General features: G+C 70.4%; 56 protein-coding genes and 1 pseudogene (1 of these 57 cut by a window edge). 42 read left to right on the top strand and 15 right to left on the bottom strand.

Features of this window, described 5'->3' with window-relative positions:
• From FJ091_07675 to FJ091_07655, 5 genes are all read left to right on the top strand, one after another.
• Window positions 1-768 carry the 3' end of an ATP-binding protein gene (locus FJ091_07675; protein MBM4383236.1) on the top strand. Its footprint begins 1,638 nt before the window's first position, so only the last 768 of its 2,406 coding nucleotides appear in the window; the start codon falls outside the window, past its left edge; its stop codon occupies window positions 766-768.
• A 219-nt stretch (window positions 769-987) separates the two neighbouring features.
• Window positions 988-1,302 carry a sel1 repeat family protein gene (locus tag FJ091_07670; GenBank protein ID MBM4383235.1) on the top strand — a complete coding sequence of 105 codons (315 nt, stop codon included), beginning with the start codon at window positions 988-990 and terminating at the stop codon, window positions 1,300-1,302.
• The gene (locus FJ091_07665; protein MBM4383234.1) at window positions 1,277-1,918 is read left to right on the top strand and encodes a sel1 repeat family protein; all 642 of its coding nucleotides are present in this window, start codon (window positions 1,277-1,279) and stop codon (window positions 1,916-1,918) included. The genes FJ091_07670 and FJ091_07665 overlap by 26 nt, the downstream gene beginning before the upstream one ends.
• A 155-nt stretch (window positions 1,919-2,073) precedes the next feature.
• A complete protein-coding gene (locus FJ091_07660) occupies window positions 2,074-3,096 on the top strand; it encodes a fatty acid desaturase (protein ID MBM4383233.1) in 1,023 nt (340 codons plus the stop codon).
• A gap of 10 nt (window positions 3,097-3,106) precedes the next feature.
• Window positions 3,107-5,008, top strand: a complete 1,902-nt coding sequence (locus FJ091_07655) for a M61 family metallopeptidase (protein MBM4383232.1) — start codon at window positions 3,107-3,109, stop codon at window positions 5,006-5,008.
• 66 nt (window positions 5,009-5,074) lie between these two features.
• Here FJ091_07655 and FJ091_07650 read toward each other — a convergent pair whose 3' ends face one another.
• Genes FJ091_07650 through FJ091_07635 form a run of 4 tightly spaced genes read right to left on the bottom strand, consistent with a single transcriptional unit; the run spans window position 5,075 to window position 8,593 of the window.
• Window positions 5,075-5,986: an SDR family NAD(P)-dependent oxidoreductase gene (locus FJ091_07650; protein MBM4383231.1), complete on the bottom strand. Its 912-nt coding sequence runs from the start codon at window positions 5,984-5,986 to the stop codon at window positions 5,075-5,077.
• Window positions 5,987-6,005: 19 nt separating this feature from the next.
• A complete protein-coding gene (locus FJ091_07645) occupies window positions 6,006-6,593 on the bottom strand; it encodes a DUF4276 family protein (protein MBM4383230.1) in 588 nt (195 codons plus the stop codon).
• Window positions 6,590-7,786, bottom strand: a complete 1,197-nt coding sequence (locus FJ091_07640) for an AAA family ATPase (protein ID MBM4383229.1) — start codon at window positions 7,784-7,786, stop codon at window positions 6,590-6,592. The genes FJ091_07645 and FJ091_07640 overlap by 4 nt, the downstream gene beginning before the upstream one ends.
• Before the next feature lie 27 nt (window positions 7,787-7,813).
• A complete protein-coding gene (locus tag FJ091_07635) occupies window positions 7,814-8,593 on the bottom strand; it encodes an enoyl-CoA hydratase/isomerase family protein (GenBank protein ID MBM4383228.1) in 780 nt (259 codons plus the stop codon).
• 147 nt (window positions 8,594-8,740) lie between these two features.
• Between FJ091_07635 and FJ091_07630 the strand changes: the two genes are divergently transcribed.
• Together FJ091_07630 and FJ091_07625 are read left to right on the top strand one after the other, a co-directional pair.
• Entirely contained in the window at window positions 8,741-11,152 is a 2,412-nt protein-coding gene (locus tag FJ091_07630) for a CoA transferase (protein ID MBM4383227.1), read from the top strand.
• Window positions 11,153-11,242: 90 nt separating this feature from the next.
• Entirely contained in the window at window positions 11,243-11,800 is a 558-nt protein-coding gene (locus FJ091_07625) for a hypothetical protein (GenBank protein MBM4383226.1), read from the top strand.
• A 78-nt stretch (window positions 11,801-11,878) separates the two neighbouring features.
• Here the strand turns inward: FJ091_07625 and FJ091_07620 are convergent, their stop codons facing one another.
• Window positions 11,879-13,930: a cation:proton antiporter gene (locus FJ091_07620; protein MBM4383225.1), complete on the bottom strand. Its 2,052-nt coding sequence runs from the start codon at window positions 13,928-13,930 to the stop codon at window positions 11,879-11,881.
• 119 nt (window positions 13,931-14,049) lie between these two features.
• On the opposite strand from FJ091_07620, the gene FJ091_07615 reads away from it, so the two are divergent.
• The 4 genes from FJ091_07615 (at window position 14,050) to FJ091_07600 (ending at window position 18,649) form a co-directional block, all read left to right on the top strand.
• Entirely contained in the window at window positions 14,050-15,132 is a 1,083-nt protein-coding gene (locus tag FJ091_07615) for a hypothetical protein (protein ID MBM4383224.1), read from the top strand.
• Window positions 15,133-15,229: 97 nt separating this feature from the next.
• On the top strand, window positions 15,230-16,510 hold the full coding sequence (locus FJ091_07610; GenBank protein MBM4383223.1) for an AarF/ABC1/UbiB kinase family protein: 1,281 nt from the start codon (window positions 15,230-15,232) through the stop codon (window positions 16,508-16,510).
• Window positions 16,507-16,671 carry a hypothetical protein gene (locus tag FJ091_07605; protein MBM4383222.1) on the top strand — a complete coding sequence of 55 codons (165 nt, stop codon included), beginning with the start codon at window positions 16,507-16,509 and terminating at the stop codon, window positions 16,669-16,671. Before FJ091_07610 ends, FJ091_07605 begins: the two co-directional genes overlap by 4 nt.
• A 28-nt stretch (window positions 16,672-16,699) precedes the next feature.
• Window positions 16,700-18,649 carry a sulfatase-like hydrolase/transferase gene (locus FJ091_07600; GenBank protein ID MBM4383221.1) on the top strand — a complete coding sequence of 650 codons (1,950 nt, stop codon included), beginning with the start codon at window positions 16,700-16,702 and terminating at the stop codon, window positions 18,647-18,649.
• Here FJ091_07600 and FJ091_07595 read toward each other — a convergent pair whose 3' ends face one another.
• Complete coding sequence (locus tag FJ091_07595) at window positions 18,650-19,510, bottom strand: tyrosine-protein phosphatase (protein MBM4383220.1); 861 nt, start codon at window positions 19,508-19,510, stop codon at window positions 18,650-18,652.
• 30 nt (window positions 19,511-19,540) lie between these two features.
• Window positions 19,541-20,132, bottom strand: a pseudogene (locus FJ091_07590) (isoprenylcysteine carboxylmethyltransferase family protein).
• Window positions 20,133-20,220: 88 nt separating this feature from the next.
• Between FJ091_07590 and FJ091_07585 the strand changes: the two are divergent.
• Window positions 20,221-21,909 carry an acyl--CoA ligase gene (locus FJ091_07585; GenBank protein MBM4383219.1) on the top strand — a complete coding sequence of 563 codons (1,689 nt, stop codon included), beginning with the start codon at window positions 20,221-20,223 and terminating at the stop codon, window positions 21,907-21,909.
• A gap of 33 nt (window positions 21,910-21,942) precedes the next feature.
• Here the strand turns inward: FJ091_07585 and FJ091_07580 are convergent, their stop codons facing one another.
• On the bottom strand, window positions 21,943-22,278 hold the full coding sequence (locus FJ091_07580; GenBank protein ID MBM4383218.1) for a hypothetical protein: 336 nt from the start codon (window positions 22,276-22,278) through the stop codon (window positions 21,943-21,945).
• A gap of 189 nt (window positions 22,279-22,467) precedes the next feature.
• Between FJ091_07580 and FJ091_07575 the strand changes: the two genes are divergently transcribed.
• The 3 genes from FJ091_07575 (at window position 22,468) to FJ091_07565 (ending at window position 26,165) form a co-directional block, all read left to right on the top strand.
• Window positions 22,468-23,355 (top strand): LLM class flavin-dependent oxidoreductase, encoded by an 888-nt coding sequence (locus tag FJ091_07575; protein ID MBM4383217.1) that lies wholly within the window; start codon window positions 22,468-22,470, stop codon window positions 23,353-23,355.
• Window positions 23,356-23,392: 37 nt separating this feature from the next.
• The gene (locus FJ091_07570) at window positions 23,393-23,779 is read left to right on the top strand and encodes a carboxymuconolactone decarboxylase family protein (GenBank protein ID MBM4383216.1); all 387 of its coding nucleotides are present in this window, start codon (window positions 23,393-23,395) and stop codon (window positions 23,777-23,779) included.
• A gap of 190 nt (window positions 23,780-23,969) precedes the next feature.
• The gene (locus FJ091_07565; GenBank protein ID MBM4383215.1) at window positions 23,970-26,165 is read left to right on the top strand and encodes a PBP1A family penicillin-binding protein; all 2,196 of its coding nucleotides are present in this window, start codon (window positions 23,970-23,972) and stop codon (window positions 26,163-26,165) included.
• A 1-nt stretch (window position 26,166) separates the two neighbouring features.
• On the opposite strand, the gene FJ091_07560 is transcribed toward FJ091_07565, so the two are convergent.
• Window positions 26,167-27,414, bottom strand: coding sequence for a cytochrome P450 (locus tag FJ091_07560; GenBank protein MBM4383214.1), 1,248 nt, complete (start codon window positions 27,412-27,414; stop codon window positions 26,167-26,169).
• Between the two features lie 113 nt (window positions 27,415-27,527).
• On the opposite strand from FJ091_07560, the gene FJ091_07555 reads away from it, so the two are divergent.
• The 13 genes from FJ091_07555 to FJ091_07495 all read left to right on the top strand — a co-directional run bounded on the left by FJ091_07555 (window position 27,528) and on the right by FJ091_07495 (window position 37,212).
• A complete protein-coding gene (locus tag FJ091_07555; GenBank protein MBM4383213.1) occupies window positions 27,528-29,657 on the top strand; it encodes a molybdopterin-dependent oxidoreductase in 2,130 nt (709 codons plus the stop codon).
• An 86-nt stretch (window positions 29,658-29,743) separates the two neighbouring features.
• Window positions 29,744-31,186, top strand: coding sequence for a hypothetical protein (locus tag FJ091_07550; GenBank protein ID MBM4383212.1), 1,443 nt, complete (start codon window positions 29,744-29,746; stop codon window positions 31,184-31,186).
• 7 nt (window positions 31,187-31,193) lie between these two features.
• Complete coding sequence (locus tag FJ091_07545; protein ID MBM4383211.1) at window positions 31,194-31,772, top strand: NAD(P)H-dependent oxidoreductase; 579 nt, start codon at window positions 31,194-31,196, stop codon at window positions 31,770-31,772.
• Window positions 31,769-32,143 carry a hypothetical protein gene (locus FJ091_07540; protein ID MBM4383210.1) on the top strand — a complete coding sequence of 125 codons (375 nt, stop codon included), beginning with the start codon at window positions 31,769-31,771 and terminating at the stop codon, window positions 32,141-32,143. Before FJ091_07545 ends, FJ091_07540 begins: the two co-directional genes overlap by 4 nt.
• A gap of 23 nt (window positions 32,144-32,166) precedes the next feature.
• The gene (locus tag FJ091_07535) at window positions 32,167-32,406 is read left to right on the top strand and encodes a DUF1272 domain-containing protein (GenBank protein ID MBM4383209.1); all 240 of its coding nucleotides are present in this window, start codon (window positions 32,167-32,169) and stop codon (window positions 32,404-32,406) included.
• Complete coding sequence (locus tag FJ091_07530; GenBank protein ID MBM4383208.1) at window positions 32,406-32,786, top strand: DNA-binding protein; 381 nt, start codon at window positions 32,406-32,408, stop codon at window positions 32,784-32,786. Before FJ091_07535 ends, FJ091_07530 begins: the two co-directional genes overlap by 1 nt.
• Window positions 32,783-33,175 (top strand): hypothetical protein, encoded by a 393-nt coding sequence (locus tag FJ091_07525; GenBank protein MBM4383207.1) that lies wholly within the window; start codon window positions 32,783-32,785, stop codon window positions 33,173-33,175. Before FJ091_07530 ends, FJ091_07525 begins: the two co-directional genes overlap by 4 nt.
• 113 nt (window positions 33,176-33,288) lie before the next feature.
• Window positions 33,289-33,858, top strand: a complete 570-nt coding sequence (locus FJ091_07520; protein MBM4383206.1) for a DJ-1/PfpI family protein — start codon at window positions 33,289-33,291, stop codon at window positions 33,856-33,858.
• Complete coding sequence (locus tag FJ091_07515; GenBank protein MBM4383205.1) at window positions 33,855-34,139, top strand: ferredoxin family protein; 285 nt, start codon at window positions 33,855-33,857, stop codon at window positions 34,137-34,139. The genes FJ091_07520 and FJ091_07515 overlap by 4 nt, the downstream gene beginning before the upstream one ends.
• A gap of 91 nt (window positions 34,140-34,230) precedes the next feature.
• Window positions 34,231-34,566 (top strand): hypothetical protein, encoded by a 336-nt coding sequence (locus FJ091_07510; GenBank protein MBM4383204.1) that lies wholly within the window; start codon window positions 34,231-34,233, stop codon window positions 34,564-34,566.
• A 27-nt stretch (window positions 34,567-34,593) separates the two neighbouring features.
• Complete coding sequence (locus tag FJ091_07505) at window positions 34,594-35,916, top strand: 4-hydroxybutyrate CoA-transferase (GenBank protein MBM4383203.1); 1,323 nt, start codon at window positions 34,594-34,596, stop codon at window positions 35,914-35,916.
• Between the two features lie 25 nt (window positions 35,917-35,941).
• Window positions 35,942-36,604: a scramblase gene (locus tag FJ091_07500; protein MBM4383202.1), complete on the top strand. Its 663-nt coding sequence runs from the start codon at window positions 35,942-35,944 to the stop codon at window positions 36,602-36,604.
• A gap of 59 nt (window positions 36,605-36,663) precedes the next feature.
• Window positions 36,664-37,212 (top strand): hypothetical protein, encoded by a 549-nt coding sequence (locus FJ091_07495; GenBank protein MBM4383201.1) that lies wholly within the window; start codon window positions 36,664-36,666, stop codon window positions 37,210-37,212.
• Window positions 37,213-37,215: 3 nt separating this feature from the next.
• Here FJ091_07495 and FJ091_07490 read toward each other — a convergent pair whose 3' ends face one another.
• Window positions 37,216-38,025 (bottom strand): SDR family NAD(P)-dependent oxidoreductase, encoded by an 810-nt coding sequence (locus tag FJ091_07490; GenBank protein MBM4383200.1) that lies wholly within the window; start codon window positions 38,023-38,025, stop codon window positions 37,216-37,218.
• A 233-nt stretch (window positions 38,026-38,258) separates the two neighbouring features.
• Here FJ091_07490 and FJ091_07485 point away from each other — a divergent pair, with 233 nt between their 5' ends.
• The gene (locus FJ091_07485) at window positions 38,259-38,486 is read left to right on the top strand and encodes a hypothetical protein (GenBank protein ID MBM4383199.1); all 228 of its coding nucleotides are present in this window, start codon (window positions 38,259-38,261) and stop codon (window positions 38,484-38,486) included.
• On the opposite strand, the gene FJ091_07480 is transcribed toward FJ091_07485, so the two are convergent.
• Window positions 38,462-38,890, bottom strand: a complete 429-nt coding sequence (locus FJ091_07480; protein ID MBM4383198.1) for a PaaI family thioesterase — start codon at window positions 38,888-38,890, stop codon at window positions 38,462-38,464. The genes FJ091_07485 and FJ091_07480 overlap by 25 nt on opposite strands.
• 113 nt (window positions 38,891-39,003) lie before the next feature.
• Here FJ091_07480 and FJ091_07475 point away from each other — a divergent pair, with 113 nt between their 5' ends.
• On the top strand, window positions 39,004-39,447 hold the full coding sequence (locus FJ091_07475; protein ID MBM4383197.1) for a hypothetical protein: 444 nt from the start codon (window positions 39,004-39,006) through the stop codon (window positions 39,445-39,447).
• A gap of 31 nt (window positions 39,448-39,478) precedes the next feature.
• On the opposite strand, the gene FJ091_07470 is transcribed toward FJ091_07475, so the two are convergent.
• Both FJ091_07470 and FJ091_07465 read right to left on the bottom strand, forming a co-directional pair.
• Window positions 39,479-40,309 (bottom strand): enoyl-CoA hydratase/isomerase family protein, encoded by an 831-nt coding sequence (locus FJ091_07470; protein MBM4383196.1) that lies wholly within the window; start codon window positions 40,307-40,309, stop codon window positions 39,479-39,481.
• A gap of 58 nt (window positions 40,310-40,367) precedes the next feature.
• Window positions 40,368-41,210 carry an enoyl-CoA hydratase gene (locus FJ091_07465; protein MBM4383195.1) on the bottom strand — a complete coding sequence of 281 codons (843 nt, stop codon included), beginning with the start codon at window positions 41,208-41,210 and terminating at the stop codon, window positions 40,368-40,370.
• A gap of 127 nt (window positions 41,211-41,337) precedes the next feature.
• On the opposite strand from FJ091_07465, the gene FJ091_07460 reads away from it, so the two are divergent.
• The 5 genes from FJ091_07460 to FJ091_07440 all read left to right on the top strand — a co-directional run bounded on the left by FJ091_07460 (window position 41,338) and on the right by FJ091_07440 (window position 48,286).
• A complete protein-coding gene (locus tag FJ091_07460; GenBank protein MBM4383194.1) occupies window positions 41,338-42,345 on the top strand; it encodes an aldo/keto reductase in 1,008 nt (335 codons plus the stop codon).
• Window positions 42,346-43,034: 689 nt separating this feature from the next.
• Window positions 43,035-43,403 carry an MGMT family protein gene (locus FJ091_07455; GenBank protein MBM4383193.1) on the top strand — a complete coding sequence of 123 codons (369 nt, stop codon included), beginning with the start codon at window positions 43,035-43,037 and terminating at the stop codon, window positions 43,401-43,403.
• A gap of 100 nt (window positions 43,404-43,503) precedes the next feature.
• Window positions 43,504-44,565, top strand: a complete 1,062-nt coding sequence (locus tag FJ091_07450; GenBank protein ID MBM4383192.1) for a SurA N-terminal domain-containing protein — start codon at window positions 43,504-43,506, stop codon at window positions 44,563-44,565.
• A 71-nt stretch (window positions 44,566-44,636) separates the two neighbouring features.
• Complete coding sequence (gene uvrA, locus FJ091_07445) at window positions 44,637-47,438, top strand: excinuclease ABC subunit UvrA (GenBank protein ID MBM4383191.1); 2,802 nt, start codon at window positions 44,637-44,639, stop codon at window positions 47,436-47,438.
• Window positions 47,435-48,286 (top strand): CPBP family intramembrane metalloprotease, encoded by an 852-nt coding sequence (locus tag FJ091_07440; GenBank protein ID MBM4383190.1) that lies wholly within the window; start codon window positions 47,435-47,437, stop codon window positions 48,284-48,286. The genes uvrA and FJ091_07440 overlap by 4 nt, the downstream gene beginning before the upstream one ends.
• Before the next feature lie 75 nt (window positions 48,287-48,361).
• Here FJ091_07440 and FJ091_07435 read toward each other — a convergent pair whose 3' ends face one another.
• Entirely contained in the window at window positions 48,362-48,838 is a 477-nt protein-coding gene (locus FJ091_07435; GenBank protein MBM4383189.1) for a VOC family protein, read from the bottom strand.
• Window positions 48,839-48,866: 28 nt separating this feature from the next.
• Complete coding sequence (locus tag FJ091_07430) at window positions 48,867-49,157, bottom strand: DUF1330 domain-containing protein (GenBank protein ID MBM4383188.1); 291 nt, start codon at window positions 49,155-49,157, stop codon at window positions 48,867-48,869.
• A gap of 267 nt (window positions 49,158-49,424) precedes the next feature.
• Here FJ091_07430 and FJ091_07425 point away from each other — a divergent pair, with 267 nt between their 5' ends.
• The 7 genes from FJ091_07425 to FJ091_07395 form a co-directional block, all read left to right on the top strand.
• Window positions 49,425-49,853, top strand: a complete 429-nt coding sequence (locus tag FJ091_07425; GenBank protein MBM4383187.1) for a GNAT family N-acetyltransferase — start codon at window positions 49,425-49,427, stop codon at window positions 49,851-49,853.
• A 10-nt stretch (window positions 49,854-49,863) separates the two neighbouring features.
• Entirely contained in the window at window positions 49,864-50,229 is a 366-nt protein-coding gene (locus tag FJ091_07420; GenBank protein ID MBM4383186.1) for a VOC family protein, read from the top strand.
• Window positions 50,230-50,306: 77 nt separating this feature from the next.
• Window positions 50,307-51,809 (top strand): DNA-3-methyladenine glycosylase 2 family protein, encoded by a 1,503-nt coding sequence (locus FJ091_07415; protein MBM4383185.1) that lies wholly within the window; start codon window positions 50,307-50,309, stop codon window positions 51,807-51,809.
• Window positions 51,810-51,818: 9 nt separating this feature from the next.
• A complete protein-coding gene (locus FJ091_07410; protein ID MBM4383184.1) occupies window positions 51,819-52,313 on the top strand; it encodes a methylated-DNA--[protein]-cysteine S-methyltransferase in 495 nt (164 codons plus the stop codon).
• A gap of 8 nt (window positions 52,314-52,321) precedes the next feature.
• Window positions 52,322-52,720 (top strand): GFA family protein, encoded by a 399-nt coding sequence (locus FJ091_07405; protein MBM4383183.1) that lies wholly within the window; start codon window positions 52,322-52,324, stop codon window positions 52,718-52,720.
• 134 nt (window positions 52,721-52,854) lie between these two features.
• Entirely contained in the window at window positions 52,855-54,168 is a 1,314-nt protein-coding gene (locus FJ091_07400; protein ID MBM4383182.1) for a HAMP domain-containing protein, read from the top strand.
• A gap of 155 nt (window positions 54,169-54,323) precedes the next feature.
• Window positions 54,324-55,057 (top strand): response regulator transcription factor (locus tag FJ091_07395; GenBank protein MBM4383181.1); only part of this gene is annotated, 734 nt, incomplete at its 3' end.

The following is a 55,057-nucleotide window of genomic DNA, read 5'->3' as shown; positions in this document are numbered from 1 at the left end:
ACGTGGCAGAGCCTCGCGCTGAGCTCGCGCCTCGACGAAGCCAGCGCGGATGCGCCGTGGGAGGCGCTCACGGAGCTGCCCGGCAAGCCCGCGCTCGCAGCGGGGCCAGCGCCCGGCGCGTCGTTTGCGCCGCTGCCCGCGCTCGCCGAGCGGCCTGCGAGCTACGCGCGCTGGGCGAAGATGCTCGAGTCGAAGCTGTTCCAGGCGCGCCCGCTCACGATTTACGAGTGCAGAGCCCTGAAGGCGACATCGAACCCCGGCGAATCACTCGGGGACTTCCGTGCGCGACTGCGCGACAAGCTCCACGAGAGCCGCGACCTCGAGCTGGAGAAGCTGCGCCAGAAGTGGGCGCCGAAGCTCGCGCAGCTGCAGGAGCGCCTGCGCCGCGCCGAGGAGCGAGCCGAGCGCGAGAAGGACGAGTACTCGAGCAAGAAGCTCGAGACCGCGGTCTCGATGGGCGCGTCGGTGCTCGGCGCGCTGTTCGGGCGCAAGCTCGCAAGCGCCACGAACGTCGGGCGCGCCGCGAGCGTCGCGAAGAGCGTGGGCCGCGCCGCGCGCCAGAAGGAAGACATCGCGCGCGCGGAGGAGGGCGCCGAGGCGATCGCGGCGCAGCTGAAGGAGCTCGAAGCCGCGTTCAACGCCGAGGTCGACGCGCTCCGCACCGCGGGCGGCGTCGAGGCGCTCGAGATCAGCGAGATCACGGTCGCGCCGCGAAAGGGCGACCTCAGCGTGGATGGCGTCGCGTTGCTCTGGGTGCCGCGCGCTTAGGGTGCAGGTCAAGGCGACCGAGCAGGTCGCCCTTTCCTTGTTTACTTCGCATCGGCCTCGAAGACTCGGCCTTTGCTGCGCGCTTCGCTTGCGGCCTCGGCCGACACGCTTTGGAGGTGCGTTCGACTTCGAGGGCGTTCCGGCGCTTTCGAGAGTTCGGGGAGCTTCCAAGGAGTGCGTTGGCTTGCGAGACTGCGTCTCGTCTCTCGGGGGTACTCGATGCGCGCCTACCTCGCGTTGTTAATGGCCGCGCTGGTCGCGCTCGCTTGCGTGCCGGCGAATCCGGTGGCGGAGCTGGAGCGGACGGCGGAGAGGCAGCAGCAGGGCTTCGAGGCGGCGTTCGCGGAGAGCCTGAAGCGCGCGAAGGCGGGCGATGTCGAGTCGATGTCGGTCGTCGGGCAGATGTATCAGACGGGCCAGGGGACCTGGGTGAATCACGCGGAGGCACAGCGCTGGTACCGCACGGCGGCGGAGAAGGGGGCATGCGGAGTCGGCGTACCGGCTCGGTGTGCTCGTCGACTTCGGCGTCGGTAGTCCTGCGAGCGCGAGTGACGCCACGCGCTGGCTGAAGGTCGCGGCGGATCTCGGCCACAAGTCGGCGCAGCGTCAGCTAGCGAGCATGTATGCCCAGGGCCGCGGTGTCGCGAAAGACGACGCCGAGGCGTCGCGGCTTTACCTCGAGGCGGCGAAGCAGGGCGACGTCGAGGCGCAGTCGGCGATCGCGCAGCGGCTCGATGGCGGCGTTGGCGTCGCCGCGGACGCAGCCGAGGCGCTGCGCTGGTATCGCGCGGCCGCCGAGCAGAGCAGCGTGATCGACCAGTACCAAGTGGGCTTCCGCCACGACATGGGCATCGGAACGCGCGAGGACGACTACGAGGCGCTCGCCTGGTACCGGCGGGCGGCGGAGGCTGGCAGTGCGGACGCGCAGTACGCGATCGGCACGCTGCACGCGGAGGCGAAGGGTGCCCTGCGCGATCCCGTCGAGGCGTGCCGCTGGCTCGAGATCGCGACGCGCTCGGGTCATCCGAGCGCGCGGCGGGCGCTGATCGTCGTGGAGACGCAGCTCACGCAGCGCGATCTCGACGATTGCCGCAAGGCCGTCGAGGCCTGGGTGGCGCGCAAGTCGCCGCCGAAGCCTGCGACCCCATAGCTTGGCTTCGCTCGCCCCTAGGTCCGGCGCGCTTTGTGCCTTCTTTGTGAAAAGCCGCGCGCGCCGTCGCCTCGCTCCGGTCGGCGTTCTACCCATGCGCCGTTCGCGCCCGCTGCGTCCCCATCGCCTCGGTCGCCACGATCGGGGAGCTTCGTTTGAGCGCAGCAGAGATGTCGTCCGCGCAGTGGCAGCGCGTTCTCACCGCCTACGCCGAGCCCGAAACGTTGCGCAGCGCGGCGCAGCTCGCGGGCAACCTCGCGGCGTTCTTCGCGCTCTTCGTCGCGATGTGGCAGCTCGCGGACACGAGTCGTTGGGCGAGCCTCGTGCTCGCGATTCCGGCTGCGGGCTTCGCGCTGCGCCTGTTCTCGATCCAGCACGACTGCGGCCACGGCGCCTTCTTCCACTCGCGCGCCGCGAACGATTGGACCGGGCGCGCGCTCAGCGTGATCAGCCTCGTGCCCTACGCGTACTGGCGCAGCGCGCACGCGACGCACCACGCCACGATCGGCCGGCTCGACAAGCGCGGCATCGGCGAGATCGACGTGTTCACCGCGCGCGAGTTCAGCGAGATGTCGTGGCTCGGCCGACTCGCCTACCGCGTCTACCGGCATCCGCTCGGGTTGTTAGGCGTCGGGCCGTCGTGGCAGTTCTATCTGCGCTTCCGCCTGCCGTTCAATCTGCCCGAGCCCGCGCGCGAGGCGCGGCTGAGCATTCTCGGCATGAACGCGGCGCTGCTCGCGCTCGGGCTCGCGATTCACGCGACGCTCGGCTTCGGCGAATTCCTCTGGATCTACCTGCCCACCATGACGCTCGCCGCCGCCGCGGGCGTCGCGCTCTTCTACGTCCACCACAACTTCGAGAACGGTTATTGGGCCGAGCCGCCCGACTGGCGTCACCGCGATGCGAGCCTGCTCGGCTCGTCGTACCTCGCGCTGCCGCGCCTGCTCGAGTGGTTCACAGGGCACACCGGCATTCACCACGTCCACCACCTGTGTCCGCGCATTCCCAACTACCGGCTGCGGGCCTGCATCGAGGCGCATCCCGAGCTCGCCGAGCTGAACCGACTGGCGCTCGGCGAAGCGATTCGCTGTTTTCGGCTCGGTTTGTGGGACGAGGTGGCGGGGAAGCTGGTCTCGTTTCGCGACGTGAAGGCGCTCGCGAGAGCGCGAATGGAGTGAGCCTGTGCAACTGATCGCGTTCCTGTTCGCCGCGTTCCTGACCACCCTCGGCGCGGCGAGCGCGGAGCCGATCCGTCTCACGGTCGACCTGCGCGAGGCGCCCCAGCGCATCCTGCGCGCGCGCGAGACGATTCCCGTAACGAGTGGACCGCTCGCGCTGCGCTATGCGAAGTGGCTGCCCGGCGAGCACTCGCCGAGCGGTCCCGTGGTCGACATGGCGGGCCTGCGCATCACGGCGGGCAAGCAGGCGCTCGCGTGGCAACGCGACTCGGTCGACCTGCACCTCTTCCGCGTGACGGTGCCCGCAGGTGTGACGCGCATCGACGTGGCGCTCGACTATCTCGCGCCTTCGAGGGGCGACGGCTTCACGAACGCGCCCTCGACCTCCGCGAAGCTCGCGATGCTCGCTTGGAACACCGTGCTGCTCTACCCGGATGGCGAGCGGCCGGCAGCGCTGCAGCTCGAGCCGCAGATCGAGCCGCCCGCGGGCTGGGAAGCGGCGACGGCGCTGCGCATCACGGAGAAGCGCGGCCATCGCGTGAAGTACGCGCCCGTCTCGCTGGAGACGCTCGTCGATTCGCCGCTGCTCGCGGGCGCGCACTACCGACCGATTCCGCTCGCGGCGCCCGCTGGCGCGCCCGAGCACGTGCTTCACCTGATGGCCGACAGCGAAGCCGCGCTCGCGCTGAAGCCCGAGACGCTCGCGGCGCTCGCGCGCCTCGTGCCCGAGACGCATGCGCTGTTCGGGGCGCATCACTATCGCCGCTACGACTTCCTGCTCGCGCTCTCCGATCACGTCGCGCACTTCGGGCTCGAGCACCACGAGTCGAGCGACAACCGCCTCCCCGAGCGCACGTTCCTCGAGGAGGCGAGCACGCTCTCGGGCGCGTGGCTCCTCCCGCACGAGTTCGTGCACTCGTGGAACGCGAAGTACCGCCGCCCCGCCGGCCTCGCAGCGCGCGATTTCACGACGCCGATGGAAGGCGACTTGCTGTGGGTGTACGAGGGCCTCACGAGTTATTGGGCCGAAGTGCTCGCCGCGCGCGCGGGGCTCGTGACGCCCGAGCAGGAACGCGACAGCCTCGCGTGGATCGCGGCGGGCCTCGCTTACACGAAGGGCCGCGAGTGGCGACCGCTCGTCGATACCGCGCGCGAGGTGCAGCACCTGTTCGGCGCGCGCTGGGAGGGCTCGAGCTGGCGCCGCGGCGTGGACTTCTACAGCGAAGGCGCGCTCGTGTGGCTCGAGGCCGACGCGCTGATTCGCGCGCAGACGAGCGGCGCCAAGTCCCTAGACGACTTCGCGCGCGCGTTCTTCGGCGGCGCCACGAGCGGTGGTCCCGAGGTGAAGCCGTACACGCGCGCCGAGCTCGTCGCTGCGCTGAACGAAGTCGCGCCGCGCGACTGGGAGGCGTTCTTCGCGCAGCGCATCGACGGGCTACGCCCGGGCGCGCCGCTCGAAGGCATCGAAGCTGCCGGCTGGAAGCTCGTCTACAGCGAGGAGCCGAACGCACTCGGCGAGGCCTGCGCCGCCGAATCCGAGGGCGCGCTGAACCTGCTCGACTCGCTCGGCGCCTACCTATCGGGCGAGGCCAAAGTCGCCGACCTCGTGCCCGGCTCGCCCCTCGCTCGCGCCGGCATCGGCGTCGGCGCCGAAGTCGTCGCCGTGAACTCGCGCGCGTTCAACGCGGACGTGCTGGCCGACGCGATGGCCGCGGCGAAGGAAAGCGGCGCGCCGATCGAGCTGCTCGTGAAGAACGCGGATTTCTTCACGACGCACGAGGTCGACTACCGCGGCGGCGCGCGGCACCCGCATCTCGTGCGCGACGAAGCGAAGCCGGACCTGCTGAGCTCAATCTTGGCGCCGAGGACGTGGAGCGCGGAGGAGAAGGCGGGTTCGCAAGCGAAGGAGTGAGTCGGCGCGCCCAATTTGCGCGCCGGCCCCTCGCGAGTCGACGAAACGCGCGTCCCCCGCCGCGCCTCAGATCTTCTCCGCCGCGCCTTCCTTCTTCGCGCGCGCGAGGTTCTCCTGACGCGCAGCGAGGAGCTGCGGCATCACCGCGTCGAGATCGTTCTGCGTGAACGGGGCGCCGCCCTTCGTGAAGGATCGAATCACGGCGGGCTGCTGCATGATGCCGACCTCGCCGCTCATCACGTTGATGATCTGCGACGTGAAGCCCTGGCCCTTCGCCGAGCACAGCCAGCTCACCACCGGCGCGATCTGCGCGGGGCTTTGCGACGGCGCGTTGGCGCGGTCCGGCTCGCCGCGGCCCTGCATCAGCGGAATCGTGAGGCGCGTCGCGGCGCCGGGCGAGATCGTGTTGACGGTGCAGCCGTACTTCGCGAGCTCGAGCGCGAGCACGCGGCTGAAGCCCGCGATGCCCGCCTTCGCGGCGCCGTAGTTCGCCTGCCCGAAGTTCCCGTACAGGCCCGACACCGAGGAGAAGTTCACGATGCGGCAGCCCTGGCGGTTGTTCGCGCGGATGTAGTTCGCGAACGGGCGCGAGCACGCGTAGTGGCCCTTCAGGTGCACGGCGATCACCGCGTCCCAGTCGGACTCTTCCATGTTGTAGATCGTCTTGTCGCGCAGGATGCCCGCGTTGTTGATCAGGATGTCGCACGCGCCGAACGCATCGAGCGCGGTCTTCAGGATGCGCTGTCCGCCCTCGACCGTGGCGACGCTGTCGAAGTTCGAGACGGCCTCGCCGCCGAGCGCCTTGATCTCACCCACTACTTCGTCCGCGATGCGCGTGCCGCCGGTGCCGTCGGGCGCGCCTCCGAGGTCGTTCACGACGACGCGCGCGCCCTCGCGCGCAAAGTCCAGCGCCATCTCGCGGCCAATGCCGCGGCCTGCGCCGGTGACGACTGCGATCTTGCCTGTGAGCACGCCCATGGGGGTCTCCTTCGAGTTGTTATGTGGGGACTTGCGTCCGGAGGAGTGATTCGACGTCTCGCCAGAACTTGTCGAACGACGGCGCTCGCCTCGCCTCGTCGAGGTCCATCGTTGCTGCGAACGCAGGCTGATCGAGCACCTCGCGGTACGAGCGATCCGCCGGCATGGCGCTCGATAGCCAGCCTTTCGCATCTCGGATGCTTTCGGGATCAGCCGGCGGCGAAAGGTCTGACCGTAACCCGCGCTTCCCCCGAAGCGACGTCGCCGATGCGAGGAACCACGCCTCAAACTCGGTCTTTGCTAGGACGGCACGAATCTCACGGTCACCGCGTCTTGCGCGGGCTCGCGCGAGAAGCTCGCTCGCGAGTTCTGCCGGACAATCGTCGTCGGCGTCGAGCAGGATCAGAACGCCGCCACCAGCGCCTGCGTGGCGAGCAGCGAACTCGACCGTGCGCTCGAGCTCGCCTGCCTTGAGGAGCCGTTGCCGCGGAATCCGAATGGGCCGCAGCGCTTCGACCTCGCGTGAGATCGACACTGCAATCCGCCGAATCAACTCGGGCGCGGCCTCGGCGTCACCATGGCCCTCGACGATCGTTGCAAGCCTCATGCGGGTCTCGCGTCCCCAAACAACTCGAGCTGTTCGGGATCGAGGCGCGTCTGGTCAGGGTCGGGGCGAAGCTGATCCATCCGAAGCAACTCGCCAGCCGTGTACAGGTGCTCGCGAAGCGCAGAGCGGCCTGTTTCGTCGAGCCGCCCGATCTTCGTTTCGCCGTGCTCGGCGAACACCGCGAGGATCGACTCATCGGGGATCGATTCGTTGTCGAGCAAGTCTGGACTGTGACTGGTCACGAGAATCTGCGCGTGCTCGGCGGCGTCCTGAAGGCTGTCGGTCAGTACGCCCGCCGCTGCAGGATGAAGCGCGACCTCGGGCTCCTCGATCCCGACCAGGCGTCGCGCGGCGGCCCCGCTCGCTCCTCCCTGAAAGAGCGCGACGAGAACAGCGAAGGAGCGCAAAGTTCCGTCCGACATGTTGGCGGCAAGAAAGCGCCAAGGATGCTTGGCGCCTCGCACGTCCTGGCGAAACTCGAGCGTTTCCTTTGGGCCGATCGTCTTCGAGTCAACACCTGCGATGCCCGGCACGACCTTCGCGAGATACTCCTCGATTCTCGTCTTCAGCTCGGGCGCGTGCGTGGCGAGATTCGCGACAACACTCGCGAGATTGCTCCCGTCTCGGCTCAGCAGTTCACCCGGATCGGGCGGCTGTAGATCTTTGATCTGGTCGGGATTGAGGTTGTAGAAGCCCATGTTCGAGAGAGAGTCGTAGAGCGGGCGGAACGCTTCGAGCCCGGAAGCGCTTACGAGATAGAGGCGATCTTTCGCTGGTGCGGGCGGGGCTGCAAGAGACGACGCGCGGACGACGCCCGACTCCACCTCGTAAAACGCACTCGAGATCCCGATTACTCGGCACTCTTCGCGCTGCACCTCGTAGCCGCCGCTCTTCTTCGCGCCGACGTTGAACGCGTAGTGGCCGTAGTGATTCGGAAGCGTGAACTCGAGCCGAATCCCGAAGTGCGTGGGGTGACCGCTCGAACGACGGCGAACTTCGTTGATACCGCCGCGGTCTCGAAGCGCGTGATCGAGCGAGTACCGAAGCGAGTCTGCGACGAAGCGGAGTGCGTCGAGAAAGTTGCTCTTGCCCGACCCGTTCGGACCCACGAGGAACGAGAGCTGTGCGGGCCGAACGTCGCAGGCGGCGATGCTCTTGTAATTGCGAATCATGATTCGCGTGAGCAATCGCATGTCGCGCTTCGGCCGCATGACCTGTTCCTAGCGCCCGACGTACTTGGGCGCGCGCTTCTCGAGGAACGACTTCACGCCCTCGCGATGGTCCTCGGTCTGGAACAGCTCGCCGAGCGAGCGGCTCACCCACTCGCCGAGGGTCTTCCAATCAGGATCGAGCGCTTCGCGCAGGCCGGCCTTGAGGCGGCGCACGGCGAGCGGCGGATTCGCGGCGATCTTGGCCGCGAGCGCGACGGCGGTCTCGAGCAACTCGGCGTCGGGCACGACGCGCGAGACGAGGCCGATGCGCTGCGCCTCCTTCGCGTCGATCACGTCGCCGGTGTAGAGCAGCTCGGCGGCCTTCTCGCGGCCCACGAGCGAGGCGAGGCGCGAGAGGCCCGCGACGTCGCAGCACAGGCCGCGCAGCACGAACAGCTCGCCGAACTTGGCGCGCTCGGACGCGACGCGCAGGTCGCACATCATCGCGAGCTCCATGCCCCAGCCGACCGCGGCGCCGTTCACCGCCGCGATCGCGGGCACGTTGCTCGTGAGCAGCGCCTCGGCGGCAGGTGTCAGGCGCGGCGCCGCAGCGCTGAGGCGCTCGCCGGCTTTGCGCTCGCCGCCGCCCATCACCTGGCGCACGTCGTCGCCCGAGCAGAACGCGGTGCCGGCGCCGGTGATGACGAGACAGCGCGCCGTCGTGTGCCGGACGGCGTGCTCGAGCTCGGCGTAGGTGCGGAAGGTGAGCGCGTTGCGTTGCTCGGGCCGGTCGAGCGTGAGGATCTCGACTTCGCCGCGGCGTTCGACGCGAATGTCCTGAAGCTCCATGCGGGCACGTTCTCCGAGCGGACGCCGGAAGCGGCGAAGGGCGCATGTTCAGGCAGCAAGCGGGCGCGCGGCAATGGGCGCGCCGCTCTGGTTCGCGGGGAAGCGCCGCGCATATGATGCCGGCCCGCCGAGCGCGAAGGAGCCCCCATGTCGCAAGCTGCCGCTGACCGCCCGCTCTCAGGAGTCCGCATCGTCGACCTCTGCGACGGCCGCGGCGAGCTGTGCGGGCGCCTGCTCGCGGACCTCGGCGCCGACGTGCTGCGCATCGAGAAGCCCGGCGGCGCCGCTTCGCGCGCCACGGTTCCGCTGCACGACGGCGTGAGCCTCCACTTCGCGTGGCGCAACGCGAACAAGCGCGGCGCGACGCTCGATCTCGCGAGCGCAGTGGGGGGCGCGCCGCTGGGCTCGCTGCTCGCGAGCTGCGACGTGCTGCTCGAGTCTGCGGACAAGGCAGCGCGTGCGGCGCAGAAGCTCGCGCCCGCGGAGATCGCGGCGGAGCATCCGCATCTCGTGCACGTCTCGCTCACGGACTTCGGGCTCACGGGCCCGTATGCGGACTGGATCGCGACCGACGCGGTGCTCGAAGCGATGAGCGGGATGATGTTCAAGGCGGGCATCCCCTCGAAGCCGCCGCTGATTCCGCCGGTTCCGCTCGCTCACGATGTGGCGTCCGTGACGGCTGCCTACGCGACGCTGCTCGCGCTCTGGCAGCGCCGCGCGTCGGGCTGGGGCCAGCACCTCGATTTCTCGCTGCTGCTCGGCACCGCGCAGACCACCGACTGGTCGTTCTCGAACGCGAGCTTGTTACGGGAGAAGGGCCTGCCCGTCGCCGAAGTGCGCAACGGCAGCGGGCCCGTCTACACGATCTACAAGTGCAAGGGCGGCTACGTGCGCCTCGTGATCCTCTCGCCGCGGCAGTGGCGCGCGATGTGGGAGTGGCTCGGCAAGCCCGAGGAGTTCGCCGACGCGCACTGGGAGCAGTTCCCGGCGCGGCTCATGAACGCGGACATCCTCACCAAGCGCTACGAGGCGCACTTCGCCGAGCTCACGATGGAGGAGGTGTCCGCGGAGGCGCAGCGGCGCGGCATCGTGTGCACGCCAGTGCTGCGGCCGAGCGAGGTGCTCGAGAACGTGCACCTGCGCTCGCGCGGCACGTTCGTCGAAGCAGTCGTCACGGACGGGCTCCCCGCCGCGCCGATCGCGAGCGGCTTCCTCTCGGTCGATGGCGCGCGCCAAGGCTTCCGCACGCCGGCGCCCGCGCGCGGGCAGAACGATCTCGCCGCGTTCTCCGCGAACGCCGAGGAGCGCGCGGCGCCGAGCGGCGCGCGCCCCGCGCCCGCACTTCCGCTCGCGGGCCTGCGCGTGCTCGACTTCGGCATCGGCGGCGTGGGCGTCGAGGCGAGCCGGCTGCTCGCGGAGTACGGCGCCGACGTGATCAAGATCGAGACGCGCACGTATCCCGACTTCATCCGCACGGTCACCGGTGGCTGGACCTCGCCTTCGTTCACGTCGTCGAGCCGCAGCAAGCGCTCGTTCGGCGTGAACGTGAAGCACGCGGAGGGACTCGCGGCCCTGAAGCAGCTGATCGCGCAAGCCGACGTGATCGTCGAGAACAGCGCGACGGGCACGATGGCGGACATGGGCGTGGGCTGGAACACGGTGCGCGAGATCAACCCGCGCTGCGTGATGGTGTCGAGCCAGCTGCTAGGGGCGAACGGCGCGTGGAAGAGCTGGATCGGCTACGGGCCGAGCACGCAGCCGATCGGCGGCATGGTCCACCTCTGGAACTACGCGGACCAAGACTTCCCGGCCGGCTCCGGCGCGATCTTCCCCGACCACCTCGCCGGCCGCGTGTGCGCGCTCGGCGCGATGGCCGCGCTCCTGCGCAGGGACCGCAGCGGCCGCGGCGCGCTGGTCGAGGTGGCGCAGATCGAGAGCGTCACGGGCATGCTCGCGGAGTTGTTGCTGAAGGAGGGCCTCGCGCCGGGCAGCGTGAAGCCGCGCGGCAATCGCAGCGACCAAGGCGCGCCGTGGGGCGCCTACCCGTGCGCGGGCGAGCAGCAGTGGTGCGTGATCACGGTGCGCGGCGACGACGACTGGCGCCGGCTGTGCGCCGCGCTGGGAGACGCCGCGCTCGCGAGCGACGCGCGCTTCGCCAGCGCCGCGGGCCGCTTCGCCGCGCAGGACGAGCTCGACGCGCGCATCGGCGAATGGACGCGCGCCCGTCACAAGCGCGAGATCGCCGCGCTGCTCCAGCAGCACGGCGTCCCGTGCGGCGCAATGTTCGCCGGCACCGACCAACTCGACGACGCGCACTATCAGCAGTGGCGCTATGCGCGCTTCATCGAGCAGCCCGGCGTGGGCCGCATGGCGCTCGAGGGCCCCGCGTTCGCCGCGAGCGGCATGAGCGACGTGTACGTCGCGCCCTCGCCCGAGCTCGGCCAGCACACGCGCGAGATCGCGCGCGCGCTGCTCGGCATGAGCGACGCGCAGATCGAGGCGCTGGTCGCCGCGGGCGCGCTCGAGGATCCGCCGCCGCCGCGCGGAGCGGTGCTGTGAGGCGCGCGCACATCGCTGCCGTTTCGGGCCGCGGCGGCCGCTGAGACGGCTGCGCTACCCGTTCGTGACCCAACACCAAGGAGCTCCGTCATGGACGCCAAGAAGCCCTCGTATCTCGGTCTTCTCAACGCGATCGCGCTCGGGGAAGGGCGCGCGCACCAGTACCTGAACTGCTGGGCGGCGAAGACGACCGACCCCGACGTGAAGAAAATTCTGCAGACCGTCGCGATCCGCGAAGGCGAGCACTCGCACGCGTTCACGAAGCGGCTGTGCGAGCTCGGCTACGGCGTGCTCGACCGGCCGGATCCGTCGTTCGCGAAGAGCATGGAGATCGCGAACGCGGACTGCAGCGACCTCGAGAAGTTCGAGGCGTTCGGTTACGGGAAGCGCGAAGAGACGAACCTCTTCGCGCGCGTCTTCGAGGACACCTCGATCGACATCCGCACCGGCGAGCTGCTCGGCCGCTACATCGCCGAGGAGCAAGACAGCGGGCGCATGCTGCGCGGTTGTTACGCCGCGCTGAAGGCGCGCGCGCAGCAGGGCGCGAAGCCCGCCGCGAGCGAGATGCGCGAGCTGCACGATCGCCTCGACGAGATCTGCAGCGCGATCGGGAAGCTGCAGCAAGAAGTGACGGCGCTTCGGCGCTAGGGCGCGGAGACCAATCGGGGTCAGGCACGGAGTGACCGTTTTGGCCACTTCGTGCCTGACCCAAGTGGCCTTTGCGGTCTAGGCGCGCGCGAGCAGCGCCTTCGCGGCATCCACCGCTTCGCGCGTGCCCGCGAGCGCGAGCAGGTCGCCCGCTTCGAGGCGCTCGCCCGCGCTCGGGAACACGATCGCGCGCTCGCCGCGCGTGATCGCGAGAACGGTGGCGCCCGTGAGGCCGCGCAGGTCGAGCGCCGAGAGCGTCGCGCCGCACGCGGCGCAGCCGGGCGCGATGCGGACCGCCTCGGGCTCGCCGAGGCCGCGCGCGAGCTCGCCGAGCGCGGGAGCATGCACCGGGCGCATGCCGCCTCTCGCTTGCGACGCGAGCGCCTCGATCACCGCGCTCGCGCCGGCAGTGACGTGGCCCTGAAGGTCCGCCGCCGTCCGCCAGAACGAGAAGGCGAGGCCCGCGAGCGTGAGTGCGAGCGCGGCTGGGCCCGCGCCGCTCGGAAGGAAGGGCTGTGCGAGCGCGAGCAGCGGCAAGCCCACGAGCATCACCGCCGCGAGCTGCAGCGTGACGACGAGCGCGCGCCGCGGCGCGATCGAGAGATCGAGCTGGCCCGTGCGCGCATCGGGCAGCGCGACGCGCGCGAGCGCGATGCCGATGCGCTTCGAGATTCGCACGATGCCGAGCACGAAAGGAGCGGTGAGCGCGAGCGCGGCGCCGAAGACGATCGCGTTCGCCAGCGCAGTGCCGATGCCGAGTGCGCCTGCGAGCCACAGCGACAGCGAGGCGCCGCGGAGCGACGCGCCGATCGCGATCGTCCCTAACAACAGCGCATCGAGCGCGAGCCAGCCCGCGAGGCGGCGCAGGTTCGCGCCGAGCGTCTGCTCGCGCTGTGTCGCGCCGCCCAGCTTCTCGACCCAGCTGCCGTAGAGCGCGGCGAAGGTCTGCACGCGGCGCGGCAGCTTGCGATCGAGGAACGCGGCGGCGCGCGGCGCGGCGCGGATCATCGCCGGCGTGGCGACCATCGTGATGACCGATGCCGCGACGGCGACGGGAAAGAGAAACTCCCCGGTCGCGCCCGTCGTGACGCCGAGCGCGGCGATGATGAACGAGAACTCGCCGATCTGCGCGAGGCTCATGCCGCTCTCGACCGCGGTGCGCGTGCCGCCGCCGGTGAGGAACACGCCGAAGCCCACGCTCGCGAGCTTGCCCACGATCACGACCGCCGTGATCGCGGCGACCGCTGGCCAGTGCTCCAGCGCGAGCCGCGGGTCGAGCAGCATGCCGACCGAGACGAAGAAGATCGCGGCGAAGAGATCGCGCACGGGGTGCACGAGCCGCTCGATCGCGGGCGCATCGCCGGCTTCCGACACGAGCGAGCCCGCGAGGAACGCGCCGAGGGCGACCGAGTAGCCGAGCGCCTGCGCGGCGAGCGCGCCCGCGAAGCACACGCCGAGGCTCGCGACGAGCGCGGTTTCCGCGCGGCCGAGCGCGAGCACTGCACGCATCGCGCGCGGCACGACGAAGAGCCCGGCGGCGAGTGCGAGCCCGAGAATGCCCGCGAGCTTTCCGAGCGACGCGGCGACGCCCTGCCAGCTCACCGCTTCGCCCAGCGCCGCCGCGGGCAGCAGCGCCAGCAACAAGATCGCGAGGAGATCCTCGACGACCAAGATGCCGATCACGCGCTCGCGCAGTGGCGCGCGCACCGCGCGCTCCTCGAACGCCTTCACGATCACCGTGGTGCTGGAGATCGCGACCAGCGCGCCCGTGAAGAGGCTCTCTCGCGGACTCCAGCCGAGTAGGTCGGCTGCGCTGAAGCCTAGCCAGAACATCGCGCTGCACTCGATCAGGCCGGTGAGCCCCGCGGCTGGCCCCACCCGCGCGAGCTTCGTCAGGTGGAACTCGAGGCCGAGCGAGAACATCACGAGGATCACGCCCAGCTCGGAGAGCGTCTGCACGATCGCGCGGTCGGCCACGAGCGGGATCGGGACGTGCGGGCCGACCACCAGCCCCGCGAGCACGTAGCCGACCACGACGGGGAGCCGCAGCCGCTGGCTCACCACGGTCATCACGCCCGCGACGCACAGCACGGTCGCGAGCGCCGTGAGGAATTCGTGCGCGTCGTGCATGTGCGGAGCTTGTAACGCGATGGACGACGGATCGCTTGCTGCCGTTCGCCGCTTCTCGCGCAGGCGGCTCGCCGAGGCGCGGCTAACGTGGGCTGCTCGCGCCCCCGATGCAGGTGCTCATGAAGACGACGCAGTCCTTCGATCCGCAGCGACTCACTTTCACCGACGCCGAGATCCTCGACTCCGGCGCGTACGAAGCCCCGCTCATCGCCGGCGGCGTGCGCTGTCACGGCGGCTTCGACGCGACGGGCGCCTACCGCTCGCCGCGCACGCTGCATCGCGGGCCGGCGGTGGCGGCGTGGCAGGCGCGGCTCGCGCGCGAGGGGCACGCGCTGGTGGACGTGCCCGCGGCGCTGATGCCGCCGCAGTACCCGAACGTCGCGCAGTCGAAGTTGTTACTGAGGAACGGCGTGCGCGATCCGATCGTGCGCACGCTGACGATCATCTCCATCGTCGAGGGCTTCGGCGCGATCATCCGCGACGTGAAGGTGCCGAAGCTCGCCGACTGCTTCGTCGAGCCGCTCGAAGGCACCGCGCTCGATCATCTCGGCCGCGGTCTGTTCGAGGCGCACGCGCGCGACGAGGCGGGCTGGCGCGAAGAGGGCGGGCACAAGCAGATGTGGGAAGCGGCGCGCGACCTCGCGCTCGAGAAGCCGAAGATTCCCGCCGACGTGATGATGCGCATGATGGGCCGCATGGGCGGCGGGCGCGGCGCGCCGCAAGAGCGCCCGTATCCGATGCTCGACCCCACGCTCGAGCGGATGCTCGCGATGATGGCGCAGGTGATGGTGGTCGAGGTGTTCGCCGAGGGCACGTTCCAATGGGGCGTCGACTTGTTGTCGGACCCCGAAGTGTCGGCGGCGCCGAAGGCGGCGGGCGACATGGTTCGCCACATCCAGAGTGACGAGAAGCCGCACGTCGAGTACCTGCGCACCGCGCTCAGCGAGACGCGCGCGCGCACGCTGCGCACGGTGGACGGCAAGACGATCGCGGGCCGCGAAGTCGTCGACGGCCTCATGCACCTAATTCTGCGCACGATCACGCGCGATCGGCCGCGCGATCAGCGCGAGGACCTGCGCGCGAGCTTCACCGAGGCGATGAAGGGCGTCGCGAACCCGGCGCGCCTCGTCGAAGAGTTCGACGCGCTCGAATCGAAGTGGGCTCCGCCGGAGCGCACGGGCTTCGAGCCGATCGCGGCGTAGCACTCGATCGGAGTCAGCGCGGTTGCGGAGCTGGGCGGATGCAAAGGGCGACGCAGGGCGTCGCGACTGATCCGCTGGCGGGGCGGAAAGGCAAGAGATGCATCCTGTCACGCGGCTCCGCCGCACAGCGAAGGTGGGCGTGCTCGCTGCGCGCCTGTGGGCGCACTACAAGCTGCCCGAGTACTGGGGAAAGCTGTTACGGCGCGGCGAGCCGGACGAGGCGACGAAGCGGCGCCGCCACGAGATCGCCGCGGGCTGGATCCTATCCTCTGCACTCTCGATGCGCGGCGTGATCATCAAGATGTGTCAGGCGATCGCGACGCGCGCCGACGTGTTCCCGCCCGAGTTCGTGGAGGAGCTGAAGAAGTGCCACGACGCGGTGCCGGCGAAGCCGTTCCCGATCGTGCGTGCCGCGGTCGAGCGCGAGCTCGGCAAACCCCTCGATGCGGTGTTCTCCGAGTTCTCCGAGACGCCGATCGCCTCCGCCTCGCTCGCGCAGGTGCACGCCGCGCGGCTGCTGTCGGGCGAAGCCGTCGCGGTGAAGGTCCAGTACCCCGACATCGAGGACATCGTGCGCACCGACCTGCGCAACATGGAGCGCGCTTGCCGCGTCTACGAGCGCCTCGACCCGCAGCCGATGGAGCTGCTGCCGCTGCTGCGCGAGCTCACCTCGCACATCGGCATGGAGCTCGACATGCGCCGCGAAGCGCAGTCGTGCGATCGGGTGCGCGCGCTGTTCGCCGACGATGCGCGCGTGTGGATCCCGCGCATTCACCACGAGCTCTCGACCGGGCGCGTGCTCGTGATGGAGCGCGTCGAGGGAATCAAGGTCACGGAGAAGGCCGCGCTCGAGGCCGCTGGCGTCGACCCCGCCGACGTGGTGCAGGACCTGATGCGCGTCTACGTGCGCATGATCCTCGCTGCCGGCTTCTTCCAGGCCGATCCGCATCCCGGCAACTTGATGGTCACGCGCGACGGCCGCCTGATCGTGCTCGACTTTGGGCTCTCGAAGGAGCTGCCCGACGGCTACGGCCTCGGCCTGTTCGAGCTGATGTTCTCGATGATGACGATGAACGAGTCCGCGATGATCCGCGCGTTCCAGGAATTAGGGTTCGAGACGAAGACCGGCGACACGAACACGTTCCTCCTGATCGCGCGGCGCATGATGTCGCGCAGCGACACTGGCTCGTTCGAGGGCGAGTTCACCGAAGAGATGACCGACGAGCTGTTCGAGGCGATCCGCGAGGATCCCGTCGTGCGCGTGCCGAGCGACTTCGTGCTCGTGGGCCGCGTGTTCTCGTTCCTCTCCGGCATCGCGCACACGCTCGGTTCGCGCGCGAACGTGCTCAGCGCGATGGGCGCGGGGCCGCCGCGGTGAAGGCGCGCAGGCAGCGCGCGAGCCACCCGCAGCGCGCGCGGATCGAACGGAGCGCCTACGGGACGCGCGACGTCGTGAAGGCGATCGGGCACAGCACGCGCGACTTCGTGCGCGGCATCGGCAGGGGTCTGCGCGGTGAGGGCAAGAAGGACTCGAACTGAGCGCGCGCGCCCGCGAAGCTGCGCGCCGATGCGCCTCGCTGCTTCGCTGCTCATCGTCGCCGCGTTCGCCGCGTGCTCGCGCGCGCCGGCGCCCGAGCGCGTGGTGCTCGTCACGGTGGACACGCTGCGCGCCGACCGAGTCGGCGCTTATGGCGATGCGCTCGCGGTGACGCCCGCGCTCGACGCGCTCGCAGCGGCGGGTGCGCGCTTCGACGCGGCGATCTCGCCCGTCCCGATCACGTTGCCCGCGCACGCGACCCTGATGACTGGCCTCGAGCCGCCGCGCCATGGCGTGCGCGCGAACGGCGTGTTCGCTCTCCCGAGCGACGTCGCCACGCTCGCCGAGCGCATGAGAGCAGCGGGCTTCGCGACCGGAGCGTTCGTCGGCGCGATCGTTCTCGATCGGCACTACGGACTCGCGCGCGGCTTCGACACCTACGACGACGCGATGTCGCTGCGCCGCGCGGGCGGCCGCTCGGGCGGCTACGCCGAGCGCCGCGCCGAGGCCGTGGTTGACGCGGCGCTCGCGTGGATCGCCACCGCGCCTCCGCGCTTCTTCGTGTGGGTGCACGTGTACGACCCGCACGCGAACTACGACCCGCCGCCGCAGTGGGCGAATCGCGTCGCCGGAGACGCGTATCGCTCGGAGATCGCGTACACCGACGCGCAGCTGAGGCGCCTCTTCGACGGCATCGCGACACGACACCGCGACGGCCGCACGCTGTTCGCCGTCACCGCGGATCACGGCGAGAGCCTCGGCGAGCACGGCGAGCCCGCGCACAGCTTCACCGTGTACGACGCGACGCAGCGCGTGCCGCTGATCTTTGCCGGGCCCGGAGTCGACCCCGGCACGGTCGTCACGAACGTCGCGCGGCTCGCGGACGTCGCGCCGACACTGCTCTCGCTCGCGCGGGCGGAGCCGCTCGCTGACACGGATGGCGTCGACTTGTCTGGCGCGCTGCGCGGCCGCGATCGCGGCGGACGCATCGCGTACGTGGAATCGCTCGACGCGCGCCTCAGCCAAGGCTGGAGCCCGCTCTACGGCGTGCGCAGCGAGCGCTGGAAGTTCATCCGCGCGCCGCGGCCGGAGCTGTACGACCTGACGAGCGATCCGCGCGAGCTGAAGGACCTCGCCGCGAGCGAGCCCGCGGTCGCGGCCGAGCTCGATCGCGAGATCGAGCGCGTGCACGAGCGCGCGCGGCCGCTGGCGTGGGCGAAGGCGGCGCCCGCGGGCGAGGAGCGCGAGCAGCTCGAGAGTCTCGGCTACGTCGTGACCGCGCCGGCGCGCGAGGTCGACCTGCGCGTGGGCGGCATCGACTCGAAGGACGTCATCTCGCACCTGCGCGACTACGAGATCATCGGCGCGCTGATCGAGGCGAAGGACTACGCGGGCGCGCTCGCGCGTGCGGAGGCGTACCCCGGCGAGGGCGCGTTCATCTCGGCACAGCGAGCGATCGCGGCGCAGTACGCAGGTGAGTTCGCGCGCGCCGAGATGCACGCCCGCCTCTGCGCCGAGCAGTCGCCCGGCTACGGCGACTGCTGGATCGCGCTCGGGAACGCGCTCGGGTCATTAGGGAGAGTCGGGGAAGCGGAAGCGGCGCTCGCGCGAGTAATCGAAGCCGACCCCGCCGAGTCCGATGCGCACGTGGTGCTCGGCGATCTGCGCCTCGCGCAGGGCGACGCCGCCGGCGCAGCACAGGCCTACGAGCGCGCGATCGCTTCGCGCGAGGGCAGCGCCGCCGCGCATTGGAAGCTCGCGGCGCTGCGGCTCGCGGCGGGCGACGAGAAGCGCGCGACCCAGCTGCTCGCGAGCGTGCCCGCCGAAGAGCTCGCGCGGATCGAGGTCATCGCGCTGCTCGCGACGAGCGAGCTCCAAGGCGGCCTGCGCGACGCCGCGCGTGCGCGACTCGAAGCCGCGCTCGCGAAGCACCCGGGCGACGAGATGCTCGACAGCCTCCTGAAAAGTGCGAGGCCCTGACTACTCCAGCGCGAGCGCGCGGAACGCCTCCACTTCGGCGTCGTCGAGGCCGAGTCCGTCGCGGCGGTAGGTGTCGAAGTCGCCGTAGCTCTTCTCGATCTCGGCGAAAGCGGCTTCGAGATACGCGGGCTCGACGCCGAACAGCGGGCGCAGCGCATCCGAATCGGCGCGCGTGAACGAGAACAGCTCGATCATCAGGAGCCGCCGGTCCGTCGCCGCCGCCGTGTAGTGATTCGTGAGCAGGAAGTCCGCCATCACCGTCTCGCGCGGCACGCCGAGCACGCTCAGGATCGCGGCGGCGGCGAAGCCCGCGCGGTCCTTCCCGGCGGTGCAGTGCACGAGCGCGGGCAGATTCTCCGGCTTCGTGATGCGTTCGAACATCGCGGCGTAGGTGGGCGCCTGCTTCGTGGCGAACTGGCGATTGCCCTCGATCAGCATCTCGCGCAGATCGAGGCCTTCGATGTCGCCCGACATGATGCGCTCACGCAGGTCGTTCACCATGAAGCCGTCGACGCCGATCTCGAGCTCCGCGACCGCGGGCGGATCGTTCGCGGGCAGACGATCGGGCTCTTCCGCCTTCTCGGGCGCCGAGCGGAAATCGCACACGAGATTGATGCCGAGCGCGCTGACCTTCTCGAGATCGCTGTCTGTCAGGTGCGCGAGGTTGTCGCTGCGGAACAGCTGTCCCCACTTCACCGTGCGGCCGTCGTTCGTCGCGTAGCCACCGAGATCGCGGAAGTTCGCGGCGCCCTCGAGCGCCACGTGTCGCTTCTTCACGTGGTCGGGCATTCCCGCATAGAGATCGCCCCCGCCGCAGCCGGCGAGCGCGAGGCTCAAGAAGACGAGAACGGCGCGCTGCATGGAATCTCCTCGCTGCGAGAAGCGGAGGCGTTAGCGCAGGCGCCCCGCGCCCGGGACGAAGCGCCCGACGCGCCGCGCCCAGCCGAGATACGCCTCGCCGTGCTGCGCGATGATGATACTGCTCCTCGACGAGGCGCACCTGCAGCTCGAGCGCGACGGCGAGCGACGCCACCGCCGCGAGCGCCGGCGCGTTCGGCAGCAGCAGCGCGAGCCCGAGCGCGACGCCGAGCATGCCCGTGAAGATGGGATTGCGCGCGAACGCGAATGCGCCCGTGGTCACGAGCTGCGTGCGTTCGCTCGGGTCGACGCCGATGCGCCACGACGCGCCCATCGTCCACTGCGCCCACAGCGTGAGCGCCAGCCCGAGGGCGTAGAGCGCGCAGCCGACGGCGGGCAGCGGCGCGAACAGCGCGGGCGAGGCGCCGAGCATCGCGAGGATCGGCGCGCCGACGCCGAGCACGAGCGCGACGACGAACAGCGCGCCGCCAATGCGCTCGAGCGCGCTGCCGCGCGAGATGCCCGCGAAGCCGGAGCGCCACGTGGTGCGGAGCTGCCGCCAAGTGCGCCAGCCGAACGCGAGGGCGAAGAAGAGCGCGTAGAGCGCGAGAGCGAGGCGGGGCATGGAAAATCTCCGCGGGGCGCGGCGCGCGAGCCTAACCGCTCGCTGCGATCCCACGGCTAGAGTGCGCGCCTTTCTGGCGGAGGACGGCATGACGATCGCGTACGAGGCGGCAGTCGAGGCGCTCACGAAGCCCGGCGGCATGTTCGAAGTGACAGAGGCAGACGTGCGCGGCACGCGCATGAAGGTGTTCAAGAGCACGCCGCCGTCGATGCGCATGCTGTTCGCGCTCGCGAAGCTGCGCGCCGCGCAGGAATTCCTCGTGTACGAGGACGAGCGCTGGACCTTCGGGCGCGTGGCCGAGACGGTCGACGCGATCGGCAACGCGCTCGTGACTCATTACGGCGTGAAGAAGGGCGACCGCGTCGCGATCGGCATGCGCAACTTCCCCGAGTGGATCGCGGCCTTCGCGGCGATCACGAGCGTGGGCGGCATCGCCGTGCTGCTGAACGCGTGGTGGACGCCGGACGAGCTCGCGTACGGCCTCGAAGATTCCGGCGCGAAGCTGCTCGTCGGCGACCTCGAGCGCATCGAGCGGGCCGCCGGCGCGCTGGAGCGCCTCGACATTCGCGCGCTCGCGGTGCGCAGCGAAGGCAAGCCGCTGCCGCCGCGCACCGATCGCTACGAGGACGTGGTGAAGCTCGGCGCGCCGCTGCCGGAAGTCGCGATCACCTACGACGACGACGCCACGATCCTCTACACGAGCGGCACGACGGGCCACCCGAAGGGCGCCGTCTCGACGCACCGCGCGGTGCTCTCCTCGCTCGGCGCGTTCGCGTGCCGCGCCGCGGTGCAGGCGATGCGCTTCCCCAAAGACAAAGAGGCGCAGACGCATCCCACCGCGTTCATCCTCACCGTGCCGCTCTTCCACGTGACGGGCTGCGTGGCGGTGATGCTCACCTCGTTCGCCGCCGGGACGAAGCTCGTGATGATGTACAAGTGGGATCCCGAGCGCGCGCTGCAGCTGATCGAGCGCGAGCGCGTGACGAATTTCGTCGGCGTGCCCACGATGGCGTGGGATCTGCTCGAGTCGAAGGCGTTCGGGAAGTACGACACGTCGAGTCTCGTGTCGGTCGGCGGCGGCGGAGCGCCGGCGCCGCCGCAGCTCGTGCACCGCATCGACAAATCGTTCAAGGGCAAGGGCCGCCCGAACATCGGCTACGGCATGACCGAGACGAACGCGTACGGCCCGCAGAACGCCGGCGACGACTACGTGCGCAAGCCCACCAGCGCGGGCCGCACGGTGCCCGTCGTCGAAGTGCGGGTGACCAACCCCGAAGGCAAGGTGTTAGGGACCGGCGAGGTCGGCGAGATCTGGTCCCGGGGCCCGCACCTGATTCGCGGCTACTGGAACAAGCCTGAAGCGACGGCGCAGACGATCGTCGACGGCTGGCTGCGCAGCGGCGACATCGGGCGCATCGACGACGAGGGCTTCGTGTACGTCGAGGACCGCGCGAAGGACATGGTGCTGCGCGCGGGCGAGAACGTGTACTGCGCCGAGGTGGAGGCCGCGATCTACGAGCACCCCGCGGTGTACGAGTGCGCGGTGTTCGGCCTGCCGCACGAGCGCCTCGGCGAGGAGGTCGCCGCGGCGATTCACCTGCGCGCGGGCATGTCGCTCAGCGAGGACGAGCTGCGCGCGCATCTCACGAGGCGCATCGCCGGCTTCAAGGTGCCGAGCGTGATCGAGTGGAAGCCCGAGGCGCTGCCGCGCAACCCGGCGGGCAAGATCCTGAAGCGCGAGCTGCGCGACGCGCTGGCGAAGGCGCGCGCGAAGTAGCCGTAGCGTCCGCGTTCGCCGGCGCTTCGCTTGTTAGGCGTGGACGCCCAGCAACGTGCGGCGCAGATCGCCCTTCGTCTGCGCGAGGAGCACGAGCAAGTAGCCGCTCAGGAACGGCGCGCCGAGGTTGAACGCGCCGAAGCCGATCAGCAGGCCGGCTCCGCTGAAGCCGTTCCGCCACGCCGCCCACAGGCCCGAGAGCGACAGCATGAACAGGAAGTCGAGGTTGAACTGGCCGGGCCAACCGAGCTTCGCCATGTCCCCGAAGAAGTGCGGGTAGAGGGTCATCCCGTGGTCTCGGATCACGAGCGCCGTGTAGGCGCCCACGACGACCAGGATCAGCACCAACCAGGCGCGAAACGCGTTCATTGCGACTCTCCTCACGAGTGATGTCGGGTCGCTAGCGCGGCGCCACGCGCGAGAGCCATTCCTTGCGAGGGAACCGCGCACGCTCGCCGTGTTCGCGCTAGCAACGCGCGCACTCCTCTCACACGGAGCTCGCGACCTCAGCAAGCGGCGCATCGCCGCGCGCAGTGAGCCGAAGGCGAACGGAGAACCATGAAGGTTGGCGTCTGTCTCCCCTACATGAAGCCCGGGCTCGATCGCGCCACGCTGCTCGGCTGGGCGCGCGCGATCGAGGCCGGCCCGTTCGACGCGATCTCCTGCGGCGAGCGCGTCACGGGCCCCACCGTCTCGCTCGGCGCCACGCTGGCCGCCGCCGCGGCCGTCACCTCGCGCGTGCGCATCGTGCCCACGCTCTACGTGTTGCCGATGCACGACGCCGTCGCCGCCGCGCACGAGATCGCGACGCTCGATGCACTCGCGGGCCCCGGCCGCGTCGAGGTGTGCGTGGGCGTCGGCGGGCGCGAGGTCGACTACCGCGCAGTCGGCGCGAGCTTCGAGAAGCGCCACGCGCGCCAAGACGAGCAGGTCGCGCGCATGCGCGCGATTTGGCGCGGCGAGCCTCCGTTCGCGGGCGCGGATCCCGTCGGCCTGCGCCCCTCGCGCGCCGGCGGCCCGCCGATCTTCGCGGGCGTGATGGGACCGAAGGCGTTCGCGCGCGCCGCGAAGTGGGCCGACGGCGTGTACGTGTGGAGCGGCAACGGCGAGAAGCACGAGATCGCGCGCTTCTTGCAGATGGCCGACGCGGCTTGGGGCGAAGCGAAGCGCACGACCGCGCCGCGCCGCATCGGGGGCTTCTGGCTCTCGCTCGCGAGCGGAGACGCGCAAGCGAAGCTCAGTCAGTACGTGTTCGACTACACGCGCGTGTTCGGCGAAGCCGCCGGGCGCGCGATGGCGAAGATGGTCACGCGCTCGACGCCTGACGCGGTGCGCGAGGCGCTGGGCAATCTCGAAGCCGCGGGCTGCGAGGAGTGCTTCCTCGTGCCCGCGACGGCGGAGCTCGCCGAGGTGGAGCGCGCGGCGGAGATCGTCGCGCGGCGCTGACGCCGAGTTAGCGTGCGCTCCCTTCGAGGAGCCCCCCATGTCCGACTCCACCCGCCGCGAGCGCGGCGTCGCGATGATGAAGAAGGTCTACGCCGGCGACGTGGTCACGCCGCCGGCCGGCGTGATGCCGTTCAGCGACTTGATGCTCGAGCAGCTCTTCGCCGAGGTGTGGTCGCGAGAGGAGATCCTCAGCATCCGCGATCGGCGGCTCGTGCTGATGGGCATCATCGCGGCGCTGGGCGAGCGCGACACGTTTCAGATTCAGGCGCGCGCTGCGGTGAAGAATGGCGAGCTGACGCCGGCGCAGGTGCGCGAGGTCGTCATCACGGTCGCGAACTACGCGGGCTACCCGCGCGCAGCGGGGCTCGTCACGGCGGTGGAGCAGACGCTCGCGCAGGTCGCGAAGGAGATGGCGCCGAAGTAGCTGAACGCACGGTCATCCGGGGTGCGCCCGCGAGGTCTTTCGATCTCCGCTCGGCCCAGAAGACTCCGCCTGGCCGCGCGCGGCGGTGCGCCGCTCGCCGCTAGCCGCCCTCAGCTATTCGCATTCGCGCACCTTGACGGGCGAAGGGCCGCACTTCCCATACGGTGTCGGCCACTCACCTCCCCTGTCGATGCCGCCCCAACTCGACCAACTCTCCCGCCGTCACTGGCTCGCGCTCTCGCTCGCCGCGATTGCGTTGGTCAGCTTCGTCGCTTTCTGGCTTTCGCTCCCGAGCATCGACGGGCTCGCGGCCTACCGGCCGCCGCTGCCGAGCGTCGTGCTCGATCGCCACGGAAAACCCATCGGCACGTTCGTCGAGGAGCGCCGGCAGCTCGTCGCGCTGCGCGAAGTGCCGCGAGTCGTGCAGGACGCGTTCCTCGCTGCTGAGGACGATTCCTTCTACAGCCACCCCGGCTTCGATCCCTTCGCCATGGGGCGCGCGACGCTCGCGAACCTGCGCGAGCGCCGCGTCGTGCAGGGCGGCAGCACGATCACGCAGCAGCTCGCGAAGAACCTCTTCCTCACGTCGGATCGCAGCTTCGTGCGCAAGCTGCAAGACGTCGCGCTCGCGGGGCGCTTCGAGTGGGCGCTCGAGAAGGACGAGATTCTCGAGCTCTACCTGAATCAGATCTACCTGGGCAGCGGCGCCTATGGCGTGGCGGAAGCCGCGCGGACTTATTACGGGAAGCCGCTCGCGCAGCTGAGCGTCTCGGAGGCGGCGCAGCTCGCGGCGCTGCCGAAGGCGCCTTCGCGCTTCTCGCCGCACGCGAACCCCGACGCCGCCGAGGCCGGACGCAAGCTCGTGATCGCGCGCATGCGCGACACGGGGCGCATCGATGCAGCGGTTGCGCACGCAGCGCTCGCAGACAAGCCCGTCGTTCTGCCGCCCCCGCCCGCTCCTGCGGCTTACGCCGACGCCGCGTACTTCGTCGAGGAGGTGCGCCAGCAGCTCTTCGACGAGCTCGGCGCCGAGACCGTGCTGAGGGGCGGCCTGCGCATCGAGACGACGCTGAACCTGCGCACGCAGCGCGCCGCGCTCGCCGCCGTCGAGAAGGGCCTCGCGGCGGCGGAGCTGCGCGCGAAGCGCGCCGGCAAGGAGGTGGCTCCCGAGGGCGCGCTGCTCGCCATCGACGCGCGCACCGGCGACGTGCTCGCGATGGTCGGCGGCCGCGACTTCGCGACGAGCCGCTTCAACCGCGCGGTACAAGCGCGCCGCCAGCCCGGCTCCGCGTTCAAGCCGTTTTGTTACGGCGCCGCGCTCGAAGCGGGTTTCCCGCCCAACGTCACGCTCTACGACTACCAGTACGAACACCGCGACAAGGCGACGGGCAAGCTCTGGCGCCCCAAGAACTACACGAACCGCTTCAATGGCCCGGTGATCATGAGCGAGGCGATCGCGCGCTCGCTCAACAACGCCACGATCCGGCTCGTCGACGAAGTCGGCATCGACGCGACGATCGACTTCGCGCGGCGCGCCGGCATCCGCTCGCCGCTCGGCCGCGACCTCGGCATCGCGCTCGGCACGAACGAAGTCACGCTGCTCGAGATCACGAGCGCTTACAGCACCTTCGCGCGCGGCGGGAAGCAGCGCGATCCGCGCTTCGTGCTGCGCGTGCGCGACGCGAACGGCGACGTGCTGCGCGAGAGCCTGCGCAGCGCCGAGCTGCCCGAGGCGAAGGCCGCGGGGCGCATCAGCGAGGTCGACGCGTACCTGACGACCTACTTGCTGCACGAGACGGTGCGCGCGTGGTACGGCACCGCGCACGCGGCCGCGAAGCTCGGCGAGAACCTGGCAGGCAAGACCGGCTCCACGAACGACAACCGCGACGCATGGTTCATCGGCTTCACGCCGCAGGTCGTCGCCGGCGTTTGGGTGGGCAACGACGACCGCACGCCGATGGCGCGCGATCAAACCGGCTCGGGCGCAGCGCTGCCGATCTGGACCGCGTTCATGGAGGCCGTGCTGCGCGAGGAGCCGGCGAGCGACTTCCGCGAGCCGCCCGGCCTCGCGTGGGCCGGCGTCGATCCCGAGACCGGCGCGCGCGTGATCAGCCCCGTGCAGTACCCGGGCTGGGTGCCGGTGGCCGGCGACCGCGAGCTGCGACGCGCGAAGTTCGTGCCTTCGCCGTACAAGCCGAAGGAGCCCGAGGTCGACGCGGCCGCCATCGCCGCCGGCGATGCGAGCGCCACCGGCGACGCGAGTGCGCCAGTTGTCACGGACGAATCGCCCGCTGCGAGCGTGTTCGAGGCTCTGATGCCCGACGTCGGCGCCGGTCCACCCGCGGAGCCCGCGCCACCGGCACCTGCGCCCGACGCGTCGCCTTGACTCAGCGAGGCGCGAACGTGATGTGCAGCTGCTTCAGCGCGCGCAGGCAGTAGTTCGGCGCGATCGCGAAGTCGTTCTTCGCCGCGTCGAGCCGAATCTCGTCCGTGCGCTCGAGCAGCGCGGCAAAGCCCCAGTGCAGCTCGCGGCGCGCGAGCGGCGCACCGAGGCAGTGGTGCGTGCCCGTGCCGAACGCGAGGTGCGTCGCGGCGTTCTTGCGCTCGAGATCGAGCGTGTCGTGGTTCGCGAACTGCTCCGGATCCCGGTTCGCCGCCGCGTAGCGCACGTTCACCGTCGCGCCCTTCGGAATCTTCACGCCGCGCAGCTCGGTGTCCTTCGCCACCACGCGGAACAGCCCCTGCACCGGCGACTCGAGCCGCAGCACTTCCTCGATGAACGTGCGCAGGTACTTGTCGGGGTCGGCCTTCAGCTTCGCGTACTGCTCGGGGAACTGGCATAACAACCACACGCCGCCCGAGAGCGCGTTCGTCGTCGTCTCGCTCCCGCCCACGAACGTGTCGGCCATCATGTGCGAGTGCAGCTCGTTGTCGTTCAGCGGGCGCTCGCCCATCGGCGTGTTGATGAGATCGGAGAGCACGGTGTCGTCGGGCTGCGCGCGCAGCCGCTCGTAGATCTTCTGGAAGTAGTGCTGCGCGTCGATCTCCTGCAGCACGCTCCAGCGTTCTTCCTCCTCGGTCTGCATCATGCCGAGGCGCTGAATCCAGGCGTCGGTCCACGCCTTGATCTGCCAGATGTCGCTCTTCGGTACGCCCATCTGCTGCCCGATCACGATCAGCGGCAGCGGCACCGCGAGCTCGCGCACGACCTCGCAGGAGCCGTTCTTCGCGAACGCATCCACCAGCTCGCGTGCCGTGCTCTCCACGAACGGGTCGAGCTGCTTGATGCGCCCCGCGCGAAACGCCTTCGTGAACACCTCGCGGATCTCGCGATGGCGCGGGTCGTCGTAGCCCGCGAGCGAAGGCGCCGGCAGCCAGCCCTTCTCCTTGTAGAGATCGCGCATGCGCTTCTGGCGATCGCCGAGCACCTGCGTCTTCGCGTCCGTCTGCCAGCGCGCGTTGCTGTACGTCTCGGTGTCGAGGAGCACGCTGCGCACGTCGTCGTAGCGCGTGATCAGGAAGAACCCCGTGCGCGGATCGCGGTAGACCGGCGCCTCCTCGCGCAGCCGCGCGTACGCCTCGTAGGGCTTGCCGGAAGTCTCGGGGTCGAGGAAGTCGAACGCGGGCGCGGCCATGTGGAGCTCCTTCGCAGCGCCCGAGTGTGCCGCGCGCGAAATCACATCGCAGCGGCGCCGCACCCCGTCGTAGACTCCGCCGTCTCGCGATCCGCACCGCCGAGGAGCGCCACATGGCCGTCACGACCGAGAAGACCTACTGCCGTTTCTGCCATAACTACTGCGCGTTCGAGGTCGACATCGAGAACGGCCGCGCCGTCGCGGTGCGCGGCGACGCGAGCGACCCGATCTACGGCGGCTACTCGTGCATCAAGGGTCGCCAGCTGCCCGAGGCGCACGCGCACCCCGAGCGCGTCACGCGCCCGCTGAAGCGCATGCCCGATGGCACGTACGAGGAGATCCCGCTCGCGCAGGCGCTGGACGAGATCGCCGCGCGCGTGAAGGCGATCGCGGCGAAGCACGGCAAGCGCGCGATCGCGAGCTACTGCGGCACCTACGCGTTCATGAACTCGGCGGCGCTCGCGGTCTCGAAGGCGTGGCACAAGGGCTTCGGCAGCGAGTCGTACTACACGAGCGTCACGATCGATCAGCCGAGCAAGGCGATCGCCGCGTCGCGCGCGGGCGCGTGGAGCGCGGGCATGCACGGCTTCCACGAGAGCGATGTCGTGATGCACATCGGCAACAACCCCATCGTGTCGCAGTTCACGCCGTTCGGCGGCACGCCGCCGTGGAATCCGGTGAAGGAGCTGCGCGACGCGAAGGCGCGCGGCATGAAGCTGATCGTGGTCGATCCGCGCCGCACCGACATGGCGCGCCGCGCAGATCTCTTCCTGCAGATTCGCCCCGGCGAAGACCCGACGTTCCTCGCCGGCCTGATCCGCGTGATCCTCGACGAGCAGCTGCACGACCGAGCGTTCTGCGCGCAGTGGATGAACGGCCTCGACAAGCTGCACCGCGCGGTGAGTGAGTACGACCTCGCCTACGTGTCACAGCGCACGCGGCTGCCGCAGCAGCAGATCCTCGATGCCGCGCGCACGTTCGCGCGCGCGAAGCGCGGCGTCGCCGTGACGGGCACGGGCCCCGACATGTCGCCGCATCCGACGCTCACCGAGCATCTCGTGCTCGCGCTGAACCTGATCTGCGGTCGCGTGAATCGCGCGGGCGAGAAGGTCCCGAACCCCGGCGTCCTCACGCCCGTGACGCCGAAGAAGGCGCAGCCGACGGGCCCGTTCCCGATGTTCGGCCACGGCCCGCGCAGCCGCGTGCGAAACCTCGGCGAGATCATCGGCGAGATGCCGAGCGCGGCGCTCAGCGACGAGATCGTGCTCGAAGGCGAAGGCCAGGTGAAGGCGCTGTTCGCGGTCGGCGGTAATCCGCTCGTCGCGTGGCCCGATCAGCAGAAGTCGATGAAGGCGATCGATGCGCTCGAGCTGCTCGTGTGCGTCGACATCAAGCGCGCCGCGACCGCGAAGCACGCCGACTACGTGCTGCCCGGCAAGATGTGCCTCGAGCGCGCCGACGTGCCGGTCCTCTGCGACGCCTGGTACGAGGCACCCTACACGCAGTACACGCCCGCGGTCGTGGACGGCCCCGCAGGCTCCGAGCTGATCGAGGAGTGGGAGCTCTACTGGGAGCTCGCCGCGCGCCTCGGGACGCCGATTCGCCTTGCGGGCGGCGAGCTTCCGCTCGACCGCAAGCCGAGCAAGGAGGACGTGCTCGATTGCATGCTCGCCGGCGGGCGCATCCCGTTCCGCGAAGTCCGTAACAACCGCGGCGGCATGGTGTACGCGCAGGTGGAGCAGTTCGTGGAGCCTGCGGATGCGAGCTGCGACAAGCGCTTCGAGATGACGCCCGAAGGAGTGATCGAGGAGCTCGCAACAGTTCGCCGCGAGTCGCTCGTCGAGCCGTTCTCGCACCGGCTCATCAGCCGCCGCATGCGTCAGGTCTACAACTCCTCGGGCCGCGATCTGCCCGACAGCCGCGCGCGCGGCACCACCAACCCCGCGTTCATGCACCCGCACGACCTCGAGGAGTTGGGCGTGCGCTCGGGCGACGTGCTCGAGATCGAGTCCGCCCACGCGATGATCTACGGCGTCGCCGAAGCCGCGGAAGATGTGATGCCCGGCGTCGTCTCGATGGCGCACGCGTGGGGCGACCCCGCTGCGAACCCGAAGGAAGTGCGCGAGATCGGCGCGTCGACCAACGCGCTGATCTCGAACGAGGTGGACTTCGACCCGATCACGGGGATGGCGCGGCAGAGCGCGATTCCGGTGAACGTGCGGCGCGCTGCGGTGCTCATCTGACGCTGTTCGGCCGAGCGACGCGAGCGTTCCTCGCCTTCGCCTGCGCACTTCTCGCGAACGCGCTCGTGCCGGCCGCAGAGCCCAGCTTGCGCGCCGGCTTCGGCAGCGCGCCCATCACGCCGCGGGTGCTCGACACGTGGACCGACGTCGACGGCAACGGCAAGTACGACGAAGACGTCGACACTTATCAGGACCTGAACGGCAACGGCGAGTTCGACGCGATCTACATGGCGGGCTTCCAGAGTCCGCGGCCCGCGGCGGGCGTTGCGGACGAGCTCGAAGCGGTCGCGGTCGTGTTCGACGACGGCGCGACGCGGGTCGGGATCGTGGCGGCGGACGTGGTCGGGCTCTCGCACTCGTTCGTGGAGAAGGTGCGCGACGTCTACGCCGAGGAGCTCGGGCTCGACTACCTGCTCGTGCACGCGACGCACAACCATCAGGGCCCGGACACGCAGGGCATCTGGGGGCGCTCGCGACTGCGCAATGGCGTGCCCGACGGCTACCTGAAGTTCCTGCGCAAGCAGATGGGCACCGCGCTCGCGCAGGCGGTGCGGCGGCTCGAGCCCGCGGACATCGAGGTCGCCGAGATTCGCGGTCGCGACCGTGCGATCGCGACGATCGACACGCGCAAGCCCGAAGTGATCGACGACGGCCTGCGCGTCGCGATCGTGACGCGCGCGGGCGGCGGCGACGTGCTCGGCACGCTGCTCAACTTCGGCAACCACGTCGAGTTGTTGTGGGATCGCAACTTCGAGCTGACCGCCGACGTCGCGGGCTGGGCGCGCCGCGGGCTCGATCGCGGGCTCGCCTACGACGGCTCGCTCTACAAGCCCGGCCTCGGCGGCACCACGCTCTGGCTCACGGGCAACATCGGCGGCCTCATCACCACCACGCCGAAGACCGGCGTGATGGATCCGCGCACGGGCGACTTGATCGCGAAGCCGTCGCAGGAGAAGGCGCGCGCGCAGGGCTACCAGATCGCGGAGGCCGTGCTCGAGGCGCGCGCGTCGGGCGAGTTCGCGCGCCTGGCAGCTCCGCGCGTGTCGGTGGTGAAGCGCGACATCGACGTGCCCGTCTCGAACTGGCCGCTCGTGTTGGCGGGTTCGCTCGGCGTGCTCGATCGCGACGTCGACCTGCGCTGGGGCTTCGACACCGACAGCGAGGTCGCGCTCGTGCGCGTTGGCGAGCTCTGGATCGCGTGCATTCCCGGCGAGCTCTACCCCGAGATCGCGATCGGCGGCATCGAGAATCCGCCGGGCGCTGACTACGAGGTCGCGCCGGTCGAGACGCCGCCGCTGCGCAGCGCGATGCGCGGGCGCGTGAACATGATGGTGAACCTCGCGAACGACGCGCTCGGGTACATCATCCCGCGCAGCGAGTGGGACGCGGAGGCGCCGTGGATCTACGGGAACAGCGAGCGGAGCTACGGCGAGATCGTGTCCGCCGGCCCCGACACGGCGCGCATCGTGCACCGCGCGCTGATGAGAGTGTTCGCGAAGGCGAACGGCGAGAGCGCCGAGAAGAAGTGAGCGCGCGATGACGGAGATCGCGGTCGTCTATCACTCGACCACCGGCACCACCAAGCGCCTCGCGCAGGCGGTGCACGTGGGCGCGGGCGGCGTCGCGGGCGCGCGCGCTTCGCTCCACGCGATCGTGGGCGACGACATTCGCGAGGGGCGCTTCAGCAACAACGCCCTGTTTGCGCAGCTCGACGCCGCCGACGCGATCATCTTCGGCTCGCCCACGTTCATGGGCGGGCCATCGGCGCAGCTGAAGGCGTTTCTCGACGCGACCGTCTCGCGCTGGGTCACGCGCGCGTGGGCGAACAAGCTCGCTGCCGCATTCACCGTGTCGGCGACGCCGAGCGGCGACAAGCTGAACACGCTCACGTCGATCGCCGTGACCGCGATGCAGCTCGGCATGATCTGGGTGGGGGTGGAGGAGACGACGCGCGACCCGAGCGCGCCGAATCGGCTGAGCGTGTACATGGGCGCGGCGGGGCAGGCCGACTACGGGACGAATCCGCCCGGCGTCGTCGCGGCCGATTTGCGCACCGGCGAGCTGTTAGGGGCGCGCGTCGCGAAGCTCGCCCTGCGCCTGCGCGCCAATCCATGAGCGCGCGGCAAGTCGCAGTCGTCGCGCTCTTGCTCGCGCTGCCGATCGCGGCGCTCGCGTTCGGACCCGGCGGCGGCGGCGGGCGCACCACGCGCCAGGTCGCGCAGACCGAGCTCTGGTTCGCGCTGCTCACGATCGCCGGCAGCGTGCTCGCGCTGCGCCGCGCGCGCGGCAAGCGCCCATTCGTCGCGGGCCTGCTCGGGGCCGCACTCGGCTTCGTGGCGTGGGTGCCGCTCGCGCTGTGGCTACTCGGCGGCAGCGCCGTGGAGGTGCTCGGGCTCGCTTTCTTTCTCTACTCGCCTCGCGTCCTCGTCATCGGCTTCGCCTCCGGAGCGGTCGCGACTCTGATCGCGCGGCGCCGAGGCGAGTAGCTTCGCGCGAGGAGGGGCACGCCATGCTCGAGCTTCGGCCCGGCTGCGAACGCTGCGATCGCGATCTTCCGCCGGAGTCGCGTGACGCGCGCATCTGCAGCTTCGAGTGCACGTTCTGCAGCGACTGTGCGGACGCGAAGCTCGGCGGCGCCTGCCCGAACTGCGGCGGCGAGCTCGTGCGCCGGCCAATTCGCTCGGCCGCGAAGCTCGCGAAGTTTCCGGCGAGCACGAAGCGCGTGTTCAAGCCGGCCCGAGCGGACTGATGCGCGCGCTCGGGAGACGCACGGCCGCCCTAACGATCGCGGTGCTGCTCGCCGCGGCGCTCGCCTCGGCGAAGGAGCTCACACCCGCGCAGGCTGCGGCGCACGTGGGCGAAGCGGCGACCGTGTGCGGCGTCGTGAGCGACGCGTCGTATCGCCCTGACGTTCGGGGCGAGCCGACGTTTCTCAACTTCGGCGGCGCGTACCCGAATCACGCCTTCACCGCGGTCGTTTGGGGAAAGCACCGCGCAAAGTTCACGCCGCCGCCGGAGTCGCACGAAGGAAAGACGATCTGCGTGAGCGGGCGAATCTCCTCGTATCGCGGGAAGCCGCAGATCGTCGTCGATACGCCGCATCAGCTCAGCGCGCCGAAGGCGAAGTGAACGCCGCGCCCCGCTCGCGGCTCGCGCTCGCGATGTCCGCGCTGTTCGCTGCATCCGCGCTCTACATCGCCGCGCGCGATCTCACGCTGCCCGAAGTGCGCGACACCGAGGTGTGGTTCGGCGTTGCGCTGCGCGGGCGCGCGGCGCGGATCAGCGCGCCGCTGCACTGGGCGCTGCTCGCAGCCGGCGCGTGGGCGTGGTGGACGCAGCGCGCGTGGGCGCCGCGCGCGACGGGCCTCTACCTCGCGTACGTCGCGCTCTCACACGTGATCTGGAGCGTGCTCAATCCCGACGCGGAGTACGCGCGCGCGAGCCTCGCGCTGGCCGCCGCGTGCGCAGCGGCGGCGATTCCCTTCTGGAGAACGGGACGACGCGAGCACACGGGTTAGAGTCGCCGCTCTCGCGCGCACGAAGGAGTTATCAGGTGACGCAACGCACTCGCACGCTCGGCGCCGTTCTCTACCCGCAGTTCGAGCTGCTCGACCTCTACGGCCCGCTCGAGATGTTCGGCTGCCTCGGCGAGGCGCTGCGCATAGTCACGATCGCGGATCAGGCAGGGCCCGTGCGCTCGACGCCCGGTCCGAGCACCCACGCGGAGTTCTCGTACGCGGACGCGCCGGCCTGCGACCTGCTGCTCGTGCCCGGCGGCATCGGGACCTTCCCGCAGCTGAAGAACACCGCGCTGCTCGACTTTCTCCGCACGCGCGCGCCGCAGTGCGAGGTCGCGATGTCGGTGTGCTCGGGCTCCGCGCTCTACGCCGCGGCCGGGCTGCTCGACGGCAAGAGCGCGACGACGAACAAGCAGTTCTTCTCGGCGATCGCGGCCGCAGGCCCGAAGACGAATTGGGTGAAGGAGGCGCGCTGGGTGGAAGACGGCGCATACGTCACGTCGTCGGGCGTCTCGGCGGGCACCGACATGTCGCTCGCCGTGATCGCGCGCCTGTGGGGCCGCGCCGCGGCGGAGCAGATCGCGGCGATCACCGAGTACGAGTGGCAGACCGACGCCGCGCGCGATCCGTTCGCGAGGTACCTAGATCAAGCGAAGATCGCGCCCGAGCTCCTCGGCGCATGAGCGAGGCGTGCCGCGGCGAACCGGGCCGCGTTGCGCCCGTCGTCGACCGTAACAAGTGCGAGGGCAAGGCCGACTGCCTGCGCGTCTGCCCCTACGGCGTGTTCGAGATCGCTGTGCTCGACCCCGCGAAGCGCGGTCAGCTCTCGCTGCTCGGGCGCATGAAGGGCTGGGCGCACGGCTACAAGCAGGCGTTCGTGGTGAAGCCGAGCGACTGCCACGCGTGCAATCTCTGCGTCGAGGCGTGTCCCGAGGACGCGCTGCGTCTCGCGCCGCTGCGCTGACGCGATGCCGTCGCGCGAGCCGGGGTACGTGCCGGGCAGGCTGCTGCGCTGGAGGCTCGAGCGCCGCGAGCGGAGGGCGAAGCGGTCGTACTTGGGATCTGCGTTCGAGGCGATCCTCGGGCTGCTCGGCAGCTTGTTGTTTCTGACCCTCGCATGGTGGGGGCTGCTCGAAGGCCACGTGTACGTCCCCGGTCGCCGGGGGAACGGCTTCGTGGTGGGTGCGCCTTGGGTCTATCCGTTTGCGGTGCTCTTGTTCGCGATGGGAAAGACGCTCGTCGAGCCGCTCGCGGACCACCTGTCCAACCACCATGGGCTACACGAGCGCGATGGGTGGATGCCGATCGCCGTCTGGTTCGTGGCTGTGCTCGCGATCGTGACGATCTACGGAGACACCCTGGCGAAGCTGCCGCTCTTTCCTCGAAGCTGAGCGCCTCCCGCCAAAGGAGTCGCCTCCGTGCCTGTCTCGTCTCCGCCGAAAATCTCCGCCGAAGAGGCCGCTGCGTTGGTGCAGTCCGGCGACTGGGTCGACTACGCGATCAACGGGGCGCAGCCCGTCGTGTTCGACCGCGCGCTCGCGGCTCGCGCGAAGGAGCTGCGAGGCGTGAAGATTCGCGCCGGCCTCGCGTTGAAGCCGCGCGCGGTGCTCGAAGCGGATCCTCGGGGCGAGAGCTTCCACATGCTCGCCTGGCACTTCTCAGGCGCGGATCGCAAGGCGCACGATGCGGGCCGCACGCACTACATCCCGATGAACTTCGGCGAGTCGCCCGACTTCTATCGCCGCTTCATCGAGCGCGTCGACGTCGCGGTGATCCAGACCCCGCCGATGGACGAGCACGGCTACTTCAACTTCAGCGCCGCGGTGACGTACCTGAAGGCGATGACCGAGCGCGCGAAGAAGATCGTGATCGAGGTGAACCCGTCGTTTCCGCGCGTGCTCGGCTGCGAGGAGGGCGTGCACGCGAGCGAGGTCGACTTCGTGATCGACGGCGACGGCGCGCCCACGCCGGTGCTGCCCGCAGCGCCGCCGACCGAGGTCGACAAGACCGTCGCGCGCCTGATCGCCGCGGAGATCGAGGACGGGTCGTGCCTGCAGATCGGCATCGGCGGCATGCCGAACGCGGTGTGCAGCATGCTGAAGGACGCCGGCGCGAAAGAGCTCGGCGTGCACACCGAGATGCTCGTCGACGGCATGATCGAGCTCTACGAAGCGGGCCTGATCACCAACTCGCGCAAGCAGATGAACCGCGGACAGATGGTGTTCACGTTCGCGCTCGGCTCGCCGCGGCTCTACGAGTTCATCCACCAGAACCCCGGCGCGCAGAGCTATCCGGTCGACTACACGAACCTGCCCGACAACATCGCGCGCAACGAGCGCGTCGTGTCCATCAACAACACCACGCAGATCGACCTACAGGGCCAAGCCGCGAGCGAGTCGAGCGGGCACCGCCACATCTCGGGCACCGGCGGCCAGCTGCAGTTCGTGCGCGGCGCGTATCAGTCGAAGCGCGGCAAGTCGTTCATCTGCTTGTCCTCGGTGTACGAGCGGGGCGGCAAGCGCGATAGCCGCATCGTCACGACGCTGACGCCCGGCAACATCGTGACGACGCCGCGCACCGACACGATGTACGTCGTGACCGAGTACGGCATGGTGAACCTCAAGGGCAAGTCCGTGCCCGAGCGCGCAAAGGCGCTGATCGGCATCGCGCACCCCGACTTCCGCGAGAGCCTCGAGCGCGAGGCGCGCGAGAAGAACCTGATCCCGCGCGCGTGGGCATGACGGCTCACGCCCGGAGGAGCCGCGCATGACCGCACTCGCCTCGAGCTTCATCGCGACGCAGCCGCAGCTCTCGCTGAAGCAGCGCAAGGAGTGGGTCGAGATCCTGATCGACTTCGAGACGCGCAATCAGTACGCGATTCGCGGCGCGGGCGGCGAAGAGCTGGGCACGCTCGCGGAGGAGCAGGGCGGCTGGACGCGCATCTTCTGGCGCTGGTTCCTGCGCTCGCATCGCCCGCTCGAAGCCATCGTGTGCGACCGCGCGGGCGCCGTGTTGTTACGGCTCAGCCGCGAGTTCTTCTGGTTCTTCTCCGATCTCGATGTCGCCGACGGCAGCGGCGTGAAGCTCGGCAGCATCCACCGCCGCTTCGGGATCCTGCGCCGCAAGTACGACCTGCGCGACAAGTTCGGCCGCACCTTCGCGCGCGTGTCGAGCCCGTTCTGGCGCATCTGGACGTTCCCGCTGCGCGCCGACGACGGACGCGAGGCGACGATCGGCAAGAAGTGGGGCGGCATGCTGCGCGAAGTGTTCATGGACGCCGACACGTTCGGCGTCGATCTCTCGCGCGCGACGTGGAGCCTCGAAGAGCGCGCGACGATCTTCTGCGCCGCGGTGTCGATCGACCTCGATTTCTTCGAGAACAATCAGGGAGTGGGGGGCGTGACGAGCCTCGGCGGGTTGTTCGACTGAGGATGGCGCACAGTGCGCAGTCGCCGAGGACTTCGGCATCGCGAAACGGAGAGAGGCGAATGCGCAGCTGGGTCTTCGCGATGATCCTCGTTGCTCTTCCGGGCTCTGTGCTCGCCGAGGTTGAGTCGCCCGAGCGCGTCGTGAAGCGATACATCGACGCGGTTGCGGAGGACCCCGGTGCCGCCGCCCTGTTCTATGACGACGAGAGCCTCGCGAAGTACAAGGACTTGGTCCTCCGCGCACTCGGAGACGGGCCAGGCGATCCACTCCGGCTCGGAGGTCTCAGCGGCGAGGAAGCGCGCACGCTGGACCCGAGGACTCTCTACGGCCGAGCTTTCCAGCCCATGCCGGGGGGCCGGCGGCTCAACGCGATCGTACTCGGCTCGGTTGCCGAGGGTGATCGGATTGCTCACGTCGTCGTGCGCTCGGAAACGGAGGACGACGTGGCTCATCAGGAAGGTGTGGTGGAAGTCGTCACGACCGTGCGGATTGCCGGACGCTGGTTCGTGAAGATGCAGGAGCTCGACACCCTCGAAGCCATGCTCGGTCTCGGGCAGGGCTTCGAAGATCTCATGCGGGACATCGAGAAGAACGCATCCGAGGAGTGAGCCTCACGTTTCCTCGAGCGAGAGCGCCCGCGGCTGCTTCCCATCCACGTCCGTGAAGCCGTACTCGCGCGCGAGCGCGGCGGCGACGAGCGTCTCACCGCTTCGCCGTAACAACTCGCCGTCGCGCGCGAGCGCCACGACCGCACGCCCGGTGAAGCGCGGCGACTCGCTGTTCGAGAGATCGAGGAACGCCGCGGACTCCATCACCTTCTCCGTGCGCACCAGGCCCGGGTAGAGCGACACCACCGCGATGCCGTGCGGGCGCAGCTCGTGCGCGCAATCGGCGCTGAGCTTGTCCGTCCCCGCCTTCGAGACGCCGTAGGCGACGTTCGCGATGTGTTTCTGCGCGGCCCAGAACGAGACGTTCACGATCAGGCCGCGGCGCTGCGCGAGCATCGCGCGGGCCGCGAGCTGCGAGGCGTGGTACGCGGCGCGCACGCCCGCGCCGAGCATCGCGTCCCAGCGCCAGAGCGGCTGCTCCCAGAACGGCTTCGGCCAGGTGAACTCGCCGTTCTCCGCCATGCGCTCGTAACCGCCCCACGCGCTGTTCACGAGCACGTCGAGGCCACCGAGCCACGCGAGTCCGCGCGCGAACAGCGCCTCGGTCTGCGCGTCGTCGCTGAGGTCGCACGGCACCGCGAGCGCGGCGCCACCGAGAGTTGTTACGGACGCCGCCGTCTCCGCGAGCGCCGCTTCGTCGCGCCGGGCCAACACGACTCGCGCGCCCGCCTCAGCGAGCGCCTCCGCGATTCCGCGCCCGACGCCGCGGCTTGCGCCGGTGACGATCGCGCGCAGCGAGTGTGTGTTCGCCATGCGGAGCCCTCCCTGTAAAAGGCGTGCAAAAGCATCGCTAGGGAACGTGCTCGGCACGTTCAAGCGTGGCGCCCGGCCTGCCGGCGGGCGGTGCCGCCAGTGAGACATTTCGGCCGGGCCGAAATGTCTCACCCCGCCCTGCGACGACGCCCCGCTTCAAGGGCGAGACGGGAGAAAGCGCGCCGCGCTGTCTTCAGCGAAGCCCCGCGGCAGGCGCGGACTCTCGCTCGCACGTGGTCGATGAGTACGCGCGGGGGTTCGGCGTTCTGCGCGTGTCGGAGTCGTTCCGGAGATGCAAGCGAGGGGTCCCGCTGGCGCGGCAGCTCGACGCGAAGCGCATCGAGGCCGAATCGGAAGCGTTCGACGGGCTCGTCGGCGAGCTCGCGAAGACGTGGCGTGCCGTCGTCGCGACGCACGCAGGCGCGGCTCGCTCGAATCAGCCCCCGAGCGACATCTTGTAAGTGACCAGCGCCACCGCGACCTCGCGGCCCGCGGCGTCCGTCACGCTCACTTCGCCCGTGCAGATCTCCTTGCCGCGCCGCCGCACGCGCGCGTCGGCGACGAGATCCTGCCCGCGCCCCGCGGACACGAAGTTGATGCTGAAGCCGATCGTGGTGCCGCGCGCGCCGGGTGAAGCGCCGGGATGCGCCCAGAACGCGGCGGTCGCGGCGGAGTCGACGAGGCCCGAGATCGCGCCGCCGTGCACCGTGTCGCCGAGCGTCGTCACGTCCACGCGGTAGGGCAGCTTCACGCGCACACGATCGGGCTCGGCAGCGACGAGCTCGAGGCCGAGCAGCTTGCCGTAAGGCGAGCGCACGATCGCGGCGTCGACGAGCTGCAGCACGGGGGCGGGCAGGGCGGACATGAGAGCTCCTCTTCGGGCCGCGCAGCCTAAGTCAGCGCACTCGCGCGGGCGTGCACTTCCGCGCGAGGGAATGGCGCTGCCTTAGGATGCGCGGCTGTGCGGGAGGCGATGCGATGCGCGCGGATCACGAGGCGCTCGTGGCGGTGGCGAAGGCGCACGCGGAGGCCGAGGCGCGCGGCGATCTCGCGACCACGCTCGCGACGCTCGAGCACGATCCGGTCTACGAGCTTGCGACGCTCGGCATCTCCTTCCGCGGCAAGGCTGCGGCGCGCACTTACTACGAGCACTTCTTCGGCTCGTTTCAGCAGCACATCGCCGGCTTCGAGCTCGTGAATCAGTGGGCGACGGCGGAGGGACTCGGCGAGGAGTACTGGCTCGATCTGGCGCTGCCCGGCGCGCCGCGCGAGCGGCACCGCATCATCGGCATTCTCGTGTTCGGAGAGACGATGCTCGCCGGCGAGCGCCTCTACGCGAGCGAGCGACTGCTGCGCGTGATGCTCGGGCCGGCGTACGAAATCGCGCGGGCGCAGAGCGCCTCTCTGACGCACGAGATCTGAGCCGCGGCGCCCCGCGGCTCGGGCCTGCCTGTCAGCGCCCCTTGAAGCTCGGCTCGCGCTTCTCCACGAACGCTTTCGCGGCCTCGCGGTGATCTTCGGTGAGCCCCGTGTGCACGTGGTGGGTGGCCTCGAGGTCGAGGCAGTCCATCACGTCCGCGCCGCTCGCGGCGCGGTTGATGTTCTCTTTCATGTAGCGGTACGCGACGGTCGGCCCCTGTGCGAGGCGAAGCGCGAGCTCGCGCGTCGCCTTCGCGAGCTCGCTCGCGGGCACCACGCGGTTCACGAGGCCGAGGCGCAGCGCTTCGTCCGCCGTCACGCGATCGCTCAGGTAGTAGAGCTCGCGCGCCTTCGAGGCGCCGACGAGCTGCGTCAAGAAAAACGTGCCGCCGTAGTCGCCCGAGAAGCCGACGCGCGCGAACGAGGTGACGAGCACGGCGTTGTCGGCGGCGACGCGCAGGTCGCACGCGAGCGCGACCGCGAAGCCGGCTCCCGCGGCTGCGCCGGGCAGCGCAGCGATCACGGGCTTGGGCATGGTGTAGATGCGGCCCGAAGTCGCGCGCTGCGAGAGGCGCTGCGCGTGGATGCGCGCGTCGATGCCGGGGCCCTCGCCGCCGCCCGCGTTGCGCTCGTTCATGCCCTTCACGTCGCCGCCCGCGCAGAACGCGCCGCCGGCGCCGGTGATCACGACGCAGCCGACATCGCTCGCGCGCTCGGCGTCGTCGAGTGCGAGCGCAAGGCCGCTCAGCATCTCGCTGGAAAACGCGTTGCGGCGCTCGGGGCGGTTCAGCGTGATCGTCGCGACACGATCCTCGACGCTCGCGAGCAGGTGATCCGTGCCGGTGTCGATCGTGCGTGCGGACATGGTGAGTCCTCCGTTTTCGGTGAGTGCCGACGCTATCGCGCCGAGAGTGCAGCGAGTCTCAGTGCCCGCGGAACACGGGCTCGCGCCGCTCGACGAACGCGCGCGTCGCCTCTCGGTGATCTTCGGTGAGGCTCGACGCGACGAGGTTCGACGCCTCGAGATCGAGGCACTCGAGCATGCCGGCGCCGTCGGCCGCGCGATTCAGGTTCTCCTTCATCAGCCGGTACGCGACGGTCGGCCCGTGCGCGATGCGCAGCGCCAGCTCGCGCACCGTCGCGCCCAGCTCGCTCGCGGGCACGACGCGGTTGACGAGCCCGAGCCGCAGCGCCTCGCGCGCTTCGATGCGGTCGCTCAGGTAGTAGAGCTCGCGCGCCTTTGCGCTGCCGACGATCTGCGTTGCGAGGAACGTTCCGCCCCAGTCGCCCGAGAAGCCGATGCGCGCGAACGAAGTGACGAGCAGCGCGTTCTCGGCGGCGATGCGCAGGTCGCACGCGAGCGCGAGCGAGAAACCGCCGCCTGCGGCAGCGCCCGGCAGCGATGCGATCACGGGCTTCGCGAGGGTGTAGAGCCGTCCCGAGGTGATGCGCTGCAGTCGGCGCATTGCGTGAATGCGCGCGTCGACGTTCTCGCGTGCGCCGCTCGTCGCGCCGGGCGCGTTGCCTTCGTCCATCCCCTTCACGTCGCCGCCCGCGCTGAAGGCGCTGCCGGCGCCGGTCAGCACGACACAGCCGACGTCGCGTGCGAGCTCGATCTCTTCGAGCGCGCGCCCGAGGCCTTCGAGCATCTCGGTCGAGAACGCGTTCCGGCGTTCGGGGCGATTCAGCGTGAGCGTCGCGACGCGGTCTTCGACGCGCGCGAGCAGGTGCGAGGTACCGGTTTCGATCGTGCGTGCGGCTGTCATCGGTGGCTCCTACAGAGCGCGCGACGGTATCGCCGACGAAGAGCACGTACGTCCCCGGTGCGCGTCTTGGTGCACGCACGTCCCCGGTGCGCGCCGTGGCATCGTGTGCGCCACGGAGGTTCTCGCGATGAAGACTCGCCAGCTCGGGCGCACGGGCCTGCGCGTGCCGCCGCTCTGCCTCGGCACGATGACGTTCGGCTTGCAGAGTGATCGCGATACGTCGTTCGCGATCCTCGATCGCTCGCTCGAAGGCGGGCTCGACTTCCTCGACACCGCCGACGTGTATCCGCTCGGCGGCACGCTCGAGACGGTCGGCCGCACCGAAGAAATCATCGGCGAGTGGATGCAGCTTCGGAGCAACCGCGACCGCATCATCCTCGCGACGAAGTGCCGCGGGCAGATGGGGCGCGGCGCGAACGACGTCGGCCTCTCGCGCCAGCACATCCTGAAGGCGTGCGACGCGAGCCTGCGCCGGCTGCGCACGGATCGCATCGACCTCTATCAGACGCACTTCTTCGACGCCGACGTGCCGATCGAGGAGACGCTGCGCGCGCTCGAAGATCTCGTGCGCGCGGGCAAGCTGCGGTACGTGGGCTCCTCGAACTACCCGGCGTGGCGGCTCGCGGAAGCGCTGATGGCCGCGCGCGAGCTCGGCGCCGCGGGCTACGTCTCGGTGCAGCCGCGATACAACTTGCTGTACCGCGACATCGAGACGGAGCTGATTCCGCTGTGCATCTCGCAGGGCATCGGCGTGCTCGTCTACAACCCGCTCGCCGGCGGCTTTCTCTCGGGCAAGCACAAGCTCGCGCCCGAACCGGAAGAGCACGGGCGCTTCACGCTCGGCGCGGCGGGCAAGATGTACCGCCACCGCTACTGGCAGGAAGCGCAGTTCGCGGCGGTCGAGCGGCTCAAGAAGGAGTGCGACGCGCGCGGCGTCGACATCGTGAGCGTCGCGGTCGCGTGGGTGCTCGCGCAGCCGGGCATCACGAGCGCGATCATCGGCGCGAGCAAGCCTGCGCAGCTCGCGCCCTCGCTCGCGGCGGCGGACATGACGCTCGACGACTCGCTGCGCGAAGCGTGCGACGCGATCTGGTGGATGTTGCCGCGCAGGCCGGTGGTGGACGGGTATCGGTAGCGTGCGTTGTTAGGTGCACGGCTCGTTGCGGAGAGGGGCAACATCCCTTCCTTGTTTACTTCGCAAACCGCTCCGCAGACTCCGCGGTTTGCTGCGCGCTTCGCTTGCGGCCTCGGCCGACGTGCCTGGTCGGAGCGTTCGACTTCGAGGTCGTTCTGGCTTCGGTTGCTGCGCGTCAATGCGCGGTGGTCGTGCGGAGGGGCATCACTCGCGCGTGAGGGGTTGCTCTCGGAGTCGCTCGTTCGCGGCGTCGGGGTGGCGAGCCATCGCGGACTCGGCTCGCTTCAGGGCTCGTAGAGCGGCAGAGCGAGGGCAAGGCGCGGCGGAATCGCGGGTGCGGCGGGCTGGAAGCGAGCCTCCTGGAGTGAAGAAGTTCACACGGTTCTGAGTTGTGCGGATGGCCGGAAAGTGCCGGGAATGCGCGGGACTGGGGCGGTTCGCTGCGTGCGGCTGATCGCGTGAGTTTTGTGTGATGTCCCCAAAACTTGTGAGGCAAGCGGCGTTGCGCCGGCTCACAATGTCGCCCGCGCGGGAGCTCGAGCGCGAAGTGTCGCCCCACTATTGTGAGATCACCGACCGCGGCTCGAACTTCCAGTACCTGCCGCCCGAGCGCCGCGCGAAGCTGGCGGAGTTCTTCGCGATGGCGCAGAAGAGCTCGCGTTCCGTCGCGCGCGAGGACTGAGCTCCGCTTGGCGGCGAAGCGGAAACGCGCGGCGAAGCCGAAGAGAAATCCCGCGGGCGACGAGTCGACGTACGAGCGCATCTGGCGCGTGGCGAAGCGCATCCCGCGCGGGCACGTCGTCACGTACGGCCAGCTCGCCGAGCTCGCGGGCTTGCCGCGCGCGCCGCGCCAAGCCGGCTATGCGATGGCCTCGCTGCCGAGCGGCTCGCGCGTCCCGTGGCAGCGCGTCGTGAACGCGCGCGGCGAGATCAGCCCGCGCAGCGACCCCGGCGGCGAGTGGGTGCAGCGCGTCCTGCTCGAACGCGAGGGCATCGAGTTCGACGAGCGGGGGCGCATCGACCTGCGGCGGTTCGGGTGGCGGCCGCGGATTGCGTAACTCGGAGTTGGTCTTGCTCAACTCCCCAGCCGCGCGCCGAGTCGAGCAAGAACGTCCCCAAGCCTGATTTGCGCAACGCGGCGCTAAGGTGCTCCCCCTCATGCGCACCTCCCAGCTCTCCCGCGTCGTCGTTCCCACTGCCTTCGCCGCCGTTTGCGCGCTCGCGTCGCCCGCGTTCGCCCAGGGCGCGCTCGAGGGCCTGATCGAGGAGGAGCAGGCCGCCGCCGCCGAGACGTCGCTGTTGCTCGAAGGCATCGCGGCGCAGGTCGGCGCGGAGATCGTGCTCGTGTCCGAAGTGCGCGAGCTGGCGGCGCCCACCATCGCGCGCGCGAAGGCGGCGGGCGCGAGCGAGCGCGACCTGCGCATGGTCGAGGCGCAGGCGCTCGAGCGGCTGATCGAGAAGGCGTTGCTGCGCATCGTCGTGAAGCGCGCGGAGCTGCAGGCGACCGACGAGGAGATCGACGGCACGATCGCGGAGATCGCTTCGGACAACGGCATCACGCCGGAGCGGCTGCGCGCGAGCGTGGAGGCGCAGGGCCTTCCGTACTCGGCGTATCGCGAGCGCATCAGGGGCGAGATCGAGCACTCGAAGGTGGTCAACGGCGTGATCGGCTCGCGCGTCGAGATCAAGCCGGAAGAGGTGAAGGAGATCTACGACGCCGAGTTCGCGAGTCGCCCCCAGAGCGGCCGCGAGTTCCACGCGCGCAGCTTCGTCGTCTCGCCGCCGGCTCCCGATCAGCGCGTTGCGGCGTGCGACGCGGTGCGCGCAGCGCGCGCGCGCGTCGCCGCGGGGGAAGACCTGCTCGAGGTGGCGAACGGCGTCGCGACGATGAATCCCGAGCTCGGCTGGGTGCACGAGTCGAAGCTCGCGCCGTGGCTCGAAGCGGCGGTGCGCCCCCTCGCGCCCGGGCAACTGAGCGAAGTGAGCGAGGAGGCGTTCGGCTGCGTGTTCGTGCAGCTCGTCGAGGCGCGCGACGTGAAGCCCGTCGCGTTCGAAGACGCGCAGCGCGCGATCATGAATAAGCTCTACGGCGAGCGGCTCGACGGCGAGTACGAGAAGTTCATCACCGAGATTCGCGAGCACACCTACATCGAACGCAAGGGCTTGGTCGCGAGCATCGAGGAGTTCACGCAGCCGGCGGGCGCAACGCCCGAGTCTTGATCTCTGCGCGGAGCGCGGCGGAAGTGGTGACGCCGGTGACCTCAGCGGCCTCGCGCGGCGAGCCGGCCGCCATCTCGATTCGCGGCGCGAAGGTCCACAATCTCCGCGACGTCGACGTCGACATTCCCCGCAACAAGCTCGTCGTGATCACGGGGCTCTCGGGCAGCGGCAAGTCCTCGCTCGCGTTCGACACGCTCTACGCCGAGGGCCAGCGCCGCTACGTCGAGTCGCTCTCCGCGTACGCGCGGCAATTCCTGGATCAGCTCGCGCGGCCGGAGGTCGAGTCGATCAGCGGGCTCTCGCCGTCGATCGCGATCGAGCAGGCCACGGTGAGCCGCAGCCCGCGCTCGACGGTCGGCACCGCGACCGAGCTGCTCGATCACCTGCGCTTGTTGTTCGCGCGCGTGGGAGTCGCGCACTGTCACTCGTGCGGGAAGCCGATCTCGAGCCAAACCGTGGAGCAGATGACGGCGCGCATCCTCGCGCTCGGCGACGGCGCGCGCGTCACGTTGCTCGCGCCGGTGATTCGAGAGCGCAAGGGCGAGCACAAGCAGGAGCTGGCCGAGCTCGCGGAGAAGGGCTTCGTGCGCGCGCGGGTCGACGGCGAGCTGCGCGACCTCGCGAGCGAGATCAAGCTCGCGAAGACGAAGGCGCACACGATCGAGGCGGTGGTCGACCGCATCGTGGCGCGCGAGTCCGCGCGCGCGCGCATCGCGGAGTCGCTCGCGACGGCGCTCGGCCTCGGCGGCGGCGTGTGCAGCGTGGCGTGGGAGCGAGAGAGAGCGAACGGTGAAGCGCTCTTCTCGCAGACGAGCGCGTGCGTCGACTGCGGTGTCTCATACCCCGCGCTCGAGCCGAGGCACTTCTCGTTCAACAGCGCGTCGGGCGCGTGCAATGCGTGCGGCGGTCTCGGCACCGCGGACGAGCTCGATCCCGAGAAGGTCGTGCCCGATCCCTCGCGCGCGCTCGCGGACGCGATTGCGCCGTGGGGCGGCGCGCGCGCGCCGCGTTACTACGCGCAGCTGCTCGCTGGCGTGGCGGCGCACCTCGACGTTTCGCTGGAGACGCCGTGGAGCGAGCTGCCGAAGAGCGCACAAAAGGTCGTGCTCCACGGCGCCGGCGCGCGCGAGCTCGAGTTCAAGCACGGCAAGCGCGGCCTGCGCAGCGTGAAGCGCAAGTTCGACGGCGTGCTCGGCGAGTTGTCACGGAGAATCGCGGCGGGCGAAGTGTCGGACGAGGAGCGCGCGCGCTACTCGCGCGCAGCGGCGTGCGGAGAGTGCGCGGGCGCGCGCGTCGGCGTGATCGCGCGCAACGTGCGCATCGCGGGCCGCACGTTGCCCGAGCTCGCGGCGCTGCCAGTGAGCGAGGTGCGCGCATGGCTCGCCGCGCTCGCGCTCGCGCCGAACCAGCGCGCGATCGCCGATCGCATCCTCGAGGAGATTCGCGAGCAGCTGCGCTTCCTCAGCGACGTCGGCCTCGACTACCTCTCGCTCGACCGCCCCACGAGCTCGCTCTCCGGCGGCGAGGCGCAGCGCATCCGCCTCGCGACGCAAGTGGGCGCGCACCTGATGGGCGTGATGTACGTGCTCGACGAGCCGTCGATCGGCCTCCACCCGCGCGATCACGCGCGCCTGCTCGCGAGCCTCGAGAAGCTGCGCGACGCGGGCAACAGCGTGATCGTGGTCGAGCACGACGAGGAGACGATGCGCCGTGCCGACTGGGTGATCGACATGGGTCCCGGCGCGGGCGTGCACGGCGGCGAGCTCGTGGCCGAGGGAACGCTGCGCGAGATCGAGGCGAGCGCGGCGTCCCTGACAGGTGCGTACCTCTCGGGCCGCCGCGCGATCCGCGTGCCGGCGCGGCGCGATCTCGCCGAGGCGAACAAGCTCGCGCTCCGCGGTTGCCGCGCGCACAACTTGCAGAACGTCAGCATCGAGATTCCGCTCGGCCGCCTCACCGTGGTCACCGGCGTCTCGGGCTCCGGCAAGTCCACGCTCGTGAACGACACGCTGCACCGCGCGCTCGCGAAACGACTTCACCGCGCGGAGGCCGAGCCCGGCGCGCACGACTCCCTAACAGGTGTAGATGCGATCGAGCGCGTGGTCGACGTCGACCAAGCGCCGATCGGCCGCACGCCGCGCTCGAACCCCGCCACGTACACCGGCGTGTTCGACGGGATTCGCGCGCTCTTTGCCGCGGTGCCCGAAGCGCGCGCGCGCGGCTACGGCCCGGGGCGCTTCTCGTTCAACGTGAAGGGCGGCCGCTGCGAGAGCTGCCAGGGCGACGGCTCGCTGCGCGTCGAGATGCACTTCCTGCCCGACCTGTTCGTGCCCTGCGAAGTGTGCGGCTCTCGGCGCTACAACCGCGAGACGCTCGAGATTCGGTACAAGGGCAAGAGCATCGCCGAGGTGCTCGCCATGTCCGTCGAGGACGCGACATCGTTCTTCGAGAACGTGCCGCGCGTGCGGCGTCCCCTCGAAACGCTGCGCGACGTCGGCCTCGGCTACCTGCAGCTCGGTCAGCCCGCGACGACGCTCTCGGGCGGCGAAGCGCAGCGCGTGAAGCTCGCGAGCGAGCTCTCGCGCCGCGGCGAGGGTGCGACGCTCTACCTGCTCGACGAGCCGACGACGGGCCTTCACTTCGCCGACGTGGAGCGCCTGCTCGACGTCTTGCAGCGCCTCGTCGAGCGCGGCAACACCGTGCTCGTGATCGAGCATCATCTCGACGTGATCAAAGTCGCGGACTACGTGATCGACCTCGGCCCCGAAAGCGGCGCGGGCGGCGGCCGCGTCGTCGCGGCGGGCACGCCCGAGGAAGTCGCGCGCTGCGCCGAGAGCCACACCGGCCGCGCGCTCGCGAAGGTTCTGAGATGAGTTCGCAAGCGCCCGGGCCTCCGTTCCCGACGCCGGGGCTCGCGTTCGGGCTCGCGGGTCTCGCGGCCTTCGCGATGCTCGCGCTCACCGCGGGCTTCGGCGGTGGCACCGCCGCCTTCGCGTTTGCCTCCGTCGCCGCGCTCGGCGGCCTCGGCACGCTCGCCGCGCGCTACGTGCCCGAGCCCGCTCCGCTGCGCCTCGGCCTTACCGCCCTCTCGCTGAGCGCGCTTCCCCTCGTGCTGTTGTTGTTGCCCGTCGTGCTGCTCACCTCCGAGGCGGACAACTGGATCCGCATCGCGCTCGATGCGAAGCAAAGCGCCGAGCTGGGAAAGCCGAAGGCGTTGCCGGTCGAGGAGATCCTCACCGCCGTCCTCTTGCTGCCGATCGTGCGCGAGTTCTTCCTTCGCGGCGTGCTGTTGCAGGGCTGCGTCTCCGCGCTCGGTCGCGCGCGCGGCATCGCTCTGATCGCATTCCTGCAGGCGCTGCTCTTCTCACCGGGCGACCCGGCGCAGCCCGCCATGCTCGCGAGCGCCGCCGCGCAGGGCCTCGTGCTCGGCGGCTTGTTAGGCGCGTTGCGCCTCGCGACGGGCTCGATCCTGCCCTGCATCGCGCTCGAAGCGGGCACCACGGCGATCGGCGTCGCAGCAACCGTGTACCCGCACCTTGCGCCGATCCCCGGCTTCAACGCGCCCGGCGACACGACGCCGCTCAGCGTGCTCGCGCCCGCCGCGCTTTCGGTCGCCGCGGGGATCTGGCTGCTCGCACAGCAGCTGGAGCGCGAGCCCGAACTGCCGCCGATTCCGCCGCCTGCGCCCGAAGACGACGAGGAGCCGGGGAGCTTGTTCTAGGCGCCGACGCACGAATCATCGATCACGGCGGCTACGCGAGTGCTCGCAGCTTCTCGGCCCCGAGCGAGCTCAGGCTCACGTCCCGATCAGCTTCCCCATCGGCCCCCTGCCGCTGCCGAGCTGGCCTTCGGGTCCGAAGTGCCCGCGCCCCGGCACGTGATTCACCTCGACGCGAATGCCGTCGGGATCCTCGAACAAGATCGAGTAATAACCCGGCGCCCACGGGCCGACGTCGGGCGCGCGCAGGATGTTCACGTTCGGCTCGTTCTTCAGGAACGCGTGCACCGCCGCGATGTCCTCGTTGCTGCGCGCGCGAAAGCAGAAGTGGTGCAGGCCCGCGCGCGTCTGATCGAAGCGCGTGCCGCGGTGCTCGGGCGCCGACGCGCGCACGAGGATGCCGGTGCGCGAGCCGATGCAGTAGATCGTGTCCGCGTTCTTGATCAGCGTCTTCATCGAGAGGAAGTGGCAGAAGCGCTCCCAGAACGGCAGGCACTTCTCCGCGTCGTTCACCGAGATCTGGATGTGCGCGATCCCATTCATCTCCACGGCCATGTTCGTCTCCAGCGGTCGATCGAGGTTGTCAGGCGAGGCCTTGCAGGATCACCGCGTTCGCGCGCGAGGCGCGCCAGCGGTGCTGCGCGATGGCTTGATACTCGGGGGAGCGGTACCAGCGCTCGGCCTCGGCGGCGTCGGGGAAGCGGATCAGCACGGTGCGCGTGTGCGGCCACGTGCCCTCGACGACCGTGGGCTTCTCGTCCACGACGAGCAGCTCGCCGCGAAAGTTCTTGAACACGTCCATGAACGCGGCCTCGTAGCGGCCGTACTCGGCGCGGTCCTCGATCGTCAGCTCGGCGAGCACGTAGGCGGGCATCGCGCGTCTCCTTCGCGCGCACGATAGAGCGGCGCTCGGGGAGCGGGCGTTTTCCTGCAAAGGAATCTCGCAACAGGCGTGGGTCTCTCGGTGCACCTCGCTGGCGTTCAGACCGGAATGGCGCTCGTGATCCGCAGCCTCGTCGGCGTGGATGATCCTCGCCTCGCTCGCCCTCGCGGGTGTACGGCACGAGTCGCTCGACGCCGATCGCGCGCGGCCTCCGCGCTTCTGCGACGCGCGGGTAGGCTGGTGTGCGGAGGACCGCGCATGGAGATTCGCCCCGCGCGCGCCGCCGACCTCGCGGCAGCACAGCAGTTGTTACGGGAGGCGAAGCTTCCCTGGGAAGACGTCGCTCCGCACTTCGCTGCGTTCCTGGTGGGCGAGCGAGGCGGCGCGCTCGTCGCCTGCGCCGGCCTCGAGTACTACGGCGAAGTCGCGCTCGTGCGCTCGGTCGCGATCGCCGAGACGCTGCGCAACGCGGGCCTCGGCGCTGCACTGTGCGACACCCTGCTCGGCGACGCGCGCCGCCGCGGCGTGCGCGACGCGTACCTGCTGACGACCACCGCGCCGCGCTTCTTCGCGCGCATGGGCTTCGCGCCGATCGCCCGCGACGTCGCGCCGCCGGCGATCCAGCGCACGCGCGAGTTCACGGAGCTGTGCCCAGCGAGTGCGGCGGTGATGCACCGCGCGCTCTGAGGAGAGATCCATGGTGAAGCTCGACCACCTCGGCCTCTACGTCGCCGACCCGCGCCGCAGCGCCGACTTCTACGTCCGCAACTTCGGTTTCGCGATCGAGATGGAGGCTCCTGGCGGCGAAATGATCGCGATCAAGGACGACGCCGAGTTCACGATCTTTCTCGGCCGCGATCCCGAGCGCGCCGCGCTCGCCGCCTGCGATTTGTTCCTGCAAGTCGATGACGTGGAGATGAAGCATCGCGAGCTCACGGCCGCAGGCGTCGCATTCGCGAAGCCCCCGGAGAAGCTCTTCTGGGGCTACGGCGCCGAGCTGCTCGACCACGACGGCTATCGCGTGCATGTGTGGGACGAGAAGTCGATGCGGGAGAAGGGCTGAAGCCGAGCGCCGCGCGCTCCCGCGATCGCGTCCGAAAACGGCCAGTGCGCACCCGGCGCTCGCGTAGGATCGCGCGCATGGACCGAGAGAGAGCCGTCGCCTCCGTCGCCGCGAGCGGCCCCGCGCACGCGCCAGAGTCCTGCACCGCACTCGATCCACGCGCAGCCTACGCAGCGATTCGCGCGCGCGACGCGCGCTTCGACGGGCGGCTCTTCGTCGCCGTGCGCACGACGCGCATCTACTGCCGCCCGATCTGCCCGGCGAAGACGCCCGCGTTCGAGCGCTGCACGTTCCACGCGAGCGCAGCGGCGGCGGAGCGCGCGGGCTATCGGCCGTGCCTGCGCTGCCGCCCCGAGCTCGCGCCGGGGCTCGCGCGCGTCGACGCGCTGTCGCGCCTCGCGCAGCGCGCGGTGCGCCGCATCGAGGACGGCGCGAGCGAGCTGCCTGCACTCGCGCGCGCGCTCGGCGTCTCGGAGCGCCACGTACGTCGCGCGGTCGCGAGCGAGCTCGGCGTCGCGCCCGCGGAGCTGATTCGCACGCGCCGCCTGCTGCTGGCGAAGCAGCTGCTCACCGACACGCGCATGCCCGTCACGAGCGTCGCGTTCGCGAGCGGCTTCGAGAGCGTGCGCCGCTTCAACGCCGCGTTCCGAGAGCGCTATCGCCTCGCGCCGAGTGTGCTCCGCAAGAGCGCGAAGGGGGCGCCGAGCGAGGCGAACGACGCGATCGCGCTCGATCTGCCGTATCGCGCGCCGCTCGCGTGGGACGCGCTGCTCGCGTTCCTCGCGCCGCGCGCGATTCGCGGCGTCGAGCACGTCAGCGAGGGTCGTTACTCGCGCACGGTCGCGATCGGCGATGCGCGCGGCTGGCTGCGGGTTGCGCCTTCGCAGCGCGCGAACGCGCTGCGCGCAGAGCTGTCGCCCTCGCTCGCGCCCGTTCTGCTCCCTGTCGTCGCGAGGTTGCGCGCGCTGTTCGACCTCGCGGCGGATCCTGCTCGGATCACGCCGCAGCTCGCCGGCGACGCTGCGCTCGCGAAGCGGGTCGCCGAGAACCCGGGGCTGCGCGTGCCGGGCGCCTTCGACGGCTTCGAGCTGCTCGCGCGCGCGATTCTCGGGCAGCAGGTGTCGGTCGCGGCGGCGACCACGTTCGCCGCACGCCTCGCCGATCGTTTCGGCGAAGCGCTCGAGACGCCGCACGCGGAGCTGTCGCGCCTGACACCTACCGCCGCGCGCATTGCCGGCGCGCGCGTCGATTCGATCGCGGGCATCGGTCTCACGCGCGCCCGCGCCGAGACGCTGCGCGCCGCAGCGCGCGCGTGCGCCGACGGCGCGCTCGATCTCGCGCCCGGCGCCGATCCGGAGCGTGTGCGCGAGGCGCTGCTCGCGCTGCCGGGCATCGGACCGTGGACCGCGGACTACGTACTGATGCGCGCGGTCGCGTGGCCCGACGCGTTCCCGCACGGCGACCTCGGCCTGCGCAAGGCGCTGCGCATCGACGACGCGCGCGCAGTGCTCGAGCGCTCCGAGGCATGGCGCCCGTGGCGCTCGTACGCCGCACTCCACCTCTGGAGCTCGCTCGCCTAGGAGGCCCGAATGACCCTCGCCACGACGCTTCACACCGAGCTCGCGAGCCCACTCGGCGCGCTCACGCTCACGGCCGACGGCGCTGCGCTCACGAGCGTGCGCTTCGAGCAGCACGCGCATCTCGCGCCGCTTTCGGCGGACTCACGTCGCGACGACAGCGCTGCCGTTTTCGCGGAGGCGCGCAGGCAGCTCGCCGCCTACTTCGCCGGCGAGCTGCGCGCGTTCGCGTTGCCGCTCGCACCGCGTGGCAGCGATTTCCAGCGCAAGGTCTGGGCTGCCCTCACGGAGATTCCGTTCGGCGCCACCTCCACGTACGGCGCGCTCGCGCGCAGGCTCGGCGCGCCGAATCACGCGCGCGCGGTCGGGCATGCGAACGCGCGCAACCCGTTCTCGATTCTCGTGCCGTGCCATCGCGTCGTCGGCGCGAGCGGCGCGCTCACGGGCTACGCGGGCGGCGCCCCGCGAAAGCGCTGGCTGCTCGCGCACGAAGGAGCGCTGCGATGAGCGAAGCGGTGCACCGCGGTGGCTGCTTGTGCGGCGCCGTTCGCTACGAGGCGCGCGGGGCGGGCCGCCACCAAGTGTTCTGCCACTGCGCGACCTGCCGGCGTGCGGCCGGTGCTTCGCCCGTCGCGTGGGTGACGTTCGACGCGGACTCGTTTCGTGTCACGAAGGGCGAGCTCGCGCGCTTTCGCTCCTCCGAGCGCGTGCAGCGCGGTTTCTGCCGCGATTGCGGAACCGCGCTGACGTACGCGCACGCGCGGCGTCCCGCGGATCTCGACGTGACTACCGCGAGCCTCGACGATCCCGCCGCCTTTCCGCCGAAGCGACACATCTTGCTGGCGGACCGCGTCGACTGGGCGCCGCTCGCAGACGGGCTGCCGCAGTTCAGGCGGTGGGGCGCAGCCACATAACAAGCGAACCGGCTGCCAGACGCCGCGGCCTGCAGCGTTGCACGCGCGCTGCGTGTCTGAAGCCAGCATGAAGGCGCGCGTTCGGAGCCTCTCGCCGCGGTGATAGGCTGGCCACGTCCCATCACAGGCGCGACATGCAGCTCGTTCTCTCGGTCGGGGCACGCTGGGCGCTCAGGTACACGGTCGCGATGGCCGCGACGCTCGCGGTGTTCGCGGCGGTCGTGTACGGCGTCGTGTCTCAGCGCTCGGATCGCGCAGCGCGGCTCGTCGCGCGCACGCAGCTGACCGAGCTGCTGGGCGCGCTCGAAGCGCGCGCACAGACGGGGACCACCGCCGAGTACGAAGCGTGGTGTGCGCGGTACCTCGCGAGCCGCGTCGCCGAGGCCGATCCTGAGCTCGGGCTCGGCATTCGCTTGCTGCGCTTCGACGGTCGCCTGCGCGTCGACGTCGGCGTGCTGCGCGGCGTCGACATCGTGCTGCCGCAGCAAGTCGCGACGGGGCGCGTCGCTTCGGAGATCTATGCGGGCAGGCTGCGCGGCGCCGGCCGCTACTTCGTCGCGTCCGCCGCGGCGCCCATCGGCTTCGCGCAGGTCGCCGTCTCGACGCGCCACTGGGCCGACGGCCTCGCCGAGCTGCGCAACGTGATGCTCGCGGCGCTGCCGCTGATGCTGCTCGCGAGCGGCGCCGCGGGCTTCTTGCTGGCGCGGCGCAGCCTCGCATCGGTCGGCGAGATCGCGCGCGCCGCGGAGCAGCTCTCGAGCGCGAATCTGCACGATGCGATTCCCGTGCACGGCACGGAGGACGAGCTGGACCGCCTCGCCGTCGCGCTCAACGCGATGCTGGCGCGCATTCGCGAGGGCATGGAGCACGTGCACCGCTTCAATGCGAACGCGGCACACGAGCTGCGCACGCCGCTGCAGCGCATCGGCTCGCGCCTCGATGCCGCGCTCGCGCAGGCACCTGACGCGGAGGCGCAGCGCGCCGTCCTGCTCGAGCTGCGCGAGGAGATCGCAGCGCTCGGCGGCGCGCTGAACGCACTGCTGCGCCTCGCGCAGGTGGAGTCGGGGCTCGATCCTGCGCACACCGCGCCCGTCGAGCTCGCGAAGTTGTTACGGACGCAAGCGGAGTTCTTCGCGCCGCTCGCCGAGCAGCGAACGATCGCGCTCGTGCTCGTGGAGCCGCTGCCGGAGGCCGTCGTGCGCGGCGACGCGAGCTGGCTGGAGCGGCTCTTCTCGAACTTGCTCGACAACGCGCTCAAGTACTCCCGGCCGGGAGATCGCGTCGAGCTGAGCGCGCGCGTTGCGGGCGGCTCGGTCACGGTGACGATCGTGGACAGCGGCCCCGGCATTGCGCCCGAAGATCTCGCGCGCCTCTGGGATCGCTTCGCGCGCGGTGCGGCGCAGACCGGCCGCGGCGGCTTCGGCCTCGGTCTCGCACTCGCGCGCTAGATCGCGCGCGCGCACGACGGAGACATCGCGGCCGACAGCGAGCCCGGCCGCGGCGCGCGCTTCAGCGTGTCGCTCCCGCTCTTCACCTCGCACCGGGTGCGCCACGCGCGGCCGAGCGAGCGGCGCAGTTCTCAGCGAAAGCTCGGAGGCGGCTCGTGAAGATCCTCTACGTCGAAGACGACGCCGAAGCGCGCGAGCTGATCGCGCGTTTCCTCGGCGAGAACGGGCTCACTGTGGAGACCGCACCGGACGGCAGGCGCGGCCTCGAGCGCGCGCTCGGCCGCGCCTACGACGCGCTCGTGCTCGACGTGAAGCTGCCCGGCATGGACGGCTTTCAGCTGATCCAGAAGATCCGCGCAGCGAACGTCACGACACCCGTGCTGTGCCTCACCGCGCTCGGCGAAGTGGCGAGCCGCGTGCGCGGCCTCGAGCTCGGCGCCGACGACTATCTCGCGAAACCGTTCGCGCTCGCGGAGTTGCTCGCACGCATCCGTGCGCTCGTGCGCCGCCGCGAGCGTCCGCTCGCGAACCGCATGCAGATCGCGGAACTCGCGCTCGACGTGAGCGCGCACCAGGTCCGGCGCGGGGGCAAGGTGGTCGCCCTGACACCTCGCGAGTTCGACCTACTCGCGTACCTGATGCGGCACGAGGGGAGCGTGGTGTCGCGGCAGATGATCGTGGAGCGCGTGTGGGGGGATGGGTTCGATTCGTTCTCGAACGCGATCGATGTACACGTGAACAATCTGCGGAACAAAGTGGACAAGCCGTTCGAGAGGAAGCTGATCCACACGGTGAAGGGTGTGGGGTATGTGGTGGAGGATCGCGGGGGGGGGGGGGGGGGGGGGGGGGGGGGGGGGGGGGGGGGGGCGGGGGAGGGGGCGGGGGGGGG

The organism is Deltaproteobacteria bacterium (assembly GCA_016875395.1).
Taxonomy (GTDB): domain Bacteria; phylum Myxococcota_A; class UBA9160; order UBA9160; family UBA6930; genus VGRF01.
The sequence above is the reverse complement of the archived record's forward strand: the minus strand, read 5'-3'. Positions and strand labels throughout refer to the sequence as shown.

What these genes read in the sequence shown, in the direction of transcription:
- FJ091_07670 (MBM4383235.1), top strand. Translation starts at nt 988, where the DNA reads ATGCGCGCCTACCTCGCGTTGTTAATGGCCGCGCTGGTCGCGCTCGCT.
- FJ091_07650 (MBM4383231.1), bottom strand. Translation starts at nt 5,986, where the DNA reads ATGGGCGTGCTCACAGGCAAGATCGCAGTCGTCACCGGCGCAGGCCGC.
- FJ091_07645 (MBM4383230.1), bottom strand. Translation starts at nt 6,593, where the DNA reads ATGAGGCTTGCAACGATCGTCGAGGGCCATGGTGACGCCGAGGCCGCG.
- FJ091_07640 (MBM4383229.1), bottom strand. Translation starts at nt 7,786, where the DNA reads ATGCGATTGCTCACGCGAATCATGATTCGCAATTACAAGAGCATCGCC.
- FJ091_07635 (MBM4383228.1), bottom strand. Translation starts at nt 8,593, where the DNA reads ATGGAGCTTCAGGACATTCGCGTCGAACGCCGCGGCGAAGTCGAGATC.
- FJ091_07630 (MBM4383227.1), top strand. Translation starts at nt 8,741, where the DNA reads ATGTCGCAAGCTGCCGCTGACCGCCCGCTCTCAGGAGTCCGCATCGTC.
- FJ091_07625 (MBM4383226.1), top strand. Translation starts at nt 11,243, where the DNA reads ATGGACGCCAAGAAGCCCTCGTATCTCGGTCTTCTCAACGCGATCGCG.
- FJ091_07620 (MBM4383225.1), bottom strand. Translation starts at nt 13,930, where the DNA reads ATGCACGACGCGCACGAATTCCTCACGGCGCTCGCGACCGTGCTGTGC.
- FJ091_07615 (MBM4383224.1), top strand. Translation starts at nt 14,050, where the DNA reads ATGAAGACGACGCAGTCCTTCGATCCGCAGCGACTCACTTTCACCGAC.
- FJ091_07610 (MBM4383223.1), top strand. Translation starts at nt 15,230, where the DNA reads ATGCATCCTGTCACGCGGCTCCGCCGCACAGCGAAGGTGGGCGTGCTC.
- FJ091_07600 (MBM4383221.1), top strand. Translation starts at nt 16,700, where the DNA reads ATGCGCCTCGCTGCTTCGCTGCTCATCGTCGCCGCGTTCGCCGCGTGC.
- FJ091_07595 (MBM4383220.1), bottom strand. Translation starts at nt 19,510, where the DNA reads ATGCAGCGCGCCGTTCTCGTCTTCTTGAGCCTCGCGCTCGCCGGCTGC.
- FJ091_07585 (MBM4383219.1), top strand. Translation starts at nt 20,221, where the DNA reads ATGACGATCGCGTACGAGGCGGCAGTCGAGGCGCTCACGAAGCCCGGC.
- FJ091_07580 (MBM4383218.1), bottom strand. Translation starts at nt 22,278, where the DNA reads ATGAACGCGTTTCGCGCCTGGTTGGTGCTGATCCTGGTCGTCGTGGGC.
- FJ091_07575 (MBM4383217.1), top strand. Translation starts at nt 22,468, where the DNA reads ATGAAGGTTGGCGTCTGTCTCCCCTACATGAAGCCCGGGCTCGATCGC.
- FJ091_07570 (MBM4383216.1), top strand. Translation starts at nt 23,393, where the DNA reads ATGTCCGACTCCACCCGCCGCGAGCGCGGCGTCGCGATGATGAAGAAG.
- FJ091_07565 (MBM4383215.1), top strand. Translation starts at nt 23,970, where the DNA reads ATGCCGCCCCAACTCGACCAACTCTCCCGCCGTCACTGGCTCGCGCTC.
- FJ091_07560 (MBM4383214.1), bottom strand. Translation starts at nt 27,414, where the DNA reads ATGGCCGCGCCCGCGTTCGACTTCCTCGACCCCGAGACTTCCGGCAAG.
- FJ091_07555 (MBM4383213.1), top strand. Translation starts at nt 27,528, where the DNA reads ATGGCCGTCACGACCGAGAAGACCTACTGCCGTTTCTGCCATAACTAC.
- FJ091_07545 (MBM4383211.1), top strand. Translation starts at nt 31,194, where the DNA reads ATGACGGAGATCGCGGTCGTCTATCACTCGACCACCGGCACCACCAAG.
- FJ091_07540 (MBM4383210.1), top strand. Translation starts at nt 31,769, where the DNA reads ATGAGCGCGCGGCAAGTCGCAGTCGTCGCGCTCTTGCTCGCGCTGCCG.
- FJ091_07535 (MBM4383209.1), top strand. Translation starts at nt 32,167, where the DNA reads ATGCTCGAGCTTCGGCCCGGCTGCGAACGCTGCGATCGCGATCTTCCG.
- FJ091_07530 (MBM4383208.1), top strand. Translation starts at nt 32,406, where the DNA reads ATGCGCGCGCTCGGGAGACGCACGGCCGCCCTAACGATCGCGGTGCTG.
- FJ091_07520 (MBM4383206.1), top strand. Translation starts at nt 33,289, where the DNA reads ATGTTCGGCTGCCTCGGCGAGGCGCTGCGCATAGTCACGATCGCGGAT.
- FJ091_07515 (MBM4383205.1), top strand. Translation starts at nt 33,855, where the DNA reads ATGAGCGAGGCGTGCCGCGGCGAACCGGGCCGCGTTGCGCCCGTCGTC.
- FJ091_07500 (MBM4383202.1), top strand. Translation starts at nt 35,942, where the DNA reads ATGACCGCACTCGCCTCGAGCTTCATCGCGACGCAGCCGCAGCTCTCG.
- FJ091_07495 (MBM4383201.1), top strand. Translation starts at nt 36,664, where the DNA reads ATGCGCAGCTGGGTCTTCGCGATGATCCTCGTTGCTCTTCCGGGCTCT.
- FJ091_07490 (MBM4383200.1), bottom strand. Translation starts at nt 38,025, where the DNA reads ATGGCGAACACACACTCGCTGCGCGCGATCGTCACCGGCGCAAGCCGC.
- FJ091_07480 (MBM4383198.1), bottom strand. Translation starts at nt 38,890, where the DNA reads ATGTCCGCCCTGCCCGCCCCCGTGCTGCAGCTCGTCGACGCCGCGATC.
- FJ091_07475 (MBM4383197.1), top strand. Translation starts at nt 39,004, where the DNA reads ATGCGCGCGGATCACGAGGCGCTCGTGGCGGTGGCGAAGGCGCACGCG.
- FJ091_07470 (MBM4383196.1), bottom strand. Translation starts at nt 40,309, where the DNA reads ATGTCCGCACGCACGATCGACACCGGCACGGATCACCTGCTCGCGAGC.
- FJ091_07465 (MBM4383195.1), bottom strand. Translation starts at nt 41,210, where the DNA reads ATGACAGCCGCACGCACGATCGAAACCGGTACCTCGCACCTGCTCGCG.
- FJ091_07460 (MBM4383194.1), top strand. Translation starts at nt 41,338, where the DNA reads ATGAAGACTCGCCAGCTCGGGCGCACGGGCCTGCGCGTGCCGCCGCTC.
- FJ091_07450 (MBM4383192.1), top strand. Translation starts at nt 43,504, where the DNA reads ATGCGCACCTCCCAGCTCTCCCGCGTCGTCGTTCCCACTGCCTTCGCC.
- FJ091_07440 (MBM4383190.1), top strand. Translation starts at nt 47,435, where the DNA reads ATGAGTTCGCAAGCGCCCGGGCCTCCGTTCCCGACGCCGGGGCTCGCG.
- FJ091_07435 (MBM4383189.1), bottom strand. Translation starts at nt 48,838, where the DNA reads ATGGCCGTGGAGATGAATGGGATCGCGCACATCCAGATCTCGGTGAAC.
- FJ091_07430 (MBM4383188.1), bottom strand. Translation starts at nt 49,157, where the DNA reads ATGCCCGCCTACGTGCTCGCCGAGCTGACGATCGAGGACCGCGCCGAG.
- FJ091_07425 (MBM4383187.1), top strand. Translation starts at nt 49,425, where the DNA reads ATGGAGATTCGCCCCGCGCGCGCCGCCGACCTCGCGGCAGCACAGCAG.
- FJ091_07420 (MBM4383186.1), top strand. Translation starts at nt 49,864, where the DNA reads ATGGTGAAGCTCGACCACCTCGGCCTCTACGTCGCCGACCCGCGCCGC.
- FJ091_07415 (MBM4383185.1), top strand. Translation starts at nt 50,307, where the DNA reads ATGGACCGAGAGAGAGCCGTCGCCTCCGTCGCCGCGAGCGGCCCCGCG.
- FJ091_07410 (MBM4383184.1), top strand. Translation starts at nt 51,819, where the DNA reads ATGACCCTCGCCACGACGCTTCACACCGAGCTCGCGAGCCCACTCGGC.
- FJ091_07400 (MBM4383182.1), top strand. Translation starts at nt 52,855, where the DNA reads ATGCAGCTCGTTCTCTCGGTCGGGGCACGCTGGGCGCTCAGGTACACG.